The 53908-nt window shown below is 69.6% G+C and carries 56 protein-coding genes (1 of these 56 cut by a window edge); 31 read left to right on the forward strand and 25 right to left on the reverse strand.

Annotated features, from left to right (window positions below):
- Positions 1 to 414: the end of a M20 aminoacylase family protein gene (locus CBM2586_RS00275; protein WP_115686583.1), read on the forward strand. It extends 831 nt beyond the left edge of the window; the window shows 414 of its 1245 coding nt (coding positions 832-1245); the start codon falls outside the window, past its left edge; the stop codon is at positions 412 to 414.
- Between the two features lie 23 nt (positions 415 to 437).
- Here CBM2586_RS00275 and CBM2586_RS00280 read toward each other — a convergent pair whose 3' ends face one another.
- Positions 438 to 1322 carry an AraC family transcriptional regulator gene (locus tag CBM2586_RS00280; protein WP_172587045.1) on the reverse strand — a complete coding sequence of 295 codons (885 nt, stop codon included), beginning with the start codon at positions 1320 to 1322 and terminating at the stop codon, positions 438 to 440.
- 126 nt (positions 1323 to 1448) lie between these two features.
- Here CBM2586_RS00280 and CBM2586_RS00285 point away from each other — a divergent pair, with 126 nt between their 5' ends.
- Complete coding sequence (locus CBM2586_RS00285; RefSeq protein ID WP_231942525.1) at positions 1449 to 2696, forward strand: MFS transporter; 1248 nt, start codon at positions 1449 to 1451, stop codon at positions 2694 to 2696.
- 8 nt (positions 2697 to 2704) lie between these two features.
- Here the strand turns inward: CBM2586_RS00285 and CBM2586_RS00290 are convergent, their stop codons facing one another.
- Positions 2705 to 3256 (reverse strand): MarR family winged helix-turn-helix transcriptional regulator, encoded by a 552-nt coding sequence (locus CBM2586_RS00290; protein WP_115686584.1) that lies wholly within the window; start codon positions 3254 to 3256, stop codon positions 2705 to 2707.
- 105 nt (positions 3257 to 3361) lie between these two features.
- On the opposite strand from CBM2586_RS00290, the gene CBM2586_RS00295 reads away from it, so the two are divergent.
- From CBM2586_RS00295 to CBM2586_RS00305, 3 genes are all read left to right on the forward strand, one after another.
- Positions 3362 to 4273, forward strand: coding sequence for an EamA family transporter (locus CBM2586_RS00295; protein ID WP_115663852.1), 912 nt, complete (start codon positions 3362 to 3364; stop codon positions 4271 to 4273).
- An 87-nt stretch (positions 4274 to 4360) separates the two neighbouring features.
- Entirely contained in the window at positions 4361 to 4627 is a 267-nt protein-coding gene (locus CBM2586_RS00300; RefSeq protein WP_115663383.1) for a hypothetical protein, read from the forward strand.
- A gap of 99 nt (positions 4628 to 4726) precedes the next feature.
- Positions 4727 to 5716: a Bug family tripartite tricarboxylate transporter substrate binding protein gene (locus CBM2586_RS00305; RefSeq protein ID WP_115686585.1), complete on the forward strand. Its 990-nt coding sequence runs from the start codon at positions 4727 to 4729 to the stop codon at positions 5714 to 5716.
- Between the two features lie 32 nt (positions 5717 to 5748).
- Here the strand turns inward: CBM2586_RS00305 and CBM2586_RS00310 are convergent, their stop codons facing one another.
- Positions 5749 to 6429: a response regulator transcription factor gene (locus CBM2586_RS00310; RefSeq protein ID WP_115663381.1), complete on the reverse strand. Its 681-nt coding sequence runs from the start codon at positions 6427 to 6429 to the stop codon at positions 5749 to 5751.
- A 230-nt stretch (positions 6430 to 6659) separates the two neighbouring features.
- On the opposite strand from CBM2586_RS00310, the gene CBM2586_RS00315 reads away from it, so the two are divergent.
- Together CBM2586_RS00315 and CBM2586_RS00320 are read left to right on the forward strand one after the other, a co-directional pair.
- Positions 6660 to 7388, forward strand: coding sequence for a response regulator transcription factor (locus CBM2586_RS00315; RefSeq protein ID WP_115663380.1), 729 nt, complete (start codon positions 6660 to 6662; stop codon positions 7386 to 7388).
- Positions 7385 to 8143, forward strand: a complete 759-nt coding sequence (locus CBM2586_RS00320) for a sensor histidine kinase (RefSeq protein ID WP_115686586.1) — start codon at positions 7385 to 7387, stop codon at positions 8141 to 8143. Before CBM2586_RS00315 ends, CBM2586_RS00320 begins: the two co-directional genes overlap by 4 nt.
- Positions 8144 to 8194: 51 nt before the next feature.
- On the opposite strand, the gene CBM2586_RS00325 is transcribed toward CBM2586_RS00320, so the two are convergent.
- The 4 genes from CBM2586_RS00325 to minC form a co-directional block, all read right to left on the reverse strand.
- On the reverse strand, positions 8195 to 9274 hold the full coding sequence (locus tag CBM2586_RS00325) for a porin (protein ID WP_115663378.1): 1080 nt from the start codon (positions 9272 to 9274) through the stop codon (positions 8195 to 8197).
- Between the two features lie 342 nt (positions 9275 to 9616).
- The gene (minE, locus tag CBM2586_RS00330; RefSeq protein ID WP_012351386.1) at positions 9617 to 9871 is read right to left on the reverse strand and encodes a cell division topological specificity factor MinE; all 255 of its coding nucleotides are present in this window, start codon (positions 9869 to 9871) and stop codon (positions 9617 to 9619) included.
- 21 nt (positions 9872 to 9892) lie between these two features.
- The gene (gene minD, locus CBM2586_RS00335) at positions 9893 to 10708 is read right to left on the reverse strand and encodes a septum site-determining protein MinD (protein ID WP_018006695.1); all 816 of its coding nucleotides are present in this window, start codon (positions 10706 to 10708) and stop codon (positions 9893 to 9895) included.
- 67 nt (positions 10709 to 10775) lie between these two features.
- Positions 10776 to 11576 (reverse strand): septum site-determining protein MinC, encoded by an 801-nt coding sequence (gene minC / locus CBM2586_RS00340; protein ID WP_115663377.1) that lies wholly within the window; start codon positions 11574 to 11576, stop codon positions 10776 to 10778.
- A gap of 217 nt (positions 11577 to 11793) precedes the next feature.
- Between minC and CBM2586_RS00345 the strand changes: the two genes are divergently transcribed.
- Together CBM2586_RS00345 and CBM2586_RS00350 are read left to right on the forward strand one after the other, a co-directional pair.
- Positions 11794 to 12765 (forward strand): magnesium and cobalt transport protein CorA, encoded by a 972-nt coding sequence (locus CBM2586_RS00345; protein ID WP_115686587.1) that lies wholly within the window; start codon positions 11794 to 11796, stop codon positions 12763 to 12765.
- 153 nt (positions 12766 to 12918) lie between these two features.
- Entirely contained in the window at positions 12919 to 13620 is a 702-nt protein-coding gene (locus CBM2586_RS00350) for a tetratricopeptide repeat protein (protein ID WP_115663375.1), read from the forward strand.
- Positions 13621 to 13876: 256 nt separating this feature from the next.
- Here the strand turns inward: CBM2586_RS00350 and gatB are convergent, their stop codons facing one another.
- The 5 genes from gatB to gatC all read right to left on the reverse strand — a co-directional run bounded on the left by gatB (position 13877) and on the right by gatC (position 18911).
- Positions 13877 to 15334 (reverse strand): Asp-tRNA(Asn)/Glu-tRNA(Gln) amidotransferase subunit GatB, encoded by a 1458-nt coding sequence (gene gatB / locus CBM2586_RS00355; RefSeq protein ID WP_115686588.1) that lies wholly within the window; start codon positions 15332 to 15334, stop codon positions 13877 to 13879.
- A gap of 89 nt (positions 15335 to 15423) precedes the next feature.
- Positions 15424 to 16533 (reverse strand): dienelactone hydrolase family protein, encoded by a 1110-nt coding sequence (locus CBM2586_RS00360; RefSeq protein ID WP_115686589.1) that lies wholly within the window; start codon positions 16531 to 16533, stop codon positions 15424 to 15426.
- A gap of 26 nt (positions 16534 to 16559) precedes the next feature.
- Positions 16560 to 17018, reverse strand: a complete 459-nt coding sequence (locus CBM2586_RS00365; RefSeq protein WP_115663372.1) for a hypothetical protein — start codon at positions 17016 to 17018, stop codon at positions 16560 to 16562.
- Positions 17019 to 17020: 2 nt separating this feature from the next.
- Positions 17021 to 18526, reverse strand: coding sequence for an Asp-tRNA(Asn)/Glu-tRNA(Gln) amidotransferase subunit GatA (gatA, locus tag CBM2586_RS00370; RefSeq protein WP_115663371.1), 1506 nt, complete (start codon positions 18524 to 18526; stop codon positions 17021 to 17023).
- Positions 18527 to 18611: 85 nt separating this feature from the next.
- Positions 18612 to 18911: an Asp-tRNA(Asn)/Glu-tRNA(Gln) amidotransferase subunit GatC gene (gatC, locus tag CBM2586_RS00375; protein ID WP_115663370.1), complete on the reverse strand. Its 300-nt coding sequence runs from the start codon at positions 18909 to 18911 to the stop codon at positions 18612 to 18614.
- A gap of 588 nt (positions 18912 to 19499) precedes the next feature.
- Here gatC and CBM2586_RS00380 point away from each other — a divergent pair.
- From CBM2586_RS00380 to CBM2586_RS00410, 7 genes are all read left to right on the forward strand, one after another.
- Positions 19500 to 20543, forward strand: a complete 1044-nt coding sequence (locus CBM2586_RS00380) for a rod shape-determining protein (RefSeq protein ID WP_008648066.1) — start codon at positions 19500 to 19502, stop codon at positions 20541 to 20543.
- A gap of 196 nt (positions 20544 to 20739) precedes the next feature.
- Positions 20740 to 21705 carry a rod shape-determining protein MreC gene (gene mreC, locus CBM2586_RS00385; RefSeq protein ID WP_115686590.1) on the forward strand — a complete coding sequence of 322 codons (966 nt, stop codon included), beginning with the start codon at positions 20740 to 20742 and terminating at the stop codon, positions 21703 to 21705.
- Positions 21702 to 22214 (forward strand): rod shape-determining protein MreD, encoded by a 513-nt coding sequence (gene mreD / locus CBM2586_RS00390; protein WP_115663368.1) that lies wholly within the window; start codon positions 21702 to 21704, stop codon positions 22212 to 22214. Before mreC ends, mreD begins: the two co-directional genes overlap by 4 nt.
- Before the next feature lie 66 nt (positions 22215 to 22280).
- Positions 22281 to 24587, forward strand: coding sequence for a penicillin-binding protein 2 (gene mrdA / locus CBM2586_RS00395; protein ID WP_115686591.1), 2307 nt, complete (start codon positions 22281 to 22283; stop codon positions 24585 to 24587).
- Between the two features lie 11 nt (positions 24588 to 24598).
- Complete coding sequence (gene rodA / locus CBM2586_RS00400) at positions 24599 to 25741, forward strand: rod shape-determining protein RodA (protein ID WP_115663366.1); 1143 nt, start codon at positions 24599 to 24601, stop codon at positions 25739 to 25741.
- 287 nt (positions 25742 to 26028) lie between these two features.
- On the forward strand, positions 26029 to 26715 hold the full coding sequence (locus CBM2586_RS00405; RefSeq protein WP_115686592.1) for a DUF484 family protein: 687 nt from the start codon (positions 26029 to 26031) through the stop codon (positions 26713 to 26715).
- Positions 26716 to 26738: 23 nt separating this feature from the next.
- Positions 26739 to 27824, forward strand: a complete 1086-nt coding sequence (locus CBM2586_RS00410) for a tyrosine recombinase XerC (RefSeq protein WP_115663364.1) — start codon at positions 26739 to 26741, stop codon at positions 27822 to 27824.
- A gap of 1 nt (position 27825) precedes the next feature.
- On the opposite strand, the gene CBM2586_RS00415 is transcribed toward CBM2586_RS00410, so the two are convergent.
- A complete protein-coding gene (locus CBM2586_RS00415; protein WP_115663363.1) occupies positions 27826 to 28782 on the reverse strand; it encodes a transcriptional regulator GcvA in 957 nt (318 codons plus the stop codon).
- Positions 28783 to 29030: 248 nt separating this feature from the next.
- On the opposite strand from CBM2586_RS00415, the gene CBM2586_RS00420 reads away from it, so the two are divergent.
- The 9 genes from CBM2586_RS00420 (at position 29031) to pcp (ending at position 36449) form a co-directional block, all read left to right on the forward strand.
- Complete coding sequence (locus tag CBM2586_RS00420; RefSeq protein ID WP_115663362.1) at positions 29031 to 29399, forward strand: DUF2917 domain-containing protein; 369 nt, start codon at positions 29031 to 29033, stop codon at positions 29397 to 29399.
- 157 nt (positions 29400 to 29556) lie between these two features.
- Positions 29557 to 30285: a lipoyl(octanoyl) transferase LipB gene (lipB, locus tag CBM2586_RS00425; RefSeq protein ID WP_115663361.1), complete on the forward strand. Its 729-nt coding sequence runs from the start codon at positions 29557 to 29559 to the stop codon at positions 30283 to 30285.
- 40 nt (positions 30286 to 30325) lie between these two features.
- The gene (lipA, locus tag CBM2586_RS00430) at positions 30326 to 31330 is read left to right on the forward strand and encodes a lipoyl synthase (RefSeq protein ID WP_112776097.1); all 1005 of its coding nucleotides are present in this window, start codon (positions 30326 to 30328) and stop codon (positions 31328 to 31330) included.
- 216 nt (positions 31331 to 31546) lie between these two features.
- Positions 31547 to 32194 (forward strand): 5-oxoprolinase subunit PxpB, encoded by a 648-nt coding sequence (pxpB, locus tag CBM2586_RS00435; RefSeq protein WP_115663360.1) that lies wholly within the window; start codon positions 31547 to 31549, stop codon positions 32192 to 32194.
- On the forward strand, positions 32191 to 33210 hold the full coding sequence (locus CBM2586_RS00440; RefSeq protein WP_115686593.1) for a biotin-dependent carboxyltransferase family protein: 1020 nt from the start codon (positions 32191 to 32193) through the stop codon (positions 33208 to 33210). The genes pxpB and CBM2586_RS00440 overlap by 4 nt, the downstream gene beginning before the upstream one ends.
- A 34-nt stretch (positions 33211 to 33244) precedes the next feature.
- Positions 33245 to 33985 carry a 5-oxoprolinase subunit PxpA gene (gene pxpA / locus CBM2586_RS00445; RefSeq protein ID WP_115686594.1) on the forward strand — a complete coding sequence of 247 codons (741 nt, stop codon included), beginning with the start codon at positions 33245 to 33247 and terminating at the stop codon, positions 33983 to 33985.
- 107 nt (positions 33986 to 34092) lie between these two features.
- Positions 34093 to 34821 carry a DUF969 domain-containing protein gene (locus tag CBM2586_RS00450; RefSeq protein WP_115663357.1) on the forward strand — a complete coding sequence of 243 codons (729 nt, stop codon included), beginning with the start codon at positions 34093 to 34095 and terminating at the stop codon, positions 34819 to 34821.
- 10 nt (positions 34822 to 34831) lie between these two features.
- On the forward strand, positions 34832 to 35782 hold the full coding sequence (locus CBM2586_RS00455; RefSeq protein WP_115686595.1) for a DUF979 domain-containing protein: 951 nt from the start codon (positions 34832 to 34834) through the stop codon (positions 35780 to 35782).
- Between the two features lie 16 nt (positions 35783 to 35798).
- On the forward strand, positions 35799 to 36449 hold the full coding sequence (gene pcp / locus CBM2586_RS00460; protein WP_115663355.1) for a pyroglutamyl-peptidase I: 651 nt from the start codon (positions 35799 to 35801) through the stop codon (positions 36447 to 36449).
- A gap of 26 nt (positions 36450 to 36475) precedes the next feature.
- Here the strand turns inward: pcp and CBM2586_RS00465 are convergent, their stop codons facing one another.
- The 5 genes from CBM2586_RS00465 to CBM2586_RS00485 form a co-directional block, all read right to left on the reverse strand.
- Positions 36476 to 37726, reverse strand: coding sequence for a VanZ family protein (locus CBM2586_RS00465; protein ID WP_115663354.1), 1251 nt, complete (start codon positions 37724 to 37726; stop codon positions 36476 to 36478).
- A gap of 18 nt (positions 37727 to 37744) precedes the next feature.
- Positions 37745 to 38395 carry an ABC-type transport auxiliary lipoprotein family protein gene (locus tag CBM2586_RS00470; protein ID WP_428979500.1) on the reverse strand — a complete coding sequence of 217 codons (651 nt, stop codon included), beginning with the start codon at positions 38393 to 38395 and terminating at the stop codon, positions 37745 to 37747.
- 67 nt (positions 38396 to 38462) lie between these two features.
- Positions 38463 to 39407: an MlaD family protein gene (locus CBM2586_RS00475; RefSeq protein WP_115663352.1), complete on the reverse strand. Its 945-nt coding sequence runs from the start codon at positions 39405 to 39407 to the stop codon at positions 38463 to 38465.
- Entirely contained in the window at positions 39404 to 40264 is an 861-nt protein-coding gene (locus tag CBM2586_RS00480; RefSeq protein ID WP_115663351.1) for an ABC transporter ATP-binding protein, read from the reverse strand. The genes CBM2586_RS00475 and CBM2586_RS00480 overlap by 4 nt, the downstream gene beginning before the upstream one ends.
- Complete coding sequence (locus CBM2586_RS00485) at positions 40261 to 41391, reverse strand: MlaE family ABC transporter permease (RefSeq protein WP_115686597.1); 1131 nt, start codon at positions 41389 to 41391, stop codon at positions 40261 to 40263. Before CBM2586_RS00485 ends, CBM2586_RS00480 begins: the two co-directional genes overlap by 4 nt.
- A 239-nt stretch (positions 41392 to 41630) precedes the next feature.
- On the opposite strand from CBM2586_RS00485, the gene CBM2586_RS00490 reads away from it, so the two are divergent.
- The 3 genes from CBM2586_RS00490 to CBM2586_RS00500 are packed head-to-tail and all read left to right on the forward strand — an operon-like array spanning position 41631 to position 43574.
- Positions 41631 to 42464 carry a biotin--[acetyl-CoA-carboxylase] ligase gene (locus CBM2586_RS00490; RefSeq protein WP_240987880.1) on the forward strand — a complete coding sequence of 278 codons (834 nt, stop codon included), beginning with the start codon at positions 41631 to 41633 and terminating at the stop codon, positions 42462 to 42464.
- Entirely contained in the window at positions 42461 to 43309 is an 849-nt protein-coding gene (locus tag CBM2586_RS00495; protein WP_115686598.1) for a type III pantothenate kinase, read from the forward strand. Before CBM2586_RS00490 ends, CBM2586_RS00495 begins: the two co-directional genes overlap by 4 nt.
- Positions 43310 to 43349: 40 nt before the next feature.
- Positions 43350 to 43574, forward strand: coding sequence for a hypothetical protein (locus CBM2586_RS00500; protein ID WP_115663347.1), 225 nt, complete (start codon positions 43350 to 43352; stop codon positions 43572 to 43574).
- Positions 43575 to 43589: 15 nt separating this feature from the next.
- Here CBM2586_RS00500 and rfaE2 read toward each other — a convergent pair whose 3' ends face one another.
- The 7 genes from rfaE2 to CBM2586_RS00535 form a co-directional block, all read right to left on the reverse strand.
- Positions 43590 to 44084, reverse strand: coding sequence for a D-glycero-beta-D-manno-heptose 1-phosphate adenylyltransferase (rfaE2, locus tag CBM2586_RS00505; RefSeq protein ID WP_115663346.1), 495 nt, complete (start codon positions 44082 to 44084; stop codon positions 43590 to 43592).
- A gap of 352 nt (positions 44085 to 44436) precedes the next feature.
- Positions 44437 to 45300 carry a ferritin-like domain-containing protein gene (locus CBM2586_RS00510; RefSeq protein WP_115663345.1) on the reverse strand — a complete coding sequence of 288 codons (864 nt, stop codon included), beginning with the start codon at positions 45298 to 45300 and terminating at the stop codon, positions 44437 to 44439.
- A 187-nt stretch (positions 45301 to 45487) separates the two neighbouring features.
- Positions 45488 to 46777 (reverse strand): patatin-like phospholipase family protein, encoded by a 1290-nt coding sequence (locus tag CBM2586_RS00515; RefSeq protein WP_115686599.1) that lies wholly within the window; start codon positions 46775 to 46777, stop codon positions 45488 to 45490.
- A 41-nt stretch (positions 46778 to 46818) separates the two neighbouring features.
- On the reverse strand, positions 46819 to 47670 hold the full coding sequence (locus CBM2586_RS00520) for a PhaM family polyhydroxyalkanoate granule multifunctional regulatory protein (RefSeq protein ID WP_115686600.1): 852 nt from the start codon (positions 47668 to 47670) through the stop codon (positions 46819 to 46821).
- A gap of 62 nt (positions 47671 to 47732) precedes the next feature.
- A complete protein-coding gene (locus tag CBM2586_RS00525; protein ID WP_115686601.1) occupies positions 47733 to 48566 on the reverse strand; it encodes an enoyl-CoA hydratase/isomerase family protein in 834 nt (277 codons plus the stop codon).
- A 128-nt stretch (positions 48567 to 48694) separates the two neighbouring features.
- Positions 48695 to 49675: a fumarylacetoacetate hydrolase family protein gene (locus CBM2586_RS00530; RefSeq protein WP_115663341.1), complete on the reverse strand. Its 981-nt coding sequence runs from the start codon at positions 49673 to 49675 to the stop codon at positions 48695 to 48697.
- An 86-nt stretch (positions 49676 to 49761) separates the two neighbouring features.
- Positions 49762 to 50760: a Bug family tripartite tricarboxylate transporter substrate binding protein gene (locus tag CBM2586_RS00535; RefSeq protein WP_115686602.1), complete on the reverse strand. Its 999-nt coding sequence runs from the start codon at positions 50758 to 50760 to the stop codon at positions 49762 to 49764.
- Between the two features lie 178 nt (positions 50761 to 50938).
- Here CBM2586_RS00535 and CBM2586_RS00540 point away from each other — a divergent pair, with 178 nt between their 5' ends.
- From CBM2586_RS00540 to CBM2586_RS00550, 3 genes are read left to right on the forward strand one after another with little or no spacing between them, the layout of a single operon-like run.
- Positions 50939 to 51772, forward strand: a complete 834-nt coding sequence (locus CBM2586_RS00540; RefSeq protein WP_062796236.1) for an IclR family transcriptional regulator — start codon at positions 50939 to 50941, stop codon at positions 51770 to 51772.
- A 58-nt stretch (positions 51773 to 51830) separates the two neighbouring features.
- A complete protein-coding gene (locus tag CBM2586_RS00545; protein ID WP_240991461.1) occupies positions 51831 to 52838 on the forward strand; it encodes a DUF3108 domain-containing protein in 1008 nt (335 codons plus the stop codon).
- A 52-nt stretch (positions 52839 to 52890) separates the two neighbouring features.
- Positions 52891 to 53733, forward strand: a complete 843-nt coding sequence (locus CBM2586_RS00550) for an alpha/beta fold hydrolase (protein ID WP_115686603.1) — start codon at positions 52891 to 52893, stop codon at positions 53731 to 53733.
- Positions 53734 to 53908: the final 175 nt, after the last annotated feature.

Below are 53908 nucleotides of genomic sequence, written 5' to 3' on the forward strand. Positions count from 1 at the left end.
CACGCACGCATGGAGCTCAGCGTGCGCTCGTTCAGCCCCGACGTGCGCGCCGCGCTCGAGCACCGCATCCGCCAGCTCGCCACCTCGCACGCCGAAGGCTACGGCGCGGTGGCCGAGATCGATTACGTGCGCGGCTACCCGGTGCTGGTCAACAGCGAGCGCGAGACCGAGTTCGCGCGCCAGGTGGCCGAGGAACTGGTCGGCGGCGGCAAGGTGGTGGACCAGGCCGCGCGCATTGCCGGCAGCGAGGACTTCGCCTACTTCCTGCAGCAGCGCCCCGGCTGCTTCGTGCGGCTGGGCAACGGCGCCAACCAGCCGCTGCTGCACAACGCCGGCTATGACTTCAACGACGACAACCTGACCGTCGGCGCCGCCTACTGGACCCGGCTGGTGGAGCGCTACCTGGGCCACTGAGCGCGGCTCGCGCCCACGGCGTCCTAACGGAAGAACGCGCTCGGCGGCACGCCGAACTGGCGCCGGAACATGGTGGCGAACGCGCTCGGGCTGTCATAGCCCAGGTCCAGCGCCACATCGACCACCTTGCTGCCGGCCGCCAGCTTCTCCAGCGCGGCCAGCAGGCGCGCCTGCTGGCGCCACTGGCCGAAGGTCATGCCGGTCTCGCGCGCAAAGCGGCGCTGGATGGTCTTGGGATCCAGCCCCAGCCGCGCGCCCCAGCCGGCCAGCGTCAGCGCGGTGTCGGGCGCGCCGGCGATGGCGTCGCAGATCTGCCGCAGGCTGGCATCGGCCGGCCGCGGCAGGTGCAGCGGCAGCGACGGCACCAGCATCACCTCGTCGAGCAGCAGCCGCATCAGCCGGGCATCGCGCGTATCGGGCGCATAGGGCAGGGCGATCTCGACCGCTGCGAGGATCAGCTCGCGCAGCAGCGGCGAGATGCCCAGCACCGTGCAGCGCTGCGGCAGGTCGGGTGCGGCATCGGGCCGGATATACGCGGTGCGCATCTGCACCCGCCCGACCATGCGGATCCAGTGCGTGGTGCCGCCCGGCATCCACATGCCGCGCGTGGGCGGCACGATCCACTGGCCTTCGGCGGTGGCCACCACCATCACGCCATGCACCGCGTGGATCAGTTGCGCATGCGGATGCTGGTGCGGCTGGGTCACGTGGCCGGGCAGGTAGTCGGCCGCCATCGCCGTGACCGGCAGCGGGCTGCGGTCGAAGCGGAAATAGGGCGGCGGATCGGCGTAGGTATCGCCCAGCGCCAGCGTCTCGGGGGTGGGGTCGGGCAGCGGCTGACGGGCGCGGCGGCTCGCGGGCGCCGTTGCGGGCGCGGTCACGGGAAGAAGGCGGGGGGCGCGCGCCATGTCCTTTTCTCCAAGGTTGCGGACCTATTCTCGCAGGACAGGCGCCGGCGCGCCAGCTAGCATCGGTGCTCAGACTGTTCCTGGCCGGCGCCCCGCCGGCCGCTTTCCGTTTGTCGAGAGCCGCCAATGAGCACAACCATCGACTCCGCGCCGGCTGGCGCAGCCCCCGCGACCCCTTCGCTGACCCCGTCCCCGCAGGCGCAACGCACCGGTTTCCGCGTGCTGTCGGCGATCAGCTTCGCCCACTTCCTCAACGACATGATCCAGTCGCTGATCCTGGCGATCTATCCGATGCTGAAGGGCGGTTTCAACCTCAGCTTCACCCAGATCGGGCTGCTGACCATGACCTACCAGGTCACCGCGTCGCTGCTGCAGCCGGTGGTGGGCCTGTACACCGACAAGCATCCCAAGCCCCATTCGCTGGCGGTGGCGATGGCGTTTACGCTGGCCGGCCTGCTGCTGCTGTCGGTCGCGCCCAGCTATGGCGTGCTGCTGGTGGCCGCGGCGCTGGTCGGCACCGGCTCTTCGATCTTCCACCCGGAGTCGTCGCGCGTGGCGCGCATGGCATCGGGCGGCCAGCACGGGCTGGCGCAGTCGATCTTCCAGGTGGGCGGCAACGGCGGCAGCGCCATGGGCCCGCTGCTGGCGGCGCTGATCGTGCACCAGCAGGCCAGCCTGGCGTGGTTCTCGCTGGCGGCGCTGGTGGGCATCGTGGTGCTGTGGCGCATCGGCGGCTGGTACGCACGCCAGCTGGCGCAGGGCGCGCGCAAGCGCAAGGCAGCCGGCGCCACGGCCAGCCCGGTGGCGACGCGCGTGGTGGTGCGGGCCATGGTGGTGCTGATGGTGCTGGTGTTCTCCAAGTACTTCTACATGGCCAGCCTGACCTCGTATTACACCTTCTACCTGATGGAGCGCTTCGCGCTGGCGCGCCAGGACGCGCAACTGCACCTGTTCCTGTTCCTGTTCGCGGTCGCCGCCGGCACCATCCTGGGCGGCCCGATCGGCGACCGCATCGGCCGCAAGCGCGTGATCTGGGCCTCGATCCTGGGGGTGGCGCCGTTCACGCTGCTGCTGCCGCACGTGGGCCTGTTCTGGACCACGGTGCTGACCTTCATCATCGGCTTTATCCTGGCCTCGGCGTTCTCGGCGATCCTGGTGTTCGCGCAGGAACTGATTCCCGGCAAGGTCGGCATGGTGTCGGGACTGTTCTTCGGCTTTGCCTTCGGCATGGGCGGCATCGGTGCCGCGGTGCTGGGCGGCATGGCCGATACGCACGGCATCCGCGCGGTGTACGAGTACTGCGCCTACCTGCCGCTGCTGGGGCTGCTGACGGTGTTCCTGCCCGATCTGCGCGAGGCGCCGCAGCGCGCCTGAAGCGCGTCTCAGTGGCCTGACTTGCCTTCGCCGCCATCGTCCGATGGCGGCTCGAACATGCGCAGCCAGTGGCGCAGCAGCGTGGCCAGCTGCGCGCGCTCCGTCGCGCTCAGGCCTTGCAGCAGGCGGTGCTCGTTGGCCACGTGCAACTCCAGCGCGTGGTCGACGCGCTCGCGGCCGCCGTCGGTCAGCGCCACCAGCAGCCCTCGCCGGTCACCGGGATTGGGCTCGCGCCGCACCAGCCCGGCCCGCTCCAGATGGTCGAGCCGGTTGGTCATGGTGCCCGAGGTGATCATCAGCGAACCGATCAGCGCACCCGGCGACAGCGCATAGGGCGGCCCGGCCCTGCGCAGCGTCGCCAGCACATCGAACTCCCACGGCTGCAGGCCCGTTGCGCCGAGCGCAGCTTCGATGGCGCGGCCGGTATGCCGATTGAGCCGCCCCAGCCGGCCGAGGATGCCCATCGGCGAGGCATCGAGGTCGGGGCGTTCGCGCGCCCATTGGGCGAGGATGCCGTCGACATGGTCGGGCGCGTCTTCGGGCTTGCGGCGGGCGGTCATCGGGCAGGGCAGGCAGAGGGCAGGCATAGGCGAGCAGACCGAAGTATCTTGACATCAACCAATCGCCTTCGTAAAGTGATTTATCTTGATATCAAGAATATCGACATGAAGGCGAACCCACTTTCCACCGGCGTGGCGGCCGGCCCGGGCCTGCGGGACATCCTGCTGACCGGCCTGGCCCCGGCGATCTGGGGCAGCACCTACCTGGTCACCAGCCAGTGGTTGCCGCCGGGGCAGCCACTGCTTTCGGGCGCGATCCGCGCGCTGCCGGCAGGGCTGGCGATGCTGGCCATCGGCCGGCAACTGCCGCGGGGCAGCTGGTGGTGGCGCGCCGCGGTGCTGGGCGTGCTCAATATCGGCTTCTTCCAGGCGATGCTGTTCATCGCCGCCTACCGCCTGCCGGGCGGCGTCGCCGCCACCGTCGGCGCGATCCAGCCGTTGATCGTGGTGGTGCTGGCGTGGGCCTGGCTGGGTGCGCGGCCGCGTCCCGCCGCCTGGATGGCCGGGGCGGGCGGGCTGCTGGGCGTGGCGCTGCTGGTGCTCGGGCCGGCCGCCAGGCTGGATGCCGTCGGCGTGGCGGCGGCGGCCGCGGGGGCGGTGTCGATGGCGGTCGGCACGGTGCTGACGCGGCACTGGCACCCGCCGGTCTCGCCGCTGGTGCTGACGGCATGGCAACTGTGCGCGGGCGGGCTGTTCCTGCTGCCGTTCGCGCTGGCGCTGGAACCGCTGCCGGGGCATTTCACGCTGGCCAACTGGCTCGGCTACGCGTGGCTCAGCGTCGCCGGCGCCGGCTTCAGCTACGCGCTCTGGTTCCGCGGCGTGGCCCGCATGCCGTCGGCGGCGGTGGCGGCGCTGGGTTTGCTCAGTCCGGTCAGCGCCACGGTGCTCGGCTTCCTGGTGCTGGGGCAGGCACTGACGGCGGTACAGGCGGCCGGAGCGCTGCTGGTGCTGGGCAGCGTGTGGCTTGGCCAGCGCGCGGCCGCGCCCGCCACGGTGGCGCGCGCGCAGGCGGCCTGATGTCATCCGCGAAGGGTGCTGCTGCCGGGCGGAGTTTTGCGGCATCATGGCGGGCACTCAAGTCAGACGTGCCCATTCCCGCCGACGATGCCAGCCGCCCCAGATCCTTGCGCCACCCCCGCCCCGCCGCCCTGCGAGCGCTGCCTGGCGCTGGCCGACGACCCGCGCCGGCGCGAGCCGCCGGCCTGCCTGGCGCTGCGCGGCACCGCGCCGGTGGTGACGCAGAGTGCCGCCGGGGTGCCGTACAGCATGCTGTCGTTCTGCTGCCGCGACTGCGGCACGGGCTGGCGGCTCTACGACCGTGCCAACGAACTCTTTGTCTCGTGGGTGCCGGAGCGGCCGCTGGAGCGCTGAGCGCGCCGCATGATCGGCTAAGATAGCGGCTGTTCCGCGCCGCGCCGGCCCGTTGCGGCCGCGCGGCCGCTTCCGTCGAATCTCTCCCGCTTTCCCGTCATGGCCATTCCCTTCCGCCCGTCGCTGCTGGCCGCAGCGTGCGTCTTCGGTGCCGCCGCACTGGCCCCCGCGATCGCCGCCGCGGCCGACGCCTATCCCAGCCGCCCGATCCGCCTGATCGTCGCCTATCCCACCGGCGGCATCAGCGACACCGTGGCGCGCGCGCTCGGCGAGCGCCTGTCGGCGCAGATGGGCACCTCGGTGGTGGTCGAGAACAAGGCCGGCGCGGGCGGCAGCATCGGCATCGATGCGGTCGCCAAGGCCGCGCCGGACGGCTACACGCTCGGCTTTGCCGCGACCAGCCCGCTGACGCTGAATCCGCATGTGGGACGCGTCAACTACGATCCGCAGAAGGATGTGGCGCCGGTGATGAGCGTCATGTATTCGCCGGTGCTGGTGGTCGCGACGTCGGCCTTCAGCGGCAAGAGCTTTGCCGACGTGGTCGGCCAGGCCAGCGCCAGGCCTGGCTCGGTACGGTGGGCGACTTCGGGACTGGGCACGGTCGGCCATGTGGTGCTGGAACAGATCAAGCAGAAGTCGAAGGCTGACATCGTGCTGATTCCGTACAAGGGCGCGGGCCAGCAGATGAACGATGCGCTCGGCGGCCAGTTCGAGGTGATGAGCACCAACGCCAGCCCGGTGCTGAGCCAGCATATGCAGGCCGGCCGCCTGCGCGCGCTGGCGGTGGGCGCGCCCGGGCGCCTGGAAAGCCTGCCCGCGGTGCCGACGCTGGCCGAGCTGGGCTACCCCAAGGCCAACCTGACCTCCACCTTCGGTGTCTTCGCGCCGGGCAAGACCCCCGCGGCCATCATCAACCGCCTGAACGCCGAGCTGAACAAGGCCCTGGCCGAGCCGGAAGTCCATGAGCGCCTGCTCAAGGGCGGCGAAGTGCCGACCGGCGGCACGCCGGCGCAGTTTGCCAAGGCCATCCGCGAAGAATCCGCGGAAAACGCGCGCATCGTCAGGGAAGCCGGCATCAAGGCCGACTGAAGCACCGGGCCGGCAGCGTTGCCGCGGCCGGGCTAGGCCGCATCGAGCCGGCTCCCCAGCCCGTACACCGACGACAGCCGCACGCCGTTGTGCGGCCACAGCGCCAGCTTGGTGCGCACGCGCGACAGGTGGCTGTCCACCGTGCGCGAGGCCGCGTCCATGTGGTAGCGCCAGACCTGGTCGACCATGGTCTGGCGCAGCACCAGCGAACCCAGGTTGCGGAACAGCAGCACCGCCAGGTCGAATTCCTTCGGCGCCAGCAGCACCGGCTTGCCCTGCACCCACACCTGCCGCTCGGCGGTGGCAAAGCGGAACGGCCCGTGTTCCAGGTCGCAGTCCGCGCTTGCCGGCCGCGCGCGGCGCAGCAGCGCCAGCACGCGCGCGGCCAGTTCCGCGGTGCGCAGCGGCTTGGCCAAGTAGCTGTCCGCGCCCTGCGCCAGACAGGCCGCGACAAAGCCTTCTTCGTTCGACGCCCCGGTCAGCATCACCGGCATCTCGTTGCCCAAGGTGCGGCGCACCCACGACAGCACTTCCAGCGCCGGCAGGCCCGGCGTATCGCAATCGAGCATCAGCAGATCGAACGACCTGCCCCGCAGCGCGCCGATCAGCGCGCGCCCGCTGAGGTAGCGCGTGCACTGGTGGCCGTTCAGGCGCAGGGTTTGTTCGATGCTGACGGCGAGGGTGGGGTCCGCCTGCAGCGCGGCGATCTTCACGGACGTGGCTCCTGTGCGCGGACGCATCGCGATGCGCCGCCGGTGGACACAGCTTGACAACAGGGTGAGCGCGGGCACGGGTCGGCCAGCAGCGAAGCCCATGGTAGGAGCGGCCCGCTAGGGCGAGAAGTAAAAGATTGTTGAAAGGCGAGATTGAGCGCTTTCCTATTCGGGCGGGCCGCGACACCGGATTAAATGTCCCGCTAATGGCCAGTTCCGTCGGAGGCAACATGGGAAAGAAAACGGCATCGCGCATTGCATCGCTTGAGGACGCGCCCGCGGATGCGGCGCTGATCCGCCAGGTCGTTGCCAGCGCGGGATACGAGTGCGTGACCTTCGGCGAAAGCCGGCGCCTGCTGCTGGCGCTGCGCGACGCCGGCTTCGAGCTGCTGCTGCTGGACTGGCAGATGCCGGACCTGTCCGGGCGCGAGGTGCTGGCGTGGGTGCGCACCCACCTGGACCGGCGCATCCCGGTCATGTTCCTGAGCTGCCGCGATGCCGAGCACGATATCGTCAGCGCGCTCGCCGCCGGCGCCGATGACTACATGGTCAAGCCGATCCGCCCGGCCGAGCTGGCCGCGCGCATCGACTGCCTGCTGCGGCGCGCGTATCCCGCGCAGGCGTCGCCGCACGCGCCGCTGCGGCTGGGCGACTACGCCTTCGACTGCGCCTTGCGCCGGGTCACCTGCAACGGGCAGCCGATCGGCCTGACCCCCAAGGAGTTCGACCTCGCGGTGCTGCTGTTCCGCCACGAAGGCCGCATCGTCACGCGCGACCACATCACCGCCGCGGTCTGGGGGCGCGAGATCTCGCCGATGTCGCGCACCATCGATACCCATGTTTCGCGCGTGCGCAGCAAGCTGGGACTGCAGGCCGAGCACGGCATGCGGCTGACCCCGGTCTACACGCACGGCTACCGGCTGGAGCGCCTGGCACACGCCGAGCGGGCCGCGGCATGACGGCGCGGCCGCTGCGCCTGGCGCTGCTTGCCGCGGCGTTGTGCCTGGGCGGCTGCCGCCTGGCGCGACGCAGCTGCAGCGCAGCTGCGGTGCCGGTGCCGGCAAGCGGCCGCGACGCCCGCGACCCGGCCGCCGTGCATGACATGCTGCTGCATGTGCTGGGCCACGACCTGCGCGAACCCAATGCCTCGCTGCTGGCGTGGCTGGCGCTGCGCCAGACCCGCTCGCAGGCCGATGCGGCGCTGCTGGCGCAGGTGGGTGGCCATGCGCGCCGCGCGCTGCGCCATCTCGATGACCTGAACCGGCTGCTGCGCGAAACCCGGCATGCCTACCGGATGCGGCGGATCGCCATGGAAGCCCTGCTCGATGAAGCGCTGGACCGCGTCTGGACCGAAGCCGGCGCGGCCGGGATCCGGCTGGAACGCCCGGCGGGGCGCCTGCCGCGCGTCGGCGGGGACGCGGCGATGCTCGCCGGCACGCTGGAATGGCTGCTGTCCAGTGCCATCGGCGCGGCAGCGCAGGGCACGACATTGCGCACCCTGTGCCGCGGCCATGCCGGTGGCGTGGCGCTGTCGATCGTGTTCCAGCCCGCCGACGAGGGCGCCGCGCATCTGGCCCGGCCCGGACCCGCGCTGCTGTACGCGCAGCGGGTGGTGGCACGCCATGGCGGCCTGCTGGTGCCGCTGCAGCCGATGCAGGGCGACGCCGTGCAGGCGGGCTGGTACCTGTGGCTGCGGCGCCGGCCGCGCCCATGAAAAAAGGCACCCGAAGGTGCCTTTTGCCAGGAACTGCTGATCCGGTATCGATCAGAAGATGTGGCGGATACCCAGGGCAGCGCCGGTCTGGTTGTTGCGGCCCGGCATTTCGGTGGTGGTGCCGCCCGAAACCTTGTTGAAGTCAACCGTCCCGTAGACCTGGGTGCGCTTCGACAGCGAGTATTCGGCCAGCAGCACGCCGGTGTAGCGGCGGCCGTTGTTGTTGTTCACGCCGTTCTTGTTCTCGACGTAGTCGCCGTAGAACACGCCGGTCAGCGCCAGGGCCGGGGTGGCCTGGTAAGTCAGGCCGATGTAGCCGAGGGTGTCCTTGCGCGGGTTGTTGGCGGCGCCTGCGGCGATCACGCCCGGCGCCGGAGCGGCAGCCGAGTTGTTCAGGAAGCCGCTGTCGATGACGCCGGTGCGGTCCTGGCCGCCGATGTAACCGACGAACAGCTTGGCCGGGCCAAAGGCGTACTTACCGGCAGCGCCCCACATTTGCTGCTTGTTGCCGTTGATATCGCGGATTTCCTGGTACACGCCGCCGATGCCGAACGGACCGAACGAGTAGGCGGCACGGGTGCCCCAGTACTGGTTCCGGCTCATGCTGCCCGGCTGCTCGCCGAAGCCGTAGCTGGCGCCGACGTCCAGGCCGCCGAACTTGCCGGCGTAGCTGACCACGTTGTTGTTGCGGAACTGGGTCAGGAAGAACGGCCAGGCGTTGTTGGTGTAGTTGCCGATGGTCAGCGGATCGTAGTCGCCGAAGAAGTTAAAGCCTTCGGTGTACTGGCGGCCCAGCTTGATCGTGCCGAAGTCGCCCGACAGGCCGACGTAAGCCTGACGGCCAAACAGGCTGTTGTTCTGGTTGGCGCGGCCGGTATCCGGGTCAAAGCCCCCTTCCAGCTGGAAGATCGCCTTCAGGTTGTTGCCCAGGGCTTCGCTGCCCTTCATGCCCCAGCGGCTGTTGGTGATGGCGCCGTTGGTCAGTTCCCAGGAGTTGTCATTGTTGGCGTTCGCGTTCGTCTGGAAGCGGATGCTCTGGTCGACGATACCGTACAGGGTGACGGAGGTTTGTGCGAAAGCCGAACCTGCCAACAGGCTGCCGGCTGCGAGGACGATGGCCGATTTCTTCATGGTGCTCCTTTTCTGTCTTGTACTGTGCCCTTCGCCGGATCACGGCGGGGATAAGGTCTACGTTTCGTGTAAACGCCGCGAAAATTTAACAAAACGTAAGGAACAAGGACACAAAACTCCGTGGAGCCGCGCTTTCAAGCAGGAAATTGATGCAATTCCGTTGTCTGGCCGCTACAGAATTCTGCATTCGGGGGACAAGGCAGCGCTGCGGGGACGCCGCGAAGCCGCACTGGCACGGCGGCGGGGCGTTGGCGCGACGGGGGAGGGGCGCGGGAAGGGGCGGGAAGGGGCGGGGCGGCGAGCCCCGCAGGGGCATGGACCCGGCGCCGCCGGGTCCTGTGCTCAGTGCTGCGGGATCTCGATCTTGACCTCGAGCACCTCGAGGTTGTCCTGGCGCTCCAGGCTGACGCGCAGGTCCTGGTCGCCGATCTTGACGTACTTGGAAATCACCGCCACCAGCTCGCGCTGCAGCGCGGGCAGGTAGTCGGCGGGGGCGGAATGGCCGGTGCGCTCGTGCGCCAGGATGATCTGCAGCCGCTCCTTGGCGACCGACGCGGACTTCTTCTTCTCTCCCAGCAGGAAGGAAAGGATCGACATGGGGTGAGCCCTCCTTGACCGTTACTTGTTGCCGAAGATGCGCGAGAACAGCCCCGGCTTCTGGTAGTCGGTGAAACGCATTGGCTTGTCCTTGCCGAGGAAGCGGTCCACCACGTCGCTGTAGGCGTCAGACACGTCGCTGCCTTCCAGGTGGATGGCGGGCGTGCCCTGGTTGGAGGCGTGCAGCACCGCTTCCGATTCCGGCACCACGCCGATCAGCTTGATGCGCAGGATTTCCTGGATGTCGGTCAGCGACAGCATCTCGCCGCCATGCACGCGCTTGGGGTTGTAGCGGGTGATCAGCAGGTGTTCCTTGATCGGCTCGCCGCCCTCGGTGGCGCGCTTGGTCTTGGACGCCAGGATGCCGAGGATGCGGTCCGAATCGCGCACCGACGACACTTCCGGGTTGGTCACGATCAGCGCCTCGTCGGCGAAGTACATCGCCATCAGCGCGCCCGACTCGATGCCGGCGGGCGAGTCGCAGACGATGTACTCGAAATCCATCTCGATTAGGCCGTCGATCACCTTCTCGACGCCCTCGCGCGTGAGCGCGTCCTTGTCGCGCGTCTGCGAGGCCGGCAGGATGAACAGGTTCTCGCACTTCTTGTCCTTGATCAGCGCCTGGCGCAGGTTGGCTTCGCCCTGCACCACGTTGATCAGGTCATACACCACGCGGCGTTCGCAACCCATGATCAGGTCGAGGTTGCGCAGGCCGACGTCGAAGTCGATCACGGCAGTCTTGTGGCCGCGCAGGGCCAGGCCGGCGGCAAAGCTGGCGCTGGTGGTGGTCTTGCCGACGCCTCCCTTGCCGGAGGTCACAACGATGATTTTTGCCATGGCTCTTTGGTCCAGTAATAAGTTGAAGCTTGCGCTCTCTGTGATCCGGTCTCGAGGGACACCGCGGTTACTTGAGCCGCAGCGCTTCGAGGATCAGTTTTTCATCGGCCAGGCGCACCTGGGCGGTCTTGCCGTGCACGTCGGCCGGCAGCGTCTGCTCCGCGGTCCGGTAGATGCCGGCGATGGAAATCAGTTCGGGCTCCATGCACGTGCTGAAGATGCGCGCGGCGGTGTTGCCCTTGACCCCCGCCAGCGCGCGGCCGCGCAGCGGGGCGTAGATATGGATGTTGCCTTCGGCGATGACCTCGGCACCATAGCTGACCACGTCCATGATGACCACGTCGCCATGCGCGTAGACCTGCTGGCCCGAGCGCAGCGGCTTGTCGATCAGCAGGGTCTGGGTCTGGCGCACGGCGGCGGCGACGGCGGCGTCGGTGGCCGCCTGCGCCGCGGCACGGGCGGCTTGCTCGCGCGCCGCCTGTTCGGCGGCGGCTTGTTCGGCGGCGGCTGCGGCCTTGGCTTCGGCGGCACGCTCGGCGGTGCCGTTGCGGCGGGCCTGGCTGTCGAGCAGCGGCAGGCCGAAGCGCTCGGCCCAATCGCGCTGGCCGGCACGTGCCACCACGCCGATGGCGCGGGCCTTGAGCGTGGCCAGCGTGTCGATCACGGTGCCGAGCGCGACTTCGCTGTCATCGTCGAGCGCGCGCAGGTCCAGCGCGATCACGTCATTGGAGAAGAAGTCGGGGGTGGCTTCGAAGCGGGTGAGGAGGTCATCCCGCAGCGCAGCCATGTCGGCGGTCTGGAGGGCGAGAAGGAGGGCGTCGACGTTGCCACTGCGCAGCTCGAAGCGTGGCGATTTCTTCTGGGACATAGCCGGGTGACCGTGGAAATGCCACATTCTAACGTCGTATCTGTCGCGAACTGTAACAATTGGATCGATATGTACCGCAGGTGGCGCGTGGGCTCCATGCGCGTGCCCGTGGCGCGGCGCAAGTGTGGCCGGCGCGGCTTGCGCGACCTCGGCTCGCGGCGCCCGGGCATCGTGCAAAGCCTTGTTACGATTGCGCCATCTGATTAGCGGAGTTTCCATGGGCGCCATCGTCAATTGCGTGGCTTACCGGCAGGGCAAGCGGCTCGGCACGGTAGGCATGGAAGAAATCCCCACGGTGCTGGCGGTGCCCGGCACCTTCGTCTGGCTGGGCCTGCACGAGCCCGAACTGGCACTGCTGCGCCAGGCGCAACGGGCCTTCGGCCTGCACGACCTCGCGGTCGAAGACGCCACCAACGCGCACCAGCGCCCGAAGCTCGAGGCCTACGGCGATTCCGTGTTCGTAGTGCTCAACACCGCGCAACTGGTCGAGGACGAAGTCGTGGTCGGCGAGACCCATCTGTTCGTCGGCCCCAACTACGTGGTCTCGGTCCGCCACGGCGCCAGCAGCACCTATGCGCCGGTCCGCGAGCGCTGCGAGCATGATCCGCACGGCCTGGCGAACGGCCCCGGCTACGTGCTGTACGCGCTGATGGACTTTGTCGTCGACCACTACCTGCCCATCGTCACGCGCCTGGAGGACACCTTCGAGGCGCTCGAGCAAGGCATCTTCCGCGACGAATTCGACCGTGCCGCGATCGAGCGCCTGTACCAGGTCAAGCGCCAGGTGCTGCGCCTGCGCAATGCGGTGAGCCCGGTCGAAGACATGTGCGGCCAGCTGATCCGGCTGCACGAAGAGCTGGTGCCCAGGGAGTTGCGCGCTTATTTCCGCGATATCGAAGACCACGCCAGCCGCCAGGTGCGTACGCTCGACGTGGTGCGCGAAATGCTGACCACCGCGGTGCAGGTCAACCTGGCGCTGGTCACCGTCGGCCAGAACGAGGTGGTCAAGCGGCTGGCCGGCTGGGGCGCGATCCTGGCAATCCCGACAGTGGTGTTCAGCCTGTACGGCATGAATTTCGATTTCATGCCGGAGCTGAAAATCCACTATGCCTATCCGGCCGTGATCGGCGTGACCGCGGTGGCCTGTGGCGCGCTGTGGCGGCGGCTGCACCGCGCGGGGTGGATCTGAGCCCGGGCCCTTCGGGGCCAGATTATTGGTGTGACGAATGATCGGGTCGCCATTGTTCGCTTCTTGATTATTCGCGCCGATAGCCGGGCGCTACCGGGCATTCCCGCCGACTCCTACACTGAAGCAAGGAAGGCCTTGCGCCCGGAGTCCGCCATGTTGAAAGCCCGTTCCCCGCATGCCGCCGTGCTGGCCGGCATCCTTTGCGCATGGCTGGTCCTGCCGCATGCCGCCGCCGCACCCCAGCCCGCCGCTCCGGCGCAGGCGCAGACCCGCGACGCGGTCGCTGCCTACGAGTCGGGCCGCTTCGACCAGGCCTTGCGCGGCTTCGCCGGCGCCGCGCGCCAGGGCAACCGTCTCGCGCAATTCAACTACGCGATGATGCTGCTGCGTGGCGAGGGCACCGCCGCGCGGCCACAAGAGGCGCTGGTGTGGCTGCGCAAGGCGGCCGACAACGGCATGACCCATGCGCAATACACCTGGGGCGACCTGTACGAGCGCGGCGAGCTGGTGCCGAAATCGCTGGAACAGGCGAACCGCTGGTATGAGCTGGCGGCGCAGGGCGGCCACGTGCAGGCGCAGATGGAACTGGCGACGAACTACTTCACCGGCCGCGGCGTGCCGCGCGACTACGCGCAGGCGTTTGCGTGGTACCGCCGCGCGGCGAGCGCGGGGGACGGCGGCGCGCAGTACATCGTCGGCAGCTTCTATGAGCGCGGCGAGCCGGGCGTGGTCGACCGGGATATCGAGCAGGCCAAGATCTGGTACGCGCGCTCGGCGGCACGCGGGGATCCGGGGGCGCTGGCGAAGCTGCGGTCGCTGCTGGAGGAGACGGTGAGGGGCAGGGCCGGGATGTAGGCAAGAACTGCCCGTCACGACAACGAAGCGGCGGTCTTGGGTGCTCCAGCGCCGCCGGAGCTAGCCTGAGCAAGGTGTTCTCCCTCTCCCCTCATGGGGAGGGGGCCGGGGTGAGGGGTGGTTTAGCAGGGAACCACATGAAGCGGGGCCAACGTTTTTTTATCACGGCGGCTCCGGCAAACGTCCGCCCTCACCCCCGCCCCTCTCCCGCAAGCGGGAGAGGGGAGCAAACCGGCGCAGGTTGAACCGCTCGGGCTCACCCCAGCTTCTTCCTCAACAACTCGTTCACCTGCGCCGGATTCGCCTTGCCCCTGGTCGCCTTCATCGCCTGGCCGACCAGCGCGTTGAACGCCTTTTCCTTGCCCGAGCGGAATTCCTCGACCGACTTGGCATTGGCGGCCAGCACCTCGTCGATGATCTTTTCCAGCTCGCCGCTGTCGGACATCTGCTTCAGCCCCTTGGCCGCGATGATGGCGTCGGCGTCGCCGCCGTGCTCGCCCGCCCACATCGCCGGGAACACGTCCTTCTTGGCGGTGTTGTTCGACACCGTGCCGTCGGCGATGCGCGCCAGCAGCTTGGCCAGTTGCGCCGGCGTGACCGGGGCGGCGTCGATGGCGATGCCTTCGCGGTTCAGCTGCGAGGCCACGTCGCCCATCAGCCAGTTGGCGGCGGGCTTGGCGCTGGCGGCACCGGCGCCGGCGACCACGGCTTCATAGTAGGCGGCGTAGGCCTTGGTCGCGGTCAGCATGGTGGCGTCATACGCCGACAGGCCGTACTGCGAGACGAAGCGCGCCTGCATCGCCGCCGGCAGCTCCGGCAGCTCGCCGCGCACGCGCTCGATCCAGCCGGCGTCGATTTCCAGCGGCATCAGGTCCGGGTCGGGGAAATAGCGGTAGTCGTGCGCGTCTTCCTTGGTGCGCATGGCGCGCGTTTCGCCGGTGTCCGGGTCGAACAGCACGGTGGCCTGCTGGATCTTGCGGCCGTCCTCGATCTCGGCGATTTGCCACTGCACCTCGTATTCGATGGCCTGCTGCAGGAAGCGGAACGAGTTCAGGTTCTTGATCTCGCGGCGCGTGCCGAATTCCTTCTGTCCGACCGGGCGCACCGACACGTTGGCGTCGCAGCGGAAGCTGCCTTCCTGCATGTTGCCGTCGCAGATGCCCAGCCACACCACCAGCGAGTGCAGCGCCTTGGCGTACGCCACCGCTTCGGCGGCGCTGCGCATGTCGGGCTCGGTGACGATTTCCAGCAGCGGCGTGCCGGCACGGTTCAGGTCGATGCCGGTCATGCCGGCAAAATCCTCGTGCAGCGACTTGCCCGCGTCTTCTTCCAGGTGCGCGCGCGTCAGGTTGACGGTCTTTTCGTAGAACTCGCCTTTCTTGCCTTCGACCTGGATGGTGATGGTGCCGCCCTGGACCACGGGGATCTCATACTGGCTGATCTGGTAGCCCTTGGGCAGGTCCGGGTAAAAGTAGTTCTTGCGCGCGAACACGCTGCGCGGCGCGATGGTGGCGCCGATCGCCAGGCCGAACTGGATCGCGCGCTCGACCGCGCCCTGGTTGAGCACGGGCAGCACGCCCGGCAGCGCCAGGTCCACCGGCGACGCCTGCGTGTTGGCCTCGGCGCCGAAGGCGGTGGAGGTGCCGGAAAAAATCTTGGAGGCCGTCGACAGCTGCGCGTGCGTTTCGAGGCCGATCACCACTTCCCATTGCATGGCGGTATTCCTGTTCGGTTCTTTCGGTGTTGTCTGTTGCGAGGGAGCGGCTGCGCCGCCCCGGTGTTCTGTCTGGTCTGGCATGGCGGTCAGGGGTCGGGGCTGGCCAGCCAGGAGTCGAGCTGGGCCAGCGCGGCCACGCGAGCCACCGCGTCGCCGCCGACGGTGACGCTCTGGCCCTTGCGCATGGCGGCGGCGGGCACATCGCTGCGCCGATGCAGCTCGCTGGTGCCGTCGAAGCCGTGATAGGCGCCCGGATAGATCTCCAGCCGGAAGCGCGCCCCCGGCTGGCGCGCCTGCACCGCGCTCTGCAGCATGGCGCAGCGGGTCGCGGGGGTCCAGTCGTCGGCGCCGCCGATCATCAGCAGCAACGGCGCGCGCAGGCGGAAGCTGTGCTGCTGCACCGCGCGCTTGCAGCCCGGGTAGAACGCCACCGCGCGCTCCACCGGCGGCGTGCCGGCCGGCCACGGGCGGCTGGCGTCCACGGTCGCCAGCACCGCCTGCGCGCCGTTGGACCAGCCCAGCAGCACGATGCGCGCGGCATCGGCCGCGGGCTGCTGCGCCACCCAGCGCAGCGCGGCGAGCGCGTCGGCGCGGCGGGTGCGGTCGTCGATGGCACGGTTGTCGATGGGCTCGGCGCAGATGCCGTGGGGCCTGCCGCGCGCGCTGAAGCTGTCCGGCATCAGCACCGCGTAGCCGCGTTCGGTGAGCCAGTGCGCGTATTCGCGGTAGCGTTGCTGCAGCTGCCCCGCAACGTCCGCGGTGTCGGCGCCGGTTGCCGCCGCGCTGCCGTCGCGCGCGGCGCGCTGCGCCAGCAGGCCGCCGCAGCCGTGCAGCGCCACCACCACCGGCAGCGCGCGCGGCGTGGTGCCCTCGCGCGGCAGGAACCAGTAGGCGGTCAGCGCCGGCGTGGCGGCATCGCCGCGCAGCTGGACCCGCTGCGCGGGCACGGGCGCGACTGCCGCCCTGGCTGCTGCCGAAGAAGCGGGCGCGGCCCGGCTCACGGCGTTCGGCGCCAGCACGCCCGCCGGCGTCAGCGGGGCCGGCGCATCCAGCGGGGGTGCCGGCAGGTCCGGCGTATGCGCCGCGGCGCCGGCCAGCCAAGCGCCAAACGCCAGCGCCGCCGCGGCGCGCAGCCACGCGCCCGCCGGACGGGCGGCGCGTGGCGCGTGTTGCGGGATGGCGGGGGCGTGGACCATGGCCGGCTGCTGTGGCGACAGTGGCGTCAGCGCGTGGGGGCGCAGGCGCCGGTGCCGGGCTCGAACATCACGGGCCAGGCCTGCTCATAGATGCCGGGGGTACAGCGCTGCTGGCAGTTGGCGTGCGCCAGCGTGACTCGGCGCGGGTCCTGCCACACCATCAGCTTGCAGCCGCTGCCGTCATTGGCGCGCAGCTCGATATGCGGCTTCTTCTGGGTCTGGCGGAAGTCGGCCAGGTTGAAGCTGCACGAGCCGCGCTTGCCCACCCACAGCTTCCACGACAACTGCTGCACGCTGTTGTCCGCGATGCGCAGCTGCGCATCTTCGCGGAAGCCGTCTTCCTCGGTGCGGCGGCAGTCGCCGGCCAGGTCGATGTCGCGGCTGGCGATCGGCGTGGGCTTGCCGATGATCGGCAGCTGGATGCAGCCGGCCACCAGCGCGGCGAGCGCGGCGGCAGCAAGCAGGCGGAGCAGGGTGCGGGTCATGGTCAGGCCTTGGCGGGGCGGCGCAGGTGCCAGTCGGTCGCCTGCTGGAACGCATGCGCGGCCTGCAGCAGGCGCGCTTCGTCGAAGTAGTTGCCGATCAGCTGCAGGCCGACGGGCAGGTTGCCCTCGCCGAAGCCGCACGGCACGCTCATGCCGGGCAGGCCGGCCAGGCTGGTCGACAGCGTGAAGATATCGGCCAGGTACATCTGCACCGGATCCGAGGTCTTCTCGCCCAGCTTCCACGCTACCGTCGGCGCCACCGGGCCCATGATCACGTCGCACTGGGCGAAGGCGCGCTGGAAGTCGTCGGCGATGATGCGGCGGATCTTCTGCGCCTGCAGGTAGTAGGCGTCGTAGTAGCCGTGCGACAGCACGTAGGTGCCGACCATGATGCGGCGCTTGACCTCGGCGCCGAAGCCTTCGGCGCGGGTCTTCTTGTACATGTCGAGCAGGTCGCGGTACTCGGCGGCGCGGTGGCCGTAGCGCACGCCGTCGAAGCGCGACAGGTTGGACGAAGCCTCGGCCGGCGCGATCACGTAGTACACCGGGATCGACAGCTCGGTCTTGGGCAGCGATACCTCGACCAGCGTTGCGCCCAGCTTTTCATATTCGGCCAGCGCCGCGCGCACGGCCTGCTCGACATCGGCCGACAGGCCCTTGCCGAAGTACTCCTTCGGCAGGCCGATGCGCAGCCCCGCCAGCGGGCGCTCTGCCGTGGCGCCGGCGCGCGGCTGGCCCAGCAGGCGGGTGTAGTCCTCGTCCACGCCGCCTTGCTCCGGCGGGATGCTGGTCGAGTCCTTCGGGTCGAAGCCGGCCATGGCGTTGAGCAGCAGCGCGCAGTCCTCGGCGCTGTGGGCCATCGGGCCGCCCTGGTCCAGCGACGAGGCAAAGGCGATCATGCCGTAGCGCGACACGCGGCCGTAGGTTGGCTTGATGCCGGTGATGCCCGAGAACGATGCCGGCTGGCGGATCGAGCCGCCGGTGTCGGTGCCGGTGGCGGCGGGCGCGAGGCCGGCGGCGACCGCGGTGGCCGAGCCGCCCGACGAGCCGCCGGGCACGCGGCTGGCGTCCCACGGGTTGCGCACCGGTCCGAAATGCGAGTTCTCGTTGGACGAGCCCATCGCGAACTCGTCCATGTTGGTCTTGCCCAGCGTGACCATGCCGGCGGCCGCCATGCGTTCGACCACGGTGGCGTCGAACGGGCTTTCATAGTTGGCCAGCATCTTCGAGCCGGCGGTGGCGCGCCAGCCGCGCGTGACGAACACATCCTTGTGCGCCACCGGCACGCCGGTCAGCGGCGCGGCCTCGCCGCGCGCGCGGCGCGCATCGGCGGCGCGGGCCTGGGCCAGGGTCAGCTCGGCGTCGACGTGGATGAAGGCGTTGAGCGCGCTGGCCTGCTCGATGCGGGCCAGGTATTCGCGCGCGAGTTCCTCGGCGGAGACGGTGCGCGCGGCCAGGGCGTCGGCAAGCTGGCGCAGGGAAGTCACGGAATCAGCGGAAAAGGGCATGACAGTCGGTCGGCATCAGGGGTGTTGTACTGGCGGGCGGACCGTGTCGGGCCTGGCAGCGCAGGCGGCACGGCCCGGGCACGGGTCATTCGATGACCTTGGGCACCAGGTACAGGCCGTCTTCGGTGGCCGGCGCGGGGCGCTGGTAGTCGGCGCGGCGGTCGGCCTCGGTGACCACGTCCTCGCGCAGGCGCTGGACCATGTCGCGCACGGCCGACAGCGGATGCGCCAGCGGCTCGATGCCGGTGGTGTCGACCGCCTGCATTTGCTCGACCAGCGAGAAAAAGTTGTTCAGCTGCGCAAGCGTCTGGGCGGCCTCGTCATCGCTGGTTTCGATGCGGGCGAGGTGGGCAATGCGCTTGACGTCGGATAGGTCGAGGGCCATGGCGTGGTGGATCGATGCTCGGATACAGATACGAAGGGTGGCGCGGGCTGCGCCGGCGGCCGGCTCACGGGGCCGCTTCGTCGCGCGGCCCGGGCCTGACCATGGGCGCCGGAGGTCGCCCCGGAGTCGTCAGAATTGCAGGTATTTTCAGGCTGTAAACGCCCGAAGCAGCCAGAATTATAAGGTATCATTGCGAGTTACCGACCTTTGGCAACGCCTGCGCCACATGGCCTGCGGCCGGCGCCTGCGCGCCCGGTGTCCGAAGGCGCCCGAAGGGCAAACCTGGGTCCTCTGATTAGGCCTTGCCGCCGGTCCCGCATGTCGCGCCACCCGCCGACATGATGCGCCGGCGCCTGCACATTTCCGCGAACTTTTCGGCGGGGTCTAATCAAAGGTTCCCGTAGGGCCGGCGCGTGCGGTGCGCCGGCGGTGCCTATCCCATGCCCCTCCGGCCGGACAGCCGGGGCGGCGGGCGGAGCGGGAAGCCGAGAACCATTCCGTATTCAACACAACGTACTTCGTGGCCGGGCCGCTCGCGGCGCCGGCCGCTTCGCCTACCCGCGAACACCATCACAGACAGGATTCCTGATGTTCGGATTTCTCCGCAGCTACTTCTCCAACGACCTGGCGATCGACCTCGGCACCGCCAACACGCTGATCTACATGCGCGACAAGGGCATCGTGCTGGACGAGCCCTCGGTCGTTGCGATCCGCCAGGAAGGCGGCCCCAACGCCAAGAAGACCATCACGGCGGTGGGCAAGGAAGCCAAGCAGATGCTGGGCAAGGTGCCGGGCAATATCGAGGCGATCCGCCCGATGAAGGACGGCGTGATCGCCGACTTCACCGTGACCGAGCAGATGCTCAAGCAATTCATCAAGATGGTGCATGACAGCAAGCTGCTGCGCCCGAGCCCGCGCATCATCATCTGCGTGCCGTGCGGCTCGACCCAGGTCGAGCGCCGCGCCATCCGCGAATCCGCGCTGGGCGCCGGCGCCAGCCAGGTGTACCTGATCGAGGAGCCGATGTCGGCCGCGATCGGCGCCGGCCTGCCGGTGTCGGAGCCGTCGGGCTCGATGGTGGTCGATATCGGCGGCGGCACCACCGAGGTCGGCATCATCTCGCTGGGCGGCATGGTTTACAAGGGTTCGGTGCGCGTCGGCGGCGACAAGTTCGACGAGGCCATCGTCAACTACATCCGCCGCAACTACGGCATGCTGATCGGCGAGCAGACCGCCGAGGCGATCAAGAAGGAAATCGGCTCGGCCTTCCCGGGCTCCGAGGTCCGCGAGATGGAAGTCAAGGGCCGCAACCTGTCCGAGGGCATTCCGCGCGCCTTCACGGTGTCGTCCAACGAAATCCTGGAAGCGCTGACCGATCCGCTGAACCAGATCGTGTCGGCGGTCAAGATCGCGCTGGAACAGACCCCGCCCGAACTGGGCGCCGACATCGCCGAGCGCGGCATGATGCTCACCGGTGGCGGCGCGCTGCTGCGCGACCTGGACCGCCTGCTGGCGGAAGAAACCGGCCTGCCGGTGCTGGTCGCCGAAGACCCGCTGACCTGCGTGGTGCGCGGCTCCGGCATGGCGCTGGAACGCATGGACAAGCTCGGCAGCATCTTCTCCTACGAGTAAGAAGGACGCTCACGTGGCGATGCGCGGCCTGCCGGATCGAGTGATCATGGCGGCGTCGCGGCGCCTCATCCGCCGGGGCCGGGCCCTGGCAGCTCCCGCCGCCCGACCGTGCCGCGCCCGATCCCGCCAGGGGCCGGGGCGCGCCGCGGCGGGCGGCGGGGCGTTTCCGCGTGGCCTCCGGCCTTTGTTCGGGTAAATGGATTACTCCCCTCCGCCGCTCTTCAAGCAAGGCACCTCGGCCGTCGCCAGGCTGGTCCTGTATGTGGGCATCGCGCTGGCGCTGCTGGTGGTCGACGCCCGTTTCGACGCGCTGCGCGTGGGCCGGCAGGTTGCCGCCACCGTGCTGATGCCGGTCGAGCGCCTGGTGCTGGCGCCGCGCGACGCGCTGCGCACCATGTTCGACTATGCGCAGTCGTCGGCGACGCTCGCCACCGAGAACCGCGAGCTGCGCCAGAACGCGGTGCAGCAGGCCCAGGCCTCGGTGCGCCAGGCGCAGCTCGAGGCCGAGAACAACCAGTTGCGCAAGCTGCTCGGGCTGGCGCAGCAGTCGGCCACGCCGGTGACCGCGGCCGAGATCCTGTATGACGCGCGCGATCCGTACAGCCAGCGCATCGTCATCGACAAGGGCAGCCAGCACGGCCTGCGCGCCGGCTACCCGGTGATCGACGAGCGCGGCGTGGTGGGGCAGGTCACGCGCGTGTCGCCGTTCCAGTCCGAGGTGACACTGCTGACCGACAAGGACCAGGCGATTCCGGTGCAGGTGGTGCGCAACGGCCTGCGCAGCGTGGCCTTCGGCGGCGCGCGCGCGGGCCACCTCGACCTGCGCTTCATGGCCGCCGCCGCCGACCTGCAGCAGGGCGACCTGCTGGTGACCTCGGGCCTGGACGGCACCTATCCGCCGGGCCTGCCGGTGGCGAAGATCGTGCAGATCGAGCGCAAGGCCGATACCGCGTTCTCGCGTGTCTATTGCGAGCCGGTGGCCGGCGTGCGCGCGCACCGCCAGCTGCTGGTGGTGCGCTACGACGCCGCCATCCCGGCGCGCGAAGCGGTCGAGGCGCGGCCGCAGGCGCCGGTCAAGGGCGCCAAGTCCGCCGCGGCGCGCGCCGCGGCCGACAGCGCCGCGGCCGGCAAGGCCGCGCCCGCCAAGGAGGCACCACGGTGACCAATCCCCAATACCTGCTGCGGCCGGTCAATCCGGCCTTCATCGCCTTCAGCTTCGTGCTGGCGTTCCTGTTCAACCTGATGCCGTGGGGCACCACGCTGTGGATCCCGGACATGGTGGCGCTGGTGCTGGTGTTCTGGAACATCCACCAGCCGCGCAAGGTGGGCATGGGCGTGGCCTTCCTGCTCGGCCTGCTGATGGACGTGCACGATGCCCGGCTGCTGGGCGAGCACGCGCTGGCTTACACGCTGCTGGCCTACTTCGCCATCACCATCCACCGCCGTGTGCTGTGGTTCACGGTCTATACCCAGGCGCTGCACGTGCTGCCGCTGCTGTTCATCGCGCACGCGGTGCCGGTGCTGATCCGCCTGGCGATGGGCGCGCCGCTGCCCGGCTGGTCGCTGCTGCTGGCGCCGGCGATCGAGGCGCTGCTGTGGCCGCTCGCCACCAGCCTGCTGCTGGCGCCGCAGCGCCGCTCGACCGATGTCGACGAGACCCGGCCGATCTGACGCCGCCATCGCCATCACCATCGCCCGCCATCGTCCACCACCGATATCTCCAGGCCACGCAGTACCATGACCGAAATCCGCAACGTCGAACTGGAAATCGGCCGCTTCCGCATCCGCGTGGCGGCCGCGGCGCTGTTTACGGTGATCTGCTTTGGCCTGCTGTTCTCGCGCTTCCTCTGGCTGCAGTGGTACAAGCATGACCAGTACTCGGCCAAGGCCGAGGACAACCGCATCTCGGTGGCGCCGATCGAGCCCAACCGCGGCATCATCATGGACCGCAACGGGGTCGTGCTGGCGCGCAACTATTCCGCATACACACTCGAAATCACCCCGTCCAAGCTGACCGATACGCTGGACAACACCATCGAAGGCCTGTCTGCGCTGGTCGACATCCAGCCGCGCGACCGGCGCCGCTTCAAGCGGCTGATGGAGGAGTCGCGCAGCTTTGAAAGCCTGCCGATCCGCAGCCAGCTGACCGACGGGGAAGTGGCGCGCTTCTCCGCGCAGCGCTTCCGCTTCCCCGGCGTCGACGTGCGGGCCCGGCTGTTCCGCCAGTATCCGCTGGGCGAGTCGGCGTCGCACGTGATCGGCTACCTGGGCCGCATTTCGCAACGCGACCAGGAGCGCATCGAAGCCATGGACGAGGCCAACGATGCCGATGGCGCCAGGTACGACCCGCGCAAGGATGCCGACAACTACAAGGGCTCCAACTACATCGGCAAGATCGGCCTCGAGCAGAGCTACGAGACCGAGCTGCACGGACTGACCGGGTTCGAGGAAGTGGAAGTGAGCGCGGGCGGCCGCCCGATCCGTACCCTGTCCACCTCGCCGGCGACGCCGGGCAACAACCTGATCCTGTCGCTGGACATCCGCCTGCAGCAGCTGGCCGAGGCGCTCTACGGCGACCGCCGCGGCGCGCTGGTGGCGATCGAGCCGTCCACGGGCGACATCCTGGCCTTTGTCTCCAAGCCCACCTTCGACCCCAACCTGTTTGTCGAAGGCATCGACACCAATACCTGGAACGAGCTCAACGGCTCGCCCGACAAGCCGCTGCTGAACCGCCCGCTGCGTGGCACGTATCCGCCGGGCTCGACCTACAAGCCGTTCATGGCACTGGCGGCGCTGACGACCGGCAAGCGCACCGCGAACTGGGGCATGTCGGATCCGGGCTTCTTCACGCTGGGCAACCACACCTTCCGCGACGACAAGCCGGGCGGCCACGGCTGGGTCGACATGCACAGCTCGATCGTGCATTCATGCGACACCTACTACTACGTGCTGGCGCGCGACATGGGGGTCAACGGCATCCATGACTTCATGAAGCCGCTGGGCTTCGGCCAGATCACCGGCATCGACATCGAGGGCGAAAGCCGCGGCATCCTGCCGTCGACCGACTGGAAGCGCCGCGCCTACCGCAAGCCCGAGCAGCAGAAGTGGTATGAGGGCGAGACCATCTCGCTGGGCATCGGCCAGGGCTACAACAGTTTCACCATCCTGCAGCTGGCGCAGGCGACCTCGGTGATCGTCAACGACGGCAAGGTGATGAAGCCGCACCTGGTCAAGGCCATCGAAGACGCGGTCACGCGCAAGCGCACGCTGACCGTGCCCAAGGAAAGCTACACCATCCCGCTCAAGCAGGCCGACATCAACGTGATCAAGCGCGCCATGGTGGCGGTGACGCACTCGGGCACGGCCGCGCGCGTGTTCGCCGGCGCCGCCTACGAGTCCGCCGGCAAGACCGGCACGGCGCAGACCTACAGCCTGTCCAAGGGCGAGAAGTACAACCACCACGCGCTCGCCGAGCACAAGCGCGACCACTCGCTGTACACGGCCTTCGCGCCGGCCGACAACCCCAAGATCGCGATCGCGCTGATCGTCGAGAACGCCGGCTTCGGTGCCGCGGTGGCCGCGCCGATCGCGCGCAAGGTGATGGACTACTACCTGACCGGCAAGTGGCCCGCCGAGCTGGAGGCGATGGCGCCCCCTGCCAGCGAGCGCGTGGCCGGACGCGCGCCGGTGGAGACGCCGAGCGTGTTCACCACCGGCCAGACCGCCAGCATTGCCAGCGCCACGGTGATGTCCAGCGGCGGCGCGTCGGCCAGCGGCGCTGACGCCAGCGCGGTGGCGGCGGCCTCGGCCGCGCATGTGCCGACGCCGGAAGCGATCGCCGCGACGCTCGACCCCGACGCCATCGCCCCGGCCTCGGCGGTGCAGACGCTGGACCAGCGCATGCTGCAGGCGCTGGGCCACAGCAAGCCGCAGACCCCGGCGCCGGCCTCGGCGGCGGCCGTGCCGGCCAAGGCGCCCGCGCCCAAACCACGCGTCAGGCCCGTGGCTGCCAAGGCAGCCAGCGGTGCCGACGCCACTCGCTGAAGGAGACGCGCATGGATCGACGCCGCGTCATGTCCCTGGTCAAGACCGCGCTGACCGGTTTTGACAAGCCGCTCTCGCTGATCGTGTTCCTGCTGTTCGCCACCGGCATCGTGGCGTTGTATTCGGCCGCCATCGACATGCCGGGACGGGTCGAGGACCAGTTGCGCAACATCCTGCTGTCGTACGTGGTGATGTTCGTGATCGCCTACCTGCCGACCCAGACGCTGATGCGGGTGGCGGTGCCGATCTATACGGTCGGGGTGGCACTGCTGATCGCAGTGGCCATGTTCGGCCTGATCCGCAAGGGTGCGCGCCGCTGGCTCTATGTCGGCATGGTGATCCAGCCGTCCGAGATCATGAAGATCTCGATGCCGCTGATGCTGGCGTGGTATTTCCAGAAACGCGAGGGCGTGATCCGGTGGTTCGACTTCATCGTCGCGCTGGTGCTGCTGCTGATTCCGGTGGGGCTGATCGCCAAGCAGCCCGACCTGGGCACGGCGCTGCTGGTGATGGCCGCGGGCCTTTATGTGATCTACTTCGCAGGGCTGTCGTGGAAGCTGATCCTGCCGCTGATGGGGATCCTGGTGGTCGCCATCACGCTGCTGATCACCTTCCAGAACGACATATGCGCGCCGGGCGTGAACTGGCCGGTGCTGCACGACTACCAGCAGCACCGCGTCTGCACGCTGCTGGACCCGACCAGCGATCCGCTCGGCAAGGGTTTCCACACGATCCAGTCGATCATCGCGATCGGCTCGGGCGGGGTCGAGGGCAAGGGCTGGCTCAAGGGCACGCAGACCCACCTGGAATTCATCCCGGAAAAGCACACCGACTTTATCTTCGCGGTGTACTCGGAAGAGTTCGGCCTGATCGGCAACGCGGTGCTGCTAGTGCTGTACCTGCTGCTGATCTTCCGCGGGCTCTTTATCGCGGCCAATGCGCCGACGCTGTTCTCGCGGCTGCTGGCGGGGTCGATCACGCTGATCTTCTTTACCTATGCCTTCGTCAACATGGGCATGGTCAGCGGCATCCTGCCGGTGGTGGGCGTGCCGCTGCCGCTGCTGAGCTACGGCGGCACCGCGCTGGTGACGCTGGGCGCGGGCATCGGCATCTTGATGAGCATTTCGCGGCAGAAGCGGCTGATCCAGACGTAGGCCGTTGCATACCGCTGGTTTGCGCCGCTCTCCCGCGTGCGGGAGAGCGGCGGGGGTGAGGGCGGGCGTTTGCCGGAGCCACGGTGCTGGAAAAAAACGTTGGCCCCGCTTTATGTGGCCGCTAGCTAAACCACCCCTCACCCCGGCCCTCTCCCCATGACGGGAGAGTGAGAACACCTTGCCTGGGCTAGTCCGGGCGGCTTGGGAGCACCCAACACCGGACGTCTCTTTCGATTTGTGGGGTTTGCTAAACTGCCACCCACTTAACCTCTACCGGTCCACGCCCCATGAACGCCCAAGACGTTGCCGCCTACCTGCAGAGCCATCCCGAATTCTTCGAAGAGCATGCCGAGTTGCTGGCCGCGGTGCAGCTGACCAGCCCGCACAGCCATCGCGCCGTGTCGCTGCAGGAGCGCCAGATGGAAATCCTGCGCGAGAAGAACAAGGGCCTGGAGCTGCGCCTGGCCGACCTGGTCCGCCATGGCCACGAGAACGACCGCACCCAGCAGCGCCTGCACGACTGGCAACTGCGCCTGCTGGCCGAGGCCGATTCGCACGCGTTGCCGTATGCGGTGCAGGACGGCCTGCAGCAGGTGTTCGACGTGCCGGCGGTGGCGCTCAAGCTGTGGGATGTCGCCGAACAGTACGCGCACATCGAAGTGGCGCAGGGCGCCAGCGAAGACCTGCGTATCTTTGCCGAGGGCCTGCGTGCGCCTTACTGCGGCAGCAACAGCGGCTTCGAGGCGGCCAGCCTGCTGGAGCGCGACGATGTCACTTCGCTGGCGATGGTGGCGCTGCGCGTGCCGGTGCGCGCCGGCGAGGCCGAAGCCAGTGCCGACGTGCGTGGCGCCGCCTTTGGCCTGCTGGTGCTGGGCTCGCCCGATCCGCGCCGCTTCCACGAAGGCATGGGCACCGCTTACCTGTCGCAGATCGGCGCGGTCGCGGGTGCCGCGCTGAACCGGCTGCGCGACTGAAGCCGCGGCCTTGCAATAACGCCATGACTGCACGCCGGCCGCTGCGCGCTGTGGTCGCTTCGTCCGCGCCCGCGGACGGCGAGGCGCCGTCGCCGGACCCGCTGGTGACGCGCTATCTCGACTGGCTGCGCGGCAGCCGCAAGCTGGCCGAGCACACGCTGTCGGGCTATGCGCGCGAACTGCGCGTGCTGCAGGCGCACGCGGCGCAGCATGCGCCGGGGGTCGCGCTGCTGGCGCTGCAGACTCACCATATCCGCCATTTCGCGGCACGGCTGCATGCCGCCGGGCTGGTCGGCACCAGCATCGGGCGCGCGCTGTCGGCATGGCGCGGCTTCTATCTCTGGGCGGCGCGCCATGGCCATGGCGTGACCGTGAATCCGGTCGACGGCGTGCGCGCGCCGCGCTCCGGGCACGCGCTGCCCAAGGCGCTGTCGGTCGAGCACGCGGTGGCGCTGGTCGCCCACCCTGCCGGCACCGATGCCGAGGCGCTGCGCGACCAGGCCGTCTATGAACTGTTCTACTCGAGCGGGCTGCGGCTGTCCGAGCTGGTGCAGCTGGACCTGCGCTATGCCGAGGCCGACGGCTACCGCTCGAGCGGCTGGCTCGACCTGGCCGGCGCCGAGGTGACCGTGACCGGCAAGGGCTCGCGCCGGCGCTCGGTGCCGGTCGGCAGCAAGGCCATCGCGGCGCTGCAGGCATGGCTGGCGGTGCGCGACGGCTTGCTGCGGCCGGGTGCCGCGCCCGAGGACGCCAATGCCCTGTTCCTGGGGCCGCGCGGACGGCGCCTGTCGATGCGCACGGTACAGCTGCGGCTCAAGCAGCAGGCGCTGCGCGCCGGGGTGCCGGCCGACGTGCATCCGCATATGCTGCGGCATTCCTTCGCCACCCACATGCTGCAGTCGTCCGGCGACCTGCGCGCGGTGCAGGAGATGCTGGGCCATGCCAGCATCTCGACCACGCAGGTCTACACCGCACTCGATTTCCAGCACCTGGCCAAGGTCTACGACAAGGCCCACCCCCGTGCCGGCCGGGCGCGCGCGAAACCGGCGGCCGATGCGGCCGATGCCGCCGAAAGCGCGGCGCAGACCGGCACCACCCCGGAAGACTGACTCACTCCCACTGCGCCAGCACCTCGCGGAAGCGCTCGATCTCGGGCAGCAGCCAGCCACGGAACGCCTGCACCTTGGGCAGGTTCAGCGAGCCGGGCGCGCACACGAAGTACAGCAGCCACGGGCACGGGATGCTGACCTCGAACAGCCGCACCACGCGCCCGGACAGCAGGTCGTTGCACGCCAGCGAAGAGCGGATCAGGGCGATGCCCTGGCCTTCCGAGGCGGCCTGCAGCAGCAGCGACGAATCTTCCAGCAGCAGGCCCTTGCGCGGCTCCGGCCAGTCCAGCCCGGCGGCCTCGAACCACGGCTTCCACGGATCGCCCTCGCCACGCAGCAGCGGCATGCCCGCCATGTCCTGCGGCCGCTGCGGCAGCTGCCCGCCGTTGAAGGAAGGGCTGCACACCGGGAAGAACACGTCGTCGAGCAGCCGCTCCACATACAGGCCGGGATAGTCGCCGCTGCCCATGCGCAGCGCGATATCGACCTCTTCGTGCGCAAAGTTGACCAGCGTGTTCGACGACAGCAGCTCGACATCCAGCTCCGGGTGGCGCTCGATAAAGCTGCCGATGCGCGGCGTCAGCCAGCGCGCGGCGAACGACGGCATGGTGCTGATGGTCAGGCGCTTGTCGCGGTTGCCGGCCTGCAGCGCGCGCGTGGCATCGGCGATCTGCAGCAGCGCGTCGCGCACCCGCTCGGCATAGAGCCGGCCCGCCGGGGTGAGCGCCACGCGCTTGCCATGGCGCTCGAACAGCGGCATGCCCAGTTCCTCTTCCAGCGCGCGGATCTGGTGGCTGACCGCGCCGTGGGTGACGAACAGCTCCGTGGCGGCGCGCGAAAAGCTCTCGTGCCGCGCCGCGGCTTCGAACGCGCGCAGCGCGGTCAGCGCCGGCAGACGCGGCAACTCGCGGTGCCAGCCGCGCGGCAGGTCTTTCTCCCAGGCGCTCTTCCAGGCCATGGCCGCCTCCAGACGATCGGTGTTATGTGAGATTGTCTAACAAGAACAAAGAAAATATATCGTTTTGATAGTGGCCGGGCAATCACTAATATTCCCTCACCGGCCCCCGCAGTTGCACCCTTCTTCACGGCGATATTCGCAGGATTTAACTGGCCTGGTCCCCTTGCCGGGCCAATTCCTGCAACCCGCCGCGAATCCGTGCTGCGTCTGGCGTATCCCCGCCAGGGCCGGCTGAACGGAGAACCACCATGAAAACCGTGCTCACAACGACCGAGTTCACCCTGAATCCTGGCGAAGTCACGACGCTGTCGGTGCATGCGGCCCAGCGCCTCCATATTGCCGAGGCGCGTGGCACCGATGTATGGCTGACCCGCGAGAATGATTCGGAGGACTACTGGCTGCGTTGTGGCGGCAGCCTGCTGCTGCGCCCGGGTGACGAGGTGGTGCTCAGCATCGACCCGCGCGCGCTGCATCCGGTGCGCCTGGCGCTGATTGCCGAGGCCCGCCGCCCGGCGCTGGCGCTGGCCGACCTGCCGCACCTGGTGTACCGCAGCCTGCGCCGCCTGGTTCGAGGCACCGAGTGGACGCCTAACCAGGACCGGGTCACCGCCTCCTGAAGCGAGGCACTGCGGGGCATCGCCAGCGTCGCGCCGGGACCGGGGGCATCTGCGCCTGGTCTGGTCGCGTGACCGATCTGGCGGTTTCCCGCCGCGGGCCCCCTGAAGGGGCAAGTCGGGGCCGGCGCAAGCCGGCCCTTTTCGTTACACTCTCGCCATGCATCCGATTCAAGTCATCGAACGCGGCCGCGAGGACTATCAGCCGTGTTTCGACGCGATGCGCGCCTTTACCGCCGCACGCACTTCCGCGACGCCCGACCAGGTCTGGCTGGTCGAGCATCCACCGGTCTACACGCTGGGCCAGGCGGGCGACCCCGCGCACCTGCTGGCCCCGGACGAGCGGATTCCGGTGGTGCAGATCGACCGTGGCGGGCAGATCACTTATCACGGCCCCGGGCAGGTGGTGGCCTATCTGCTGCTGGACTTGCGCCGTCGCCGGCTGATGGTGCGCGAGCTGGTGCACGGCATCGAGCAGGCGGTGCTGGACACGCTCGCGGCGTATAATCTCGCAGCCGAACGCAAGCCCGGCGCCCCCGGCATCTACCTGTCCGGCGGGCCGCACCAGGGCGCCAAGATTGCCGCGCTCGGCCTCAAGATCCGCAACGGCTGCAGCTACCACGGCGTCAGCCTCAACGTGCAGATGGACCTGTCGCCGTTCCTGCGCATCAATCCCTGCGGCTATGCCGGACTGGAAACGGTCGACATGGCGACTGCCGGGGCCACCTGTCCGGTGGCGGATGCCGACGGCGCGCCCGTGCCCGTGACGGCGGCAACACAACCCGAGATCGCACAGCGCCTGGCGGCTGCACTGTGCGAGGTGCTGGCAGCGCACGAGGCTCGCGTGCTGGCGGCTGAAGAACCTGCCGCCCCGGCCCTGGCCTCCTAGTCAAAAGCGAAATGCACGCCGAGCGCGTGCGGAGAAATGTATGAGCGACGCACTGATCGCCCCGATCGCATCTTCCAGCGAAGCGCCGCAGTCCCCCGCGGAGCAGTACGACCCGACCCGCAAGCAGAAGTCGGCCGACAAGACCGCGCGCATTCCCATCAAGATCGTGCCGGCCGAGAAGCTGAAGAAGCCGGACTGGATCCGCGTGAAGGCCGCCACCGGCAATTCGCGTTTCTATGAAATCAAGGACATCCTGCGCGCCAACAACCTGGTGACGGTGTGCGAGGAAGCCAGCTGCCCGAATATCGGCGAATGCTTCGGCAAGGGCACGGCCACCTTCATGATCATGGGCGACAAGTGCACGCGGCGCTGTCCGTTCTGCGACGTCGGCCACGGCCGCCCGGACCCGCTCGATGTGAACGAGCCCGGCAACCTGGCCCGCACCATCGCCCAGCTCAAGCTGAACTACGTGGTGATCACCAGCGTCGACCGCGACGACCTGCGCGACGGCGGCGCCCAGCACTATGTCGACTGCATCTCGCAGACGCGCGAGCTGTCGCCCGATACCCGCATCGAAGTGCTGGTGCCCGACTTCCGCGGCCGCCTCGACAAGGCGCTGGACATCCTGCAGGCATGCCCGCCCGACGTGATGAACCACAACATGGAAACCGTGCCGCGCCTGTACAAGCAGGCCCGCCCGGGCGCCGACTACGCGCACTCGCTCAAGCTGCTGCAGGAGTTCAAGCGCCGCAACCCCAACGTGCCGACCAAGTCCGGCCTGATGGTCGGCCTGGGCGAGACCGACGAGGAAATCCTGGAAGTCATGCGCGACATGCGCGCGCACGACATCGACATGCTCACCATCGGCCAGTACCTGGCGCCGTCGAACCACCACCTGCCGGTACTGCGCTACGTGCATCCCGACACCTTCAAGATGTTCGAAGACGAGGCCTACAAGATGGGCTTCACTCACGCTGCCGTGGGCGCGATGGTGCGCAGTTCGTACCATGCCGACCAGCAGGCGCATCAGGCGGGGTTTGCCTGAAGCGGTTGGTTAGCGGATGGAATAAGAAAACGGCCGGGGATTCCCCGGCCGTTTTTGTTTTGGGCGCCCCACGCCCTCCTAGGGTCAACCCCGACTGTGCTCGCACGGTGCATTTCGATATGATGAATTCATCGATAAATTATCGATGAAATACAAAGACGTCACATTCCCGCTCGTCTGCCTACACTGGGTAGCAAGTGCGCTACCGGGACTCTCATGAACTGCACCGTCCATCGACTTGCCGAGCAGGCGCTGCTGTACAGCATCGCGCCGCCCGCCTCGCTGGCCGTCCAGCGCCGCATCTGGGCCATGGCCGCGCGTGCCGCGGACTGGCGCGGCGTGGTCGACGTGGTGCCGGGCATGAACAACCTCACCGTGATCTTCGACGGCAGTGCCGACGTCGACGCGCTCGAGCGCAACCTGAAGCTGGCGTGGGCCTCGGGCGAGGCGCGCAATGCGACCGGCAAGCTGGTCGAGATCCCGGTGCGCTACGGCGGCGCGCATGGCCCGGACCTGGGCGACGTCGCCGCGCATACCGGGCTGACGCCGCAGGAAGTGGTGCGCCGCCATGCGGGGGGCGAGTACGTGGTCTATTTCCTCGGCTTCCAGCCGGGCTTTGCCTATATGGGCGGGTTGGCGCCGGAACTGGCGACGCCGCGCCGGCGCGAGCCGCGGGTGGCGGTGCCGGCCGGGTCGGTCGGCATCGGCGGCGAGCAGACCGGTATCTATCCGGCGGTGCTGCCGGGCGGCTGGCAGCTGATCGGGCGCACCGACGCCCAACTGTTCGTGGCGGACCGCGAGCCGCCGTCCCTGTTTGCGCCCGGTGATACCGTGCGCTTCGTTGCCGAGGAAATCATCGCGTGATCGAGATCCTTCGTCCCGGCGCGCTCGCCTCGGTGCAGGACCTGGGCCGTACCGGCTTCCGCCGCTTTGGCGTGGGCCGCTGTGGTGCCATGGACATGCTGGCGGTGGAAGTCGGCAACCGCCTGCTTGGCAATGCGCCCGGCTGCGCCGCCATTGAATTCACGCTCGGCCGCGCCGCCGTGCGCTTCCATGCCGATATGCGCGTGGCCCTGGCCGGCGCCGAATGCGGCGCCAACCTGGATGGCATGCCGGTGTGGTCGTGGCACGCGTTCGACGCGCACAAGGGCGAGACCCTGACGCTGCCATCGACACGCGGCGGCACGCGCGTGTACCTGTGCGTGGCGGGCGGCATCGCGGTCGAGCCGGTGATGGGTTCGCGCAGCACCGACCTGAAGTCCGGTTTCGGCGGGCTGGGCGGCCGCGCGCTGCAGGAGGGCGACCGCCTCCCCGCGGGACGCCCGGGGCTGGCAGCCGAAACCGACTGGATCGGCGTACAGGCGCCGGCGTGGGCGCTGCCCGCGGCGGTCGAAGGCAAGGCCACGGCGATCCGCATGCTGCCGGGCCCGGAATACGAGGATTTCGACGCGGCCTCGCAGGCCGCGCTGTGGCAGGCTGACTGGACCGTCACGCCCAACAGCAACCGCATGGGCCTGCGCCTCGCCGGCCCGCCGCTGGCGCGGCGCCCCGAGCGCAGCGCCGACCTGCTCTCGCATGGCGTGATGCCGGGCGTGATGCAGGTGCCGCCGGCGGGCCAGCCGATCGCGCTGATGGCCGATGCCCAGACCACCGGCGGCTATCCCAAGATCGGCGCGGTGATCGGCGCCGACCTGTGGCGGCTGGCGCAGGTGCCGCTGGGCGCGCCGGTGCGCTTCCTGCAGGTCACGCTGGCGCAGGCCCAGGCGGCGCAGGATGAACTGGCGCGCTACCTGCGGCAGATCGAGCAGGCGCTGCAATGGCAGGGCGATGGCATGCCCATTGCAGCGCGGCGGCGCACGCGCACGCGAGCGGCAGCATAAGGAAGGCGCCAGGGCGCCGCACAGGAGAATGGCAATGCAGATCGATTTGAACGCGGATCTTGGCGAAGGCTGTGGCAATGACGAGGCGCTGCTGGCGCTGATCAGCTCGGCCAATATCGCCTGCGGCTGGCATGCCGGCGACGCCGCCACCATGGTGCAGACGGTGAAGTGGGCGCTTGAGCGCGGCGTGGCGATCGGCGCGCACCCGAGCTATCCGGACCGCGACAACTTCGGCCGCACCGAGATGCAGCGCGACCCGGAGCACGTCTACGCCGACGTGCTGTACCAGATCGGCGCGCTCGCCGCGATCGTGCGCGCGCATGGCGGCGTGCTCCATCACGTCAAGCCGCATGGCGCGCTGTACAACCAGGCCGTGCGCGACCCGGCGCTGGCGCGCGCGATCGTGCGCGCGGTGCGCGACTTCGACGCCGACCTGGTGTTCTTCGGCCTGGCCGGCAGCCAGATGATCGACGTGGCGAAGCAGGCCGGCCTGCGCGTCAGGCAGGAGGTCTTTGCCGACCGCGGCTACAACTCCGATGGCACGCTGGTCAAGCGCGGCACGCCCGGCGCGCTGCATGAGGACGAGGAAGTTGCGCTGGACCAGACCCTGACCATGGTGCGCGAGCAGCGGGTGCGCGCCATCGACGGCAGCTGGGTACCGATTCAGGCCGAAACCGTGTGTCTTCACGGCGACGGCGCCCACGCGCTGGCCTTTGCGCGCCGCATCCGGGAACGGCTGGGCGCAGAGGGCATCGCCATCCGCGCCGGCGACTGAGCGCGTTCATCCGCATTCCCGCCGGCATCTTCCCCACGCGACCTGCCCCGTCACGCGTCACGACGGCTGCTGTCCGCGCGCCTTCGTTATCTTCGTCTGGTGTTTCCATGGAACAGGCAGTCAACCTTTGGCCCCTTGTCGGGGTCGGCGTCATCATCGTCGGCTTCGTGCTGCGCTTCAATCCCATGCTGGTGGTGGTGCTCGCCGCGCTGGCCACCGGGCTGGCCGCGCCAATGCCGCTGATGCAGATCTTCGCCGCGATCGGCACCGCCTTCGTCAAGGCGCGCAACCTGCCGCTGATCATCCTGCTGCCGCTGGCGGTGATCGGCCTGCTGGAGCGGCACGGGCTGCGCGAGCATGCGCAGGCATGGATCGCGCGCATCGCCTCGGCCACGGTCGGGCGCCTGCTGATCGTCTACCTGGGCGTGCGCGAGCTGACCGCCGCGATCGGCCTGACCAGCCTTGGCGGCCATCCGCAGATGGTGCGCCCGCTGCTGGCGCCGATGGCCGAGGGTGCGGCCGAAAACCGCTTCGGCCACCTGCCCGAGCCGGTGCGCCAGCGCGTGCTGGCCTTCTGCGCCGCCACCGACAACGTCGGCCTGTTCTTCGGCGAGGACATCTTCGTCGCGTTCGGCGCGATCGCGCTGATGCATACCTTCCTGCTGTCGTCGAACATCGAGGTCGAGCCGCTGCATATCGCCGTATGGGGCATCCCCACCGCGATCTGCGCGTTCCTGATCCATGCCGTGCGCCTCAAGCGTCTGGACGGATGGCTCGAGCGCGAACTGGGCGGCAACGCAGCCCGCACCGCCGTGCCGGCACAGGGCGCAGAGTAAGGAGCACGCCATGATTATCTCGATCGAATACCTGTACTGGCTTGCCGGCCTGGTGCTGGCCATCACCGCGCTGATGACCTTCACCGACCGCGCCCATCCGCGCCGCCTCAGCACCGGCCTGTTCTGGCTGCTGTACGCGATCGTGTTCCTGGTCGGCGACCGGCTGCCGCCGGCGGCGGTCGGCGTCGGCGCGGTGGTGATGGCGCTGATCGCGGGCTTCGGCGGCGTCGGCCACGGCAGGCACGAGAGCCTGCCCGAGGCCGAGCGCCGCGCCAGCGCGAGCCGTCTCGGCAACAAGCTGTTCATCCCGGCGCTGCTGATCCCGCTGGTGACCGTGATCGGCACCATGCTGTTCAAGGACGTCAGGATCGCCGGCGTGCCGCTGCTGGACCCCAAGAACGTGACCTTCGTCTCACTCGGGATCGGCTGCCTGGTCTCGCTGGCGGTGGTGTGCTGGCTTACGCGCGACACCGTGGCGCAGGGCCTGCGCGAGTCGCGCCGGCTGACCGAGTCGCTGGGCTGGGCGCTGGTGCTGCCGCAGATGCTGGCAATGCTGGGACTGGTGTTTGCCGACGCGGGCGTGGGCAAGGCGGTGGCGCACCTGACCACCGCCTATATCAACCTGGACTACAAGCTGGTGGCGGTGGCGGTCTATTGCGTCGGCATGGCGCTGTTCACCGTGATCATGGGCAACGGCTTCGCCGCGTTCCCGGTGATGACCGGCGGCGTCGGCGTGCCGATCCTGGTCGGCATGTTCGGCGGCAATCCGGCGGTGATGGCGGCGATCGGCATGTTCTCGGGCTATTGCGGTACGCTGATGACGCCGATGGCGGCCAACTTCAATATCGTGCCGGCGGCGCTGCTGGAACTCGACGACAAGAACGCCGTGATCCGCGCGCAGGTGCCGACCGCGCTGGCGATCCTCGCGGCCAATATCGTGCTGCTGTACTGGCTGATGTAAGCGCAGGAGCCCCGCCATGCCTACCGTACTGCTGACCGGCTTCGAGCCGTTCGAGGACGAACCGGTCAACCCGTCGTGGGAAGCCGTGCGCGCGCTCGATGGCGAGCGCGTCGGCGACGCCGTGATCGTCGCGCGCCAGCTGCCGTGCGTGTTCGGCGCCGCGCTCGCAGCGATCGGCGAACTGCTCGATGCGCTGCGGCCGACCCTGGTGATCGCCGTCGGCCAGGCCGGCGGGCGCGCCGAGATGTCGGTCGAGCGCGTGGCGATCAATGTCGACGATGCGCGCATCGCCGACAATGCCGGCGCCCAGCCGATCGACACCGCCATCGTCGCCGACGGCCCGGCCGCCTACTTTGCCACGCTGCCGATCAAGGCGATGGTGCGCGACATGCGCGCGGCCGGCGTGCCCGCATCGGTATCGCAGAGCGCCGGCACCTTCGTCTGCAACCATGTGTTCTACGGGCTGATGCACCGGCTGGCGCTGCAACCCGACGGGGCGGCGCGGGGCGGCTTTATCCACATTCCGTATTTGCCCGAGCAGGCCGCGCGCCATCCGGGCCAGCCGAGCCTGGCGCACGAGACCCTGGTGAAGGGCCTGCGCACCGCGGTGGCCACCGCGCTGTCGACCCGCGCCGACGTGCGCGAGCAGGGCGGGCAGCTGCACTGAGCGTCGGCGCGCACGGCCGCGCCGGCTTATTCCTGCAGGTTGGCCGCGGCCGCCCCTCGGCGTGCCGCGGCTTTCTTCATCGCATGGCGGCGCAGGCTGACCTGCTCGAAGCGCCAGATCACATAGCAGAACGCCAGGAATGGCCACAGCCAGCCGAGCCACTGCGCCAGGCTGTTGAAGTGGATGAAGCGGCCCATGCGCCAGCCCTGCTCCGAGATCCACGCGTAGGGGTTGGACGGCAGCACGTTGGTCAGCGCCACCAGCACGATCAGCGCCGCCATCGCCAGCACCGCGCGCAGCCAGCGCGGCAGGTACAGCAGCAGCGCCAGCACCAGCGAGCTGGTCAGCAGCGCGAAGCGCCCGCCTTCGGACAGCCACACGAAGGCGCTTTCGGTCGGGAACTGCAGCTCGGCCGCGGTCGCCTTGAGCAGCAGCGCCGCCGCCAGCAGCCCGGCCAGGATGCGCAGCATCGGCGCGCTGCGCCGCATCGCGATCGAGGCGAACAGGCCGGTGCCGACCCAGCTGCTGGCGGTCACCAGCGATTCCAGCAACTGCTGGCTCTGCATGTCCTCGGGCCGCAGGCCGATATGGTCCTGCCACGCCTCCAGCTGCGGGAACACCATCTGCAGCACCTGCATCGGCCAGGATTCCGGGTCGGTCAGCCATTCGCGCACGATGCCGCCCATGCCGAACAGGTGTTCCTGCGGAAACACCTGCGCAAACGGCCACAGCAGCAGCAGGATGATGGCAAAGCTGGCATGCGGCTCGAACCACGCATGGCGCAGCCGCGTCAGCCGGCCGTCGTCGATCAGTGCGCGCGTGAACGGCGCCGCCACGGCGCCGCCGAGCAGCGCCCCCAGCGCATTGGTGATCAGGTCGATGTTGGACGAGATCCGGCTGGGCAGCCAGGTCTGGAAGGCCTCCATGCAGGCCGACAGCAAGGCGCCCGCGACCAGCGCCACCAGCGTGGCGCGCCCGCCCGACACGCGCGGATGCAGCGACAGCACCACCAGCGCGCCGAACGGGAAATACCCGAGCACGTTGGTGAGCAGGTCGAAGTCGGTGATATAGCGCGGCTTGGGCGCGCTGACAAAGGCAAAGGGCGAGACGCCGTTGTCGATCCAGCCGGAGAACGGGTACAGGCTGGCATAGATCACCAGCAGCGTGAAGCAGAGCAGCCCCACGCGCGCCAGCGGCGAGTGCTGCGGGCCCGTGGTGGCGGGCGTTGGCTGAGCCGCCGGCGGCGGCGCGGAGAGCGGCGGGGGAGCCGGCTCCATGGCAGATCTCCTGTTGCTTTACTTTAGCTGCAGCGTGCCGATCCAGTCGAGCAGCGCGGCAATCACGGCATCGCTGGCCTCGGCCAGCGCCTTGACGCCGCCGGCGCCGTCGGCGCTGGGCGCGGGCCGGCGCGCCTCGAAGGTCTGCTGGCCGAGCATGCCTTGCCGGTACACGGTGGCGCGCAGACGCACCACGCCCGCGCTGGTGGTGGCGCTGTCGAACACCTGGTCGAACTCGAGCAGGTCGACCTTCAGCGCCGGCGCGCTGCTGTCGCCAGACCAGCCCAGCGTGCCGCGCGCGGCCACGGCCTCGCGCAGGCGGTCGTCGAACAGGCGCGTGGGCGACATCACCCAGCGCTGCGTGGCGTAGGCCTGTAGGCGCTGCGCCTGGGCGTACTGCAGCCGGTAGAACAGGGCATTGCCGTCCAGCCAGTTGGGCCCGTCGGTCTGCGCCACGCGCAGTTTGGGCAGCGGCGCGGGCGCAGGGTTCCCGCTGCCGGACGCCGCGCTGGTGGCGACGGCCGGGCCCAGGTCATAGGTGATGGTCGGGTCGGCGCGCGTCAGCGCGCAACCCGACAGCGCCAGCCCGGCGCAGCACAGCAGCAGGGTCGCGCGCAGGCGGGCGGGGGTGGAGCGCAGCAAGCGTGGCATCTCGGTCGCAGGGTTCACGGCGGATTCTCGCGGTTGGCGTTTGGCGTGATCGAGGGGGCGGGGGCGGTGCCGCATGCCGGCCGCGCTACGGGGCCGCGCTGAAGCCGGGCTCGCCCGGGCCCGGCGCGGGCGCGGGCGCGCCGAACAGCACGCTGCTCGGACTCTCGTTGAACTGGCCGGCGGCGCGCTCGAAGCTGCGCGCGGTCTGGCGCGCGTCGCGGGCCAGGCCGTTGAGCTGCGGCAGGGTCTCTTCGCTGAAGGTGCCCGCGGCCGACTGCACCGACGCGGCCGCGCCCTGCAGGTCGCGCCCGACGCTGTCGACGGTGCGCATCACGGTGCCGTTCGGATTGGCCAGTTCCTGCGTCAGGCGCCGGGTCGATTCCAGCGTCGCGTTCAGGTTCTCGGCCACTTTCGGCAGGCGCTGCGCGGCCGGCGCGAGCGAATCGGACAGGCGCGAATAATCTTCGGCGGTCTTGCGCACCGAGCGGATCGCCGCCATCAGCTCGTCGCGGTTGGCGCCCCGGAACATGTCGTTGAGCGAGCCCATCAGGGTCTCGGCCTGGGTCAGCAGCGAATCGCCGCGCTTTTCCAGTTCCTCGAAGAAGCCGGGCCGCATGGCGATGCGCGCCACCGCCCGCGGCGAGGTCGGCAGCGGCGGCGAGCCGGCCGCGCCGTCGTGCGCGGCGGAGTCGTCGAGCTGCACGTAGGCAATCCCGGTCACGCCCTGGAAGCCCAGCGTGGCGTAGGTGGTGCGCGTGATCGGGGTTTCGCGGTTGACGTTGACGCGCACGATAATCTGCCCCGGCACCTGCGGATCGAACTTGATCGACTCGACCTTGCCCACCGCCAGCCCGCGGTACTTGACGTCGGCCTGCGGGCCCAGGCCGTTGACGGTGGAGCGGGTGATCAGGTCGTACGGCACGCGCACCGCGTGGTCGCTGCTGAACCAGAAGATCGCGAACAGCACCAGCACGGCCAGGCCGATGGTGAACACGCCGGCGAGGAAGGCGTGGGACTTGTTTTCCATCATGCTTCTCCAGGGGGCGGCGCCGCGGTCTGCCCGGGCTGGGGCAGCGCCTGCAGGGCGCGCTGGGCGCGCTCGCCCAGGAAATACTCGCGGATGAAGGGATGGTCCACCTTCACCACCTGCGGGATCGGCGCGGCCGCGATCACCTTGTGGTCGGCCAGCACCGCGACGCGGTCGGACAAGGCCACCAGCGTGTCGAGGTCGTGCGTGATCATTACCACGGTCAGGCCCAGCTCGCGGCGCAGCTCGCGGATCAGCGCGACATAGTCGTCGGACGCCATCGGGTCCAGGCCGGCCGTGGGTTCGTCCAGGAACAGCAGCTCGGGTTCCAGCGACAGCGCGCGCGCCAGCGCCACGCGCTTGATCATGCCGCCGGACAGGTCCGACGGCATCTTGTCGGCATCGCGCGCCGACAGTCCCACCAGCTGCAGCTTGAGCAGCGCCGCCTGGCAGATCAGGTTGTCGGGCAGCGCGCGCAACTCGCGCAGCGGCAGCGCGATATTGTCGATCACCGACAGCGCCGAGAACAGCGCGCCGCGCTGGAACTGCAGGCCCCAGCGGCTGCGCAGCGCCTGCAGCTGGGCCGGGCTCAGCCGCGCCGGGTTCTCGCCGAACACCTTGATGGTGCCCGAGGTGGGGCGCTCCAGACCGACGATCTGGCGCAGCAGCACGGTCTTGCCGCTGCCCGAGCCGCCGACGATCGACAGCACCTCGCCACGGTAGACGTCGAGGTCGACATGGTCGTGCACCACCGCCTTGCCGAAGCGCTTGACCAGGTCGCGCACCTCGATCACGGGGGTGCGGTCCGACGCGTGCCGCGGCGCGCCTGGCTGGGTGGGGTTAGCCGGCGCCGCGCTCACAGGCCCACGTCCTTGAACAGGATGGCAAAGACCGCGTCGGCCAGGATCACGATGGTGATCGCGGTCACCACCGAGGCGGTGGTGCCTTCGCCCAGGCTCTGGGTGTTGGGCCTGATGCGCAGGCCGAAGTGGCAGGCGGTGAGCGCGATCAGGATGCCGAACACCACGCCCTTGCCCAGCCCCAGCCACAGATTGGCCACCGGCACCGCATCGGGCAGCTCGCGCAGGAAGAAGGTGGCGCTGATGCCCAGCTGCATGCGCGCCGCCAGCATGCCGCCGGCCAGCGCCATCACGTCGGTCCACGCCACCAGCAGCGGCATGGCGATGGCCAGCGCGATCACGCGCGGCATGATCAGCCGGAAGCCATGCGAGATGCCCATCACGCGCATCGCATCCAGCTCTTCGGTCACGCGCATCACGCCGATCTGCGCGGTGATGGCCGAGCCCGAGCGCCCCGCGATCAGGATCGCGGCGAGCACCGGCCCCAGTTCGCGGATCACCGCCATGCCCAGGATGTTGACGATGAAGGTGCTGGCGCCGAAGGTGCGCAGCTGGTTGGCCGACAGGTACGACAGCACGATGCCGATCAGGAAGCCGACCAGCGCCGTGATCCCCAGCGCCTTGTAGCCGACGTTGTAGATGTTGGCCGAGATCTCGCGCCACGGGCCGCGCTGCGGCATGCGCGCGAAGCGCAGCAGGTCGAACGCCAGCTGGCCCAGCATGGTGATGCCATTGGCCAGCTGCGCCCCGAACGACAGCACGTTGGCGCCGAACAGCGTGACCGGGTTGAAGCGGTCCACCATGTGCTTTTTCCAGCCCTCGTCGTGCACCGCGGCGATGCGCTCGAACACGCGGCGCTGGCCCGCGCTGGCCTCGAGCCGCTGCGGCAGCGCGCCGTTCCAGGCCTGCCACAGCAACTGCCCGCCGATATGGTCGAGACGCTCGACCCCGGCCAGCGACCATTGCGCGTGGTCGGGGGCCTGCGCCAGCTCGCGCAGCTGCGCGCGCAGCTGTCGCGCCTGGCGGCAGCCGGCCAGTGCGAGCGCGGTCCAGTCGCCACGCAGCTGTACGCTGACGGTTCCGTGCCCGCGCGTGATCTGGAAGTCTGGCGTCGTCTGGCGTTCCAATGGCTAGCGATGTGATGGCCGAGTCTCGATTCTAAGCCACGTGCCCGGCTGGCGCGACCGCGCCGTGCCTGACAGCATGTCCGGGCGCGCGGCACGGCTACAATGCGGCATCGGCCGCGCGCGCCGTTTGCAGGCCGGAATCCCGCCTGTGCCGACGCGCTCGCGCCTATCCAGCCCCTTTGCCCCCTTTGCCGCGCATGTCCGCCATTCCTCCGAATCCTCCCGATGCTTCCGTCGCCATGTCCTGGCGCATCGATGCCGGCGCGCTGCGTGCCATGCTGTCGCCCGCGCTGCGCGACTGGCGCCTGGAACTGGTCGAGGAAACCGGCTCGACCAATGCCGACCTCACCGCGCTGTGCCGCCAGGCGCCGTGGTCCGATGCCGGCACGCTGCGCCTGGCCTATCGCCAGACCGCCGGGCGCGGGCGCCAGGGCCGGCCGTGGCAGGGGCAGGCCGGCATGACCTTCTCGGTGGCATTGCCCCTGGCGCTGGCGCCGGCGCAGCTGAGCGGCCTGAGCCTGGCGGTGGGGCTGGCGCTGGCCGAGGCGCTGGGCGACGTCGCCCCGGCGCTGGGCGCGCGGGTCGGCCTGAAATGGCCCAATGACCTGCAGATCGACGGCCGCAAGCTGGCCGGCATCCTGATCGAATCGGTGCCGGCGGGCCCGCAGCGGGTCTGGGCGGTGATCGGCATCGGCCTGAACCTGGTGCGCGATGCGCGGATGGAGGCCGCGCTGGGGCGCGAGCTGGCCGGCGTGGCCGAGGCCATGCCGGGCTTCGATGCCGGGCGCGATGCGCCGCGCCTGCTGGCCGCGGTGCTGGAGCGGCTGGTGGCGATGCGCGCGGACTTCCTCGCACATGGCTTCGGGCCGATGGCGCGGCGCTGGTCCGCCGCCGATGCCTACTGCGACCAGCCGGTGCGGCTGCTGCACGACGGCCAGGTGATCGCCGAAGGCATGGCGCGCGGCGTCGACGAGGCCGGCCACCTGCTGCTGGAAACGCCCGCCGGCATGGAGCGCATCGCCAGCGGCGAGCTGTCGCTGCGGCCCGCTCCGGGCCAGGAAGGACACGCATGAACCCGCCGCGCCTGCTGATCGATATCGGCAATACCCGGCTCAAGTGGGCGTGGTGCGACGCCGGTGCGGCGCTGCCTGCCACCGCAGGCATCTGTGCGCTGCCGACGCCGTGGCGGCACGCCGGCGCGGTGGCGCATGCCGACAACGGCGCGCTGCCAGCCCTGGCCGCCGAGCTGCGGGCGCTGTGCGCCGCCGGGCCGCTGCCGTCGGTGTGGATCAGCAATGTGGCCGGGCCGGTGATCGCCGCCGCCGTCGATGCCGCGCTGGCCGACGCCTTCGGCGGCTGCGCGCCGGTGCAGTGGGTGCGCAGCACCGCCGCGCATGGCGATCTTGCCAACGGCTATCGCGAACCGACCCAGCTCGGCGTCGACCGCTGGACCGGCGCGGTCGGCGCACACCGCTGGCTGCCGCGTGACACATTGCTGGTGGTCACCGCCGGCACCGCCACCACGCTGGACATCGTCACCGTGGCCGAGGATGGCGCGCGCTTCGAAGGCGGGCTGATCCTGCCGGGGCTGGCGCTGATGCTGGGCACGCTGGCGCGCAATACGGCGCAGCTGCCAGCGCTGGACGTGGGCGAGGCCGGCAGCGTCGCCGGCGCACAGCGGCGCTGGGCCGACAACACCCACGACGCCATTGCCGCCGGCTGCCTGGCCGCGCAGGCCGGCGCCATCGAGCGTACCTGGCGCGCGCTGGGCGAGCGCGGCGACGCTGCGCGCCCGCCGCGCTGCCTGCTGTCCGGCGGCGCGCGCTTCGCGCTGGCGGGAGCGCTCGCGGTGCCGTTCGTGATGCACGATAATCTGGTGCTGCTCGGCCTGCATGCGATGGCCATGGCCGACGCGTGACGGCGCCACGTTCCCTTATCCATCAACACCCGGCCCAGCCATGATCACCCCCGTACTGCCACGCTCGCTGCGCATCGCACTGCTGTTGCTGCTGATCGCCAACGCAGTGCTGCTGGCCGCGGTGCTGGGCGCGTTCGGCGCGCAGCCACTGTCGGGCTGGTTCGAATCGCCGCGCGAGCCGCACCGTCTGGAGCAGCAGGTGCGGGGCGAGCGCATGCGGCTGCAACCCGTGCCGGCCACGCCGGCGTCGGCGCCGGGCGCGTAGCGCAGGCGCGGCGGTTCAGCCGCCCTGGCGCACCCGGGTTAGCAGCTTGGTGGTCGAGCGGTCGTGCAGGAAGGGGATAGCGTAGGCCTGGCCGCCCCAGCTGCGCACCAGCCGGGTTTCTTCGAGCGTATCGATGTCGTAGTCGCCGCCCTTGACGTAGATGTCGGGGCGCACCAGGCGGATCAGTTCCACCGGCGTCTGCTCGCGGAACATCGCCACCAGGTCGACCGACGCCAGCGCGGCCAGCAGCGCCATGCGGTCCGATTCATGGTTGAGCGGGCGGTCGTCGCCCTTGCCCAGCATCTTGACCGAGGCATCGCTGTTGACGCCGACCACCAGGCTCGCGCCCAGCGCGCGCGCCTGCGCCAGGTAGGTGGCATGGCCGCGATGCAGGATGTCGAAGACGCCGTTGGTAAACACCAGCGGGCGCGGCAGCGCGGCGATGCGAGCGGCCAGTGCGGCGGGGTCGTCGGCGGGAGTCAGCTTGGATTCGAAAGCGGGTACGGACATGGATCAGGGCCTGGTATGGGTGGAGGCCGGCCCCGTGGCGGAGCCGGCGCGCTTGGCCGAATGGTACCTGTTCTTGCGCGCCGCCCCGGCCCTGGCTGGCGCCGTGGCGGCACTGGCAACGGCACGGTAGCGATGTAGTAGCCGGCTACTACCTGCGCGGCCGCTGGCGCGCTTATCATCCGCGGCACCGTATTTCCGGGAACAGGAAAACGGCGTAGCACCCTGCCCGCCAGGGCCGGACCCGATCCGGCGCGCCGCCACGGGCCGCATTTGTCGGGAATGCGTGAAGGAAAAAAGAAGATAAAAAAATGCCCCGCTTCGGCGGGGCATTTTTTTGTCCGGGGCCGGTGGCTCAGGCCTGCGCCGGGCCGGCCGCGCCGGCGCCTTGCAGGCTGGCGTTCAGCTCCTTGCGGTAGCGGTTCAGGTCCTGCACGGTTTCGAAGGTGCGTTCGAACAGCAGCGACATGTTGTGCAGGATCCGTTCGATGACCTTCTTCTCCCAGCCTTCGTCGAAGCGGATCTGCTCGTCCAGCCATTTCTCGAGCCAGTCGGGATCGGGCAGGCGCGACTGCACCGTGTCGTTGGGGAACAGCGCCTTGTTGACGTGCAGATTGGTCGGGTGCAGCGGCTTCTCGGTGCGGCGCGCCGACGCCATCAGCACGCCGATCTTGGCGAAGGCCGCGCGCGCGCTGTCGCCGAACTGCGCCAGGTACTTCTTCATGTAGCGCAGGTAGGCGCCGCCGTGGCGGGCTTCGTCCTGCGACAGGGTGCGGTAGATATGCTTGATCACCGGTTCGGTGTGCCATTCGGCGGCACGGCGGTACCAGTGGTTCAGGCGGATCTCGCCGCAGAAATGCAGCATCAGCGTTTCCAGCGGCGGCGCCGGGTCGAACTCGAAGCGAACCGCGTGCAGTTCTTCCTCGGTCGGCACCAGGTCCGGGCGGAAGCGGCGCAGGTACTCCATCAGCACCAGCGAATGCTTCTGTTCCTCGAAGAACCAGATGCTCATGAACGCCGAAAAGTCAGAGTCGTGGCGGTTGTCGCGCAGGAACATCTCGGTCGCGGGCAGGGCGGACCATTCCGTGATCGCATTCATGCGAATGGTCTTGGCCTGGTCGTCCGTCAGCATGCTGGCGTCGAAGGTGTCCCAGGGGATGTCCTTGTCCATGTGCCAGCGGACGGCTTCCAACGATTTGAACAGTTCGGGGTAGAGCATGGTAAGCCTTTGAAATTACGGGCAGATTCTACCAGATGCGAATTATTATCTTCTCCTTCTTTTAGGTCGGATCGGGGCAAATGCAACGCTTTGATCGGGGTTTCCGGCGCTTTCTGCATTTTCCGGGCGATCAGCGCCGCGGCGTCGCGCCAAAGCGCCAGCGGCGGCATGATGTGACGGCGGCAACTCAGGGTGATACCGCCTGCTCGGCCGCGTGGTCGCCCGCAGGGGGCGCCGCGGGGGGCGCCGCGGGGGCCGTGCCGGGGACGATGCCGTAGAGGAAGGCGGCCAGCTCGTCGGCCTGGGCCGCGGCGTCGCGCTCGCCCAGCGCGATCAGCGCCTGCGTGAAGGCCGGCTCGAACAGCAGGTAGCTGGCGAACGCGGCGCCGCGCGCCTCGGTGCCGCCCAGCGGCGCCAGCAGCGCGCGCACGGTGCGCGGCAATTGCTCCTGGTGCTCGGCGGCGATGGCCTCGATCGGCTCGCTCGGCGCCACCGTCATCACCTGCACCGGGCGCCAGCCCTCGCGGTCGCCGGCGACTTCGGGCATGCGCGCCAGCAGCCGGTTGATGTGCAGCAGGCGCTCCAGGTCGGCGTTCAGGCCGTCCAGGAAGATGCTGGCCAGCGCCTGGCCGCCCACCTGCGCCAGCGACGGATAGCCGCCCCCCGGCATGGTGTCGAACCAGCCCGAGCGCTGGCGCGAGGCCGCGCCGATCACCAGGATGCGCGACGCCCCCAGGTGGATCGCCGGCGACAGCGGCGACATCTGGCGCATGGTGCCGTCGCCGAACCACTCGTGGTGGCCGTCCAGCTCCAGCGGCATGGCCGGAAACAGGAACGGGATCGATGACGATGCCAGCAGGTGGTCCACCGTGATCTGCGCCGGCACCGCGATGCGCTGGCTGCGGTGCCACGGTTGGATGCGGTGGTGCGACTGATAGAAGGTCACATGGCGCCCGGTGCTGTACGACAGCGCCGTGACCGCGAACGCCTGCAGCGCGCTGCTGTCGAGGCTGGCCTGCACCCGCGCGGGCTCGAACAGCTCGCCCAGCATGCTGCCCAGCGGCGTGTTGTCGAACAGCGCGCGCGGCGCGCGCCGCTGCGTGGCCCAGCCCAGCGCCAGCGCCGACAGCCAGCGGGCCCCCGACACGCCCACGCGCAGCACATCGGTGCGGTACACCTCGTCGGCATGGATGCCGTGCCAGAGCGCGCCCAGGCTCTGCGTCGCGGCCTCGAAGTCGCCGGCATGGATAGCCAGCCCCGCCGCGTTGATGGCCCCGGCCGACGTGCCGGCGAGGATGCCGAACGGCAGCGCGGCCTGGGCCTTGCCGTGGCGCGCGGCGATGCGCGCCACGCCGTTGAGCACCCCGGCCTGGTAGGCGGCGCGTGCGCCGCCGCCCGTCAGGATCAGGGCGGTGGCGGCGGGATTGGGCCCGGACGGGGACGCCGCAGGAGGCAGCGGCAGCGAATCGCGGTGCATCGGTGGTGGGGAAAGGGGGCGTCAGGCAGCGGCGGGATCAGTCAGTTGGTGACGCCGCCGCCGCCGCCGCCGGCGCCGTTGCTGTTGCCGTTGCCGCTGCCATTGCCGCCATTGCCGCCATTGCCCCCGGTGCGGCCCTTGCCGGCAGCCTGGGCCGGCCCGGCCTTGGCCGACTTGCTGGCAGCCGCTTTTTTCGCCGGCGCCTTCTTCGCCGGTGCCTTCTTCGCGGCAGGCCTGGCGGGTCCGGCCGACGGTGTCGCGGCTGCCGCGCTCTCCGGTTTTTCGGCGCTGGCTTGCGTGGTGCCGGCTGGCGTGGTGGCGCCGGCAGCGCCAAAGCCGCCCATGCCGAACGGCACCATGCTGGCCGCCGCGGCGCTGCTGGCGATCTGGTTGAACTGCTGTTGCAGCATGTCCCACCACAGCGCGGCGTTGGGCGCCGGGGCCGTCTCGGCGTCGCTGGCGGCCGCCTGCTCGGCGGCGGGCGGCTCGGCCTGGGCGCCGGTGCCGGCGTCAGCGCCGGCACCGGCGCCCGTATCAGCGCCGGTGCGTTGCGGCGCCTCGGCGCTGGGCGCGTTGGCCGCACGCGCGACGGTTTCCATCGCCGATTGCATGGCCTCGGGCGACAGCGCGTTGCCGAAGGTCTGCAGCGCCACCAGCGTGGCGCGCTGCACTTCCAGCCCCTGGATGGTGGTGCGCAGCAGGTTGGTATTGAGCTGCAGCCAGCTTTCCACCGCCTTCAGGTCGGCGATGCGCTTGTCGAGGTCTTCCAGGTCCATCGGCGGCGTCATCGCCTGCAGGCCGGGAATCAGGCCGGCGGACATGCCGGCGCCGCCGCCCCAGAGCCGGCGCATGAAGTCGAAGCCGTTGGTGAAATCGGGAATCTGTCCGAACATGGTTGGGCTCCGTGTGCGGCGCAGCCCGGTGCCCGGACCTCCGGAGCGCGGCTGCGTCGTCGTTACCTGAATCGAGGCGGCCGCTTTTCGCGCAGGCTCGCCATGCCTTCGTGCACGTCAGGGCCGGCAAAGCCCATGAATTCGAGCGCCAGCGAGGTATCGAAAGCGGGGCCGGCCATGCGCAGCCAGTTGTTGAGGGCGTACTTGGTCCAGCGGATCGCGCTCTGCGATCCCGCCGCCAGCCGGTTGGCCACCTCGAACGCGCGCGCCACCAGTTCGTCCTCATCCACCGCCAGCGAGACCAGGCCGATCCGCTCGGCCTCTTCGCCGCTGACCGACTCGCACAGCATCAGATAGTACTTGGCCTTGGCCATTCCGCACAGCAGCGGCCACACGATCGCGGCATGGTCGCCCGCGGCCACGCCCAGGCGGGTATGGCCGTCGACGATGCGCGCCGTCTTCGCCGCGATCGAGATATCGGCGAGCAGGCCCGCCACCAGCCCGGCGCCGACCGCCGGGCCGTGCATCGCCGAGACCACCGGCTTGTCGCAGTTGATGACGTTGTAGACCAGGTCGCGCGCCTCGTGCCAGACGCGGGTGCGGGTGTCGAAGTCGTTGGCCATGTCCTCGACCAGCGCCAGGTCGCCGCCGGCGGAAAAGCCCTTGCCCTCGCCGCGGATCAGCGCGACCCGCACCTCGGGGTCGGCGGACACATCGCGCCAGATTTCGGCCAGCTCGCGGTGCATGCTGGCGTCGGCGGTGGCCAGCTTCCGGTTGGCCGACTGGGCCGCGCCCATGACGATTTCGAGGATCGGGCCGTGGCGGCGCAGGGTCAGCGCGCGGTAGCGCTCGTAGCGCGGCGACAGGGTGGAGGTATCAGCGGAGGGCGTGGTCATGGGGGCCTTTGAGGTGGACGCCAGCGCGGGCGCCGGACGCGGGATGACTGCAAGTAAATTTACCAACCGATCGGTCGGTTAATTATATGCAAATCCGGCGCGCGGCTGCGTCCCCGCCCCGGCGTGCCTCAGGCGGCGGCAACCAGCTGGTCGATCGCGCCGAACACCGAATGGCCGTGCGCGTCGAACATCTCGATCTTGACCGCGTCGCCGAACTTCATGAACTCGGTCACCGGCTTGCCTGCGTCGATGGTCTCGAGCATGCGCTTCTCGGCGATGCAGCAGTAGCCCTTGCCGCGGTCGACGTTGGAGATCGTGCCCGAGCCGACGATGCTGCCGGCGCGCACGTTGCGGGTCTTGCAGATGTGGGCGATCAGCTGGCCGAAATCGAACACCATGTCGGTGCCGCAGTCGGGCTGGCCCACCTTCTTGCTGTTCCAGTGCACGGTCATCGGCAGGTGGACCTTGCGCTCGCGCCAGGCCTCGCCCAGCTCGTCGGGGGTCACCGCCACCGGCGAGAACGCCGTCGCCGGCTTGCTCTGGAAGAAGCCGAAGCCCTTGCCCAGTTCGGCCGGGATCAGGTTGCGCAGCGAGACGTCGTTGGCCAGCATCACCAGCCGGATGGCCTCGCCGGCCTGCTCCGGGGTGGCGCCCATCTTCACATCGCCGGTGACCACTGCCACCTCGGCCTCGAAGTCGATGCCGAAGGCCTCGCTGGCGCAGACGATGTCGTCGTGCGGGCCGAGGAAATCGTCGGAGCCGCCCTGGTACATCAGCGGGTCGGTCCAGAACTCGGGCGGCATCTCGGCGCCGCGCGCCTTGCGCACCAGCTCGACATGGTTGACGTAGGCCGAGCCGTCGGCCCACTGGTAGGCGCGCGGCAGCGGCGCCATGCAGTCCTTCGGCGCGAACGGGAACGGATGGCGCGCGCGGCCGCCGTTGAGCGCGTCGTACAAATCCTGCAGCTGCGGTGCGTAGAACTGCCAGTCGTCGAGCACGGTCTGGAGCCTGCCGGCGATGTCGGTGGCGAAGTGCGCAGTCTTCAGGTCGCGCGACACGACCACCAGCTGGCCGTCGCGCGAACCGTCCTTCAGGGTTGCGAGTTTCATGGGATACGGTAGGGAGCAGGCGCGCCTGCCGGGCAGGCGCAATGGGCGCTAGTCTAACGCGGCGCGGACGCCGCGCAGCCGACCGCTCAGTCGACCGTGATCCCCTTGGCCTTGATCAGCTTGCCCCAGCGCTCAGCCTCGGCCCGCGCGTAGCTGGCGAATTCCTCGGGCGTGCTCGACACCGCTTCGACGCCCACGCCTTCCAGCTTCTTCTGCACCTCGGGTGTCTTCAGCGCCTTGACCAGCTCGGCGTTCAGGCGCGTGACCACGGCCCTGGGCGTACCGGCCGGCGCCACCATGCCTTGCCAGGCGTAGGCCTCGAAGCCGGCCACGCCGCCTTCGGCGACCGTCGGCACACCCGGCAGCACGGTGAGGCGTTTGGGCGTGGCCACCCCCAGCGCGCGCAGCTTGCCGGCCTGCACGTTCTGCTGGCCCGAGGCCAGGTCCAGGAACATCAGGTCGACCTGCCCCGCGAGCAGGTCCTGCACCGCGGGCGCGGCGCCCTTGTAGGGCACGTGCGTCATCCTGACCCGGGTCTGGTCCATGAACAGCTCCATCGCCAAATGGTGCGGGCTGCCCGCGCCCGGCGAGGCGAAGTTGACCTTGCCCGGATGCTTCTGCGCATAGTCGATCGCTTCCTTGAGCGTGCGCGCGGGGAAATTCGGGTTGGCCACCAGCACCAGCGGGAAGCGCGCCAGCTGGCCGACATAGACGAAGTCCTTGTCGGCGTTGTACGGCAGCTTCTTGTACAGCGACGGATTGGCGGCCAGCGTGGCGGTATCGGCGGTCAGCACGGTGTAGCCGTCGGGCTTGGCATGCGCCACCGCATCGGCGCCCACGATGGTAGCGGCGCCCGGCCGGTTGTCGATCACCACCTGCTTGCCCAGCGCCGGCGCGATCGCCTGAGCCACGGTGCGCGCCACCACATCGGTGCCGCCGCCGGCGGGATAGGGCACCACCCAGCGGATCGGCTGCGACGGCCAGTCGTCGGCGCGCGCCGGGGCGCTGGCGGTGCACAGCAAGGCAAGCAGGGGAGCGGCGGTCAGGGCGGCAAGAACAGGGCGGAAGTAGCCAGCGGGGCGCATCGTTTGTCTCCATGGTAAAACGGGGCCCGGCTTGGCGGCGGCATGCGCGGCGCCGGCCAGGTCTGTAGCGAGGAAAGTCTACCGAGCGCTTAAAAATTGGTAAATCGATTTCGCTATAGTAAATTCACCTAGGATTTTTCCCTCCCCCACCCAGCCAGCAAGCACCCCTGCCACCCGCATGTCAGAGATCGAAGAAGAAGACGCCAAGCTGCGTTCCGGCATCCAGTCCATCGAGGTGGGCTTCAGGCTGCTGCAGGCGCTGGCGGCATCGCCGCGCGCGATGATGCTGCGCGACCTGGCCGCCGCCGCCGACATGAACCCGGCCAAGGCCCACCGCTACCTGGTCAGCTTCATGCGGCTGGGCGCGGTGGCGCAGGACCCCGTCAGCGGGCGCTATGACCTGGGGCCGTTCGCGCTGCAACTGGGGCTGGCCGGGCTGAACCGGCTCGACCCGGTCAAGAAGGCGCGCCCGATCCTGTCGCAGCTGCGTGACGAGCTGGACCTGACCGCCGGCATCGCCGTGTGGGGCAACCATGGTCCCACGGTGGTGCACTGGGAGGAGTCGAGCCACCCGGTCACCGTGAGCCTGCGCCTGGGCGACGTGATGCCGATGCTCAACTCCGCCACCGGCCGGCTCTATGGCGCTTACCTGCCGCGCAAGCAGACCCTGCCGCTGATCGAGCGCGAACTGGGCGCGCGCGGCCATGATGGCGTGCCCGACATGCCGCGCACGCTCGCCGACTATGACGCGATCTGCGCCGAGGTCCGCGCGCACGGCGCCGCGCGCACGCTCGGCGGCGTGCTGCCGGGCATCAATGCGTTCTCGATGCCGGTGTTCGACGCCAACGGCCACCTCGCCATGGGGCTGATCGTGCTGGGCGCGCAAAGCATATTCGATGCAGAATGGGGCGGTACGATGGATCGCCGTGTACGCGCCATCGCCCAACAGCTCTCATCGGAACTCGGCTACCTTGGTGCCGCCACCCCGGCCGGACAAACCGGCCCCGCCTGAACCTGACGCCCGCCGCGGCGCGGAATCCCGCGTCTGGCGCCGGCGCCGCTGGGTCGTTGTGATTGCGCTGGTGCTGCTGGTCCACCTGCTGGCAGTGGTGGGCCTGGTACGCATGCCCGGGCCGCTGATCCCGGTCGACGTCAGCAACACCCCCACGCTGGAGGCCGTGCTGCTGCCGCCGCCGGCGCCGCCAGCACCACCCAAGCCACGACCGATCGCGCGTGCGCCGCGCCCGCAGCCCAGGCCCGCGGCGCCGCGGCCTGAACAGGAAGTGCCTGCCCCCGCCCCCGAGCCGGCGCCGCCGCTTGCCACCAGCCCGCAGGGCGCTACCGAGATGGCTGCCGGCAGCGGCGGCGAAGGCAGCGCGGCCGCGCCCGCCGCCGCGGCGGCGGCCCCGTCCGGCGGGCCCCAGGGCGGCGTCAACGGCGTGCGCTACAGCCCGCCCCCGTCGGCGACCATGCATTACGCCAGCTTCGTCAACGGCGTGCAGAACCCGGACGGCCTGATCCGCTGGGAGCAGGACGGCAGCCGCTACCGGCTCGCGGTCGAGACCCGCGTGCTGTGGTTCCGCTTTGCCTTCCAGAGCAGCGGCGCGCTGGCCGAGCAGGGACTGTTGCCGGAACGCTACGAGGAGCGCCGCCGCAACAAGGTCGAGGCCTTGCGCATCGACACCGCGGCCGGCACCGTGGCCTTTGCCTCGGGCGCGCAGGCGTCGTTCCCGGCGGGGGCCCAGGACCGCTTCAGCGTATTCCTGCAGCTGGTGGGGCTGGTGCGCGGCAATCCCCAGCGCTACGTCACGCCCGGTGTGACCGAAGCGTTCCAGGTGGCCGACACCCGGGATGTGGAACCGATGCAAGTGCAGTATGTTGGAGAGGTCGAGATCGACACCGGCCAGGGCCTCGTGCGCGCCAAGCACTTTGTGCGGCTGCCGCGCCGCGCCAACGACCGGCGCCGCGTCGAGGTGTGGCTGGCGCAGTCGCTCGGCTGGATGCCGGTGCGGTTGCGCCAGACCGAGCCTGACGGCACCCAGATCGACCTGGTGTACCGCGGCAGGGAAGGACCGTAGCGCCGCCGGTTCGCGCAGATCCACGCAGGCTTGACCGAAAGGAGTCCCAGCCATGACCGTTGCCACGCCGCCCACCGAAACCCATCGCATCCACGCCGACGGCGCCGACCTGCACGTGCGCCTGGACGGCGCCGACGGGCCCTGGGTGATCCTGACCCATGCCCTGGCGGCCGACCATACCCTGTGGGACGTTACGGCCCGGCACCTGGCCGGCCGCTACCGCGTGGTGCGTCCCGACCTGCGCGGGCACGGCGCCAGCGATGCCCCGCTCGGCCCCTACACCATGACGCGGCTGGCCGACGACGTGGTCGCGGTGATGGACGCACTGCAGATCCCGCAGGCGCATTTCTGCGGCATCTCGGTGGGCGGGATGATCGGGCAGAGCATGGGCCTGCGCCATCCGGAGCGGCTGCTGTCGCTGACGCTGGTGGCGACCAACAGCCAGACGCCGATGGAAGCGCACCCGATGTGGCACAACCGCATCGGCCAGGCCGAGGCCCATGGCATGGCGGGACTGGCCGATGCCACCCTCGGCCGCTGGCTGACGCCGGCGTTCCATGCGTCACATCCCGAGGAGGTGTTGCGTATCCGCGACATGCTGGTGGCGACCCAGGTACGTGGATACGTGGGTGTGGCCGAGGCCATCATGGCTTTCGACCTGGCGGGCGCGCTTTCCCGCATTCATTGTCCTACGCTGGTAGTAGCGGGCGAGCAGGACCAGGGCGCCACCGTGGCGATGGCACAAAGCATTGCCGCGGCGATCGCCGGATCCAGGCTCGTGGTGGTGCCGCAAGCCGCGCACCTGGTGCACGTGGAGCAGCCGGAACGCTTCCATGCCGCGCTGGACGCCTTCCTGGGGAGCGCCGCATGCGGGGGCCAGTGCGACGTTCCGTGACAAGCAACACACTGATGTTCCAGGCTCAAGAAACTTGTTGCATTGGCCGGTGCCCAATTCATGTAAGGCAGAAAATCGTGGCAACGTGGTGACAGGCACGCAATAACTTGATTTACCGCCCGTCACCCCAAGTTTGGAGGTAAAGCCGCGGCGCCCCCCTCAAGGCATCAACTGA

This window comes from Cupriavidus taiwanensis (assembly GCF_900250115.1).
GTDB lineage: Bacteria > Pseudomonadota > Gammaproteobacteria > Burkholderiales > Burkholderiaceae > Cupriavidus > Cupriavidus taiwanensis_B.

Excerpts from the sequence above, each read along its gene's own strand:
- CBM2586_RS00280 (WP_172587045.1), bottom strand. The coding sequence starts at position 1,322 with ATGGCGCGCGCCCCCCGCCTTCTTCCCGTGACCGCGCCCGCAACGGCG.
- CBM2586_RS00285 (WP_231942525.1), top strand. The coding sequence starts at position 1,449 with ATGAGCACAACCATCGACTCCGCGCCGGCTGGCGCAGCCCCCGCGACC.
- CBM2586_RS00290 (WP_115686584.1), bottom strand. The coding sequence starts at position 3,256 with ATGACCGCCCGCCGCAAGCCCGAAGACGCGCCCGACCATGTCGACGGC.
- CBM2586_RS00295 (WP_115663852.1), top strand. The coding sequence starts at position 3,362 with ATGAAGGCGAACCCACTTTCCACCGGCGTGGCGGCCGGCCCGGGCCTG.
- CBM2586_RS00300 (WP_115663383.1), top strand. The coding sequence starts at position 4,361 with ATGCCAGCCGCCCCAGATCCTTGCGCCACCCCCGCCCCGCCGCCCTGC.
- CBM2586_RS00305 (WP_115686585.1), top strand. The coding sequence starts at position 4,727 with ATGGCCATTCCCTTCCGCCCGTCGCTGCTGGCCGCAGCGTGCGTCTTC.
- CBM2586_RS00315 (WP_115663380.1), top strand. The coding sequence starts at position 6,660 with ATGGGAAAGAAAACGGCATCGCGCATTGCATCGCTTGAGGACGCGCCC.
- CBM2586_RS00320 (WP_115686586.1), top strand. The coding sequence starts at position 7,385 with ATGACGGCGCGGCCGCTGCGCCTGGCGCTGCTTGCCGCGGCGTTGTGC.
- CBM2586_RS00325 (WP_115663378.1), bottom strand. The coding sequence starts at position 9,274 with ATGAAGAAATCGGCCATCGTCCTCGCAGCCGGCAGCCTGTTGGCAGGT.
- minE (WP_012351386.1), bottom strand. The coding sequence starts at position 9,871 with ATGTCGATCCTTTCCTTCCTGCTGGGAGAGAAGAAGAAGTCCGCGTCG.
- minD (WP_018006695.1), bottom strand. The coding sequence starts at position 10,708 with ATGGCAAAAATCATCGTTGTGACCTCCGGCAAGGGAGGCGTCGGCAAG.
- minC (WP_115663377.1), bottom strand. The coding sequence starts at position 11,576 with ATGTCCCAGAAGAAATCGCCACGCTTCGAGCTGCGCAGTGGCAACGTC.
- CBM2586_RS00345 (WP_115686587.1), top strand. The coding sequence starts at position 11,794 with ATGGGCGCCATCGTCAATTGCGTGGCTTACCGGCAGGGCAAGCGGCTC.
- CBM2586_RS00350 (WP_115663375.1), top strand. The coding sequence starts at position 12,919 with ATGTTGAAAGCCCGTTCCCCGCATGCCGCCGTGCTGGCCGGCATCCTT.
- gatB (WP_115686588.1), bottom strand. The coding sequence starts at position 15,334 with ATGCAATGGGAAGTGGTGATCGGCCTCGAAACGCACGCGCAGCTGTCG.
- CBM2586_RS00360 (WP_115686589.1), bottom strand. The coding sequence starts at position 16,533 with ATGGTCCACGCCCCCGCCATCCCGCAACACGCGCCACGCGCCGCCCGT.
- CBM2586_RS00365 (WP_115663372.1), bottom strand. The coding sequence starts at position 17,018 with ATGACCCGCACCCTGCTCCGCCTGCTTGCTGCCGCCGCGCTCGCCGCG.
- gatA (WP_115663371.1), bottom strand. The coding sequence starts at position 18,526 with ATGCCCTTTTCCGCTGATTCCGTGACTTCCCTGCGCCAGCTTGCCGAC.
- gatC (WP_115663370.1), bottom strand. The coding sequence starts at position 18,911 with ATGGCCCTCGACCTATCCGACGTCAAGCGCATTGCCCACCTCGCCCGC.
- CBM2586_RS00380 (WP_008648066.1), top strand. The coding sequence starts at position 19,500 with ATGTTCGGATTTCTCCGCAGCTACTTCTCCAACGACCTGGCGATCGAC.
- mreC (WP_115686590.1), top strand. The coding sequence starts at position 20,740 with ATGGATTACTCCCCTCCGCCGCTCTTCAAGCAAGGCACCTCGGCCGTC.
- mrdA (WP_115686591.1), top strand. The coding sequence starts at position 22,281 with ATGACCGAAATCCGCAACGTCGAACTGGAAATCGGCCGCTTCCGCATC.
- rodA (WP_115663366.1), top strand. The coding sequence starts at position 24,599 with ATGGATCGACGCCGCGTCATGTCCCTGGTCAAGACCGCGCTGACCGGT.
- CBM2586_RS00405 (WP_115686592.1), top strand. The coding sequence starts at position 26,029 with ATGAACGCCCAAGACGTTGCCGCCTACCTGCAGAGCCATCCCGAATTC.
- CBM2586_RS00410 (WP_115663364.1), top strand. The coding sequence starts at position 26,739 with ATGACTGCACGCCGGCCGCTGCGCGCTGTGGTCGCTTCGTCCGCGCCC.
- CBM2586_RS00415 (WP_115663363.1), bottom strand. The coding sequence starts at position 28,782 with ATGGCCTGGAAGAGCGCCTGGGAGAAAGACCTGCCGCGCGGCTGGCAC.
- CBM2586_RS00420 (WP_115663362.1), top strand. The coding sequence starts at position 29,031 with ATGAAAACCGTGCTCACAACGACCGAGTTCACCCTGAATCCTGGCGAA.
- lipB (WP_115663361.1), top strand. The coding sequence starts at position 29,557 with ATGCATCCGATTCAAGTCATCGAACGCGGCCGCGAGGACTATCAGCCG.
- lipA (WP_112776097.1), top strand. The coding sequence starts at position 30,326 with ATGAGCGACGCACTGATCGCCCCGATCGCATCTTCCAGCGAAGCGCCG.
- pxpB (WP_115663360.1), top strand. The coding sequence starts at position 31,547 with ATGAACTGCACCGTCCATCGACTTGCCGAGCAGGCGCTGCTGTACAGC.
- pxpA (WP_115686594.1), top strand. The coding sequence starts at position 33,245 with ATGCAGATCGATTTGAACGCGGATCTTGGCGAAGGCTGTGGCAATGAC.
- CBM2586_RS00450 (WP_115663357.1), top strand. The coding sequence starts at position 34,093 with ATGGAACAGGCAGTCAACCTTTGGCCCCTTGTCGGGGTCGGCGTCATC.
- CBM2586_RS00455 (WP_115686595.1), top strand. The coding sequence starts at position 34,832 with ATGATTATCTCGATCGAATACCTGTACTGGCTTGCCGGCCTGGTGCTG.
- pcp (WP_115663355.1), top strand. The coding sequence starts at position 35,799 with ATGCCTACCGTACTGCTGACCGGCTTCGAGCCGTTCGAGGACGAACCG.
- CBM2586_RS00465 (WP_115663354.1), bottom strand. The coding sequence starts at position 37,726 with ATGGAGCCGGCTCCCCCGCCGCTCTCCGCGCCGCCGCCGGCGGCTCAG.
- CBM2586_RS00475 (WP_115663352.1), bottom strand. The coding sequence starts at position 39,407 with ATGATGGAAAACAAGTCCCACGCCTTCCTCGCCGGCGTGTTCACCATC.
- CBM2586_RS00490 (WP_240987880.1), top strand. The coding sequence starts at position 41,631 with ATGTCCTGGCGCATCGATGCCGGCGCGCTGCGTGCCATGCTGTCGCCC.
- CBM2586_RS00495 (WP_115686598.1), top strand. The coding sequence starts at position 42,461 with ATGAACCCGCCGCGCCTGCTGATCGATATCGGCAATACCCGGCTCAAG.
- CBM2586_RS00500 (WP_115663347.1), top strand. The coding sequence starts at position 43,350 with ATGATCACCCCCGTACTGCCACGCTCGCTGCGCATCGCACTGCTGTTG.
- rfaE2 (WP_115663346.1), bottom strand. The coding sequence starts at position 44,084 with ATGTCCGTACCCGCTTTCGAATCCAAGCTGACTCCCGCCGACGACCCC.
- CBM2586_RS00510 (WP_115663345.1), bottom strand. The coding sequence starts at position 45,300 with ATGCTCTACCCCGAACTGTTCAAATCGTTGGAAGCCGTCCGCTGGCAC.
- CBM2586_RS00515 (WP_115686599.1), bottom strand. The coding sequence starts at position 46,777 with ATGCACCGCGATTCGCTGCCGCTGCCTCCTGCGGCGTCCCCGTCCGGG.
- CBM2586_RS00520 (WP_115686600.1), bottom strand. The coding sequence starts at position 47,670 with ATGTTCGGACAGATTCCCGATTTCACCAACGGCTTCGACTTCATGCGC.
- CBM2586_RS00525 (WP_115686601.1), bottom strand. The coding sequence starts at position 48,566 with ATGACCACGCCCTCCGCTGATACCTCCACCCTGTCGCCGCGCTACGAG.
- CBM2586_RS00530 (WP_115663341.1), bottom strand. The coding sequence starts at position 49,675 with ATGAAACTCGCAACCCTGAAGGACGGTTCGCGCGACGGCCAGCTGGTG.
- CBM2586_RS00535 (WP_115686602.1), bottom strand. The coding sequence starts at position 50,760 with ATGCGCCCCGCTGGCTACTTCCGCCCTGTTCTTGCCGCCCTGACCGCC.
- CBM2586_RS00540 (WP_062796236.1), top strand. The coding sequence starts at position 50,939 with ATGTCAGAGATCGAAGAAGAAGACGCCAAGCTGCGTTCCGGCATCCAG.
- CBM2586_RS00550 (WP_115686603.1), top strand. The coding sequence starts at position 52,891 with ATGACCGTTGCCACGCCGCCCACCGAAACCCATCGCATCCACGCCGAC.